The 55,106-nt window shown below is 50.9% G+C and carries 60 protein-coding genes, 2 tRNA genes and 2 pseudogenes (1 of these 64 running past the window's edge); 30 read left to right on the forward strand and 34 right to left on the reverse strand.

Features of this window, described 5'->3' with window-relative positions:
• Positions 1-83: 83 nt before the first annotated feature.
• The 11 genes from ACO0LN_RS09585 to ACO0LN_RS09635 all read right to left on the reverse strand — a co-directional run bounded on the left by ACO0LN_RS09585 (position 84) and on the right by ACO0LN_RS09635 (position 6,207).
• Positions 84-296, reverse strand: a complete 213-nt coding sequence (locus ACO0LN_RS09585; RefSeq protein WP_422973128.1) for a cold-shock protein — start codon at positions 294-296, stop codon at positions 84-86.
• A gap of 303 nt (positions 297-599) precedes the next feature.
• The gene (locus ACO0LN_RS09590; protein ID WP_422973130.1) at positions 600-1,061 is read right to left on the reverse strand and encodes a phage virion morphogenesis protein; all 462 of its coding nucleotides are present in this window, start codon (positions 1,059-1,061) and stop codon (positions 600-602) included.
• Positions 1,054-1,548 carry a phage tail protein gene (locus ACO0LN_RS09595; protein ID WP_422973132.1) on the reverse strand — a complete coding sequence of 165 codons (495 nt, stop codon included), beginning with the start codon at positions 1,546-1,548 and terminating at the stop codon, positions 1,054-1,056. Before ACO0LN_RS09595 ends, ACO0LN_RS09590 begins: the two co-directional genes overlap by 8 nt.
• A complete protein-coding gene (locus tag ACO0LN_RS09600) occupies positions 1,532-2,038 on the reverse strand; it encodes a lysis system i-spanin subunit Rz (RefSeq protein ID WP_422973134.1) in 507 nt (168 codons plus the stop codon). The genes ACO0LN_RS09595 and ACO0LN_RS09600 overlap by 17 nt, the downstream gene beginning before the upstream one ends.
• An 8-nt stretch (positions 2,039-2,046) precedes the next feature.
• Complete coding sequence (locus tag ACO0LN_RS09605) at positions 2,047-2,544, reverse strand: lysozyme (RefSeq protein ID WP_422973136.1); 498 nt, start codon at positions 2,542-2,544, stop codon at positions 2,047-2,049.
• Positions 2,541-2,762 (reverse strand): hypothetical protein, encoded by a 222-nt coding sequence (locus ACO0LN_RS09610; protein ID WP_422973138.1) that lies wholly within the window; start codon positions 2,760-2,762, stop codon positions 2,541-2,543. The genes ACO0LN_RS09605 and ACO0LN_RS09610 overlap by 4 nt, the downstream gene beginning before the upstream one ends.
• A 2-nt stretch (positions 2,763-2,764) precedes the next feature.
• The gene (locus ACO0LN_RS09615) at positions 2,765-2,968 is read right to left on the reverse strand and encodes a tail protein X (RefSeq protein ID WP_422973140.1); all 204 of its coding nucleotides are present in this window, start codon (positions 2,966-2,968) and stop codon (positions 2,765-2,767) included.
• A gap of 2 nt (positions 2,969-2,970) precedes the next feature.
• Entirely contained in the window at positions 2,971-3,462 is a 492-nt protein-coding gene (locus tag ACO0LN_RS09620; RefSeq protein ID WP_422973142.1) for a head completion/stabilization protein, read from the reverse strand.
• A 113-nt stretch (positions 3,463-3,575) separates the two neighbouring features.
• On the reverse strand, positions 3,576-4,304 hold the full coding sequence (gene gpM / locus ACO0LN_RS09625; RefSeq protein WP_422973144.1) for a phage terminase small subunit: 729 nt from the start codon (positions 4,302-4,304) through the stop codon (positions 3,576-3,578).
• 2 nt (positions 4,305-4,306) lie between these two features.
• Complete coding sequence (locus ACO0LN_RS09630; RefSeq protein WP_422973146.1) at positions 4,307-5,311, reverse strand: phage major capsid protein, P2 family; 1,005 nt, start codon at positions 5,309-5,311, stop codon at positions 4,307-4,309.
• A 62-nt stretch (positions 5,312-5,373) separates the two neighbouring features.
• Positions 5,374-6,207, reverse strand: a complete 834-nt coding sequence (locus ACO0LN_RS09635) for a GPO family capsid scaffolding protein (protein ID WP_422973148.1) — start codon at positions 6,205-6,207, stop codon at positions 5,374-5,376.
• A 278-nt stretch (positions 6,208-6,485) separates the two neighbouring features.
• On the opposite strand from ACO0LN_RS09635, the pseudogene ACO0LN_RS09640 reads away from it, so the two are divergent.
• From ACO0LN_RS09640 to ACO0LN_RS09670, 7 genes and pseudogenes are all read left to right on the forward strand, one after another.
• Positions 6,486-7,846, forward strand: a pseudogene (locus ACO0LN_RS09640) (terminase large subunit domain-containing protein).
• A complete protein-coding gene (locus tag ACO0LN_RS09645; protein ID WP_422973150.1) occupies positions 7,843-8,922 on the forward strand; it encodes a phage portal protein in 1,080 nt (359 codons plus the stop codon). Before ACO0LN_RS09640 ends, ACO0LN_RS09645 begins: the two are co-directional and overlap by 4 nt.
• Positions 8,919-9,128 (forward strand): DUF2116 family Zn-ribbon domain-containing protein, encoded by a 210-nt coding sequence (locus ACO0LN_RS09650; protein ID WP_422973152.1) that lies wholly within the window; start codon positions 8,919-8,921, stop codon positions 9,126-9,128. Before ACO0LN_RS09645 ends, ACO0LN_RS09650 begins: the two co-directional genes overlap by 4 nt.
• Before the next feature lie 100 nt (positions 9,129-9,228).
• The gene (locus tag ACO0LN_RS09655) at positions 9,229-9,411 is read left to right on the forward strand and encodes a type II toxin-antitoxin system HicA family toxin (protein ID WP_422973154.1); all 183 of its coding nucleotides are present in this window, start codon (positions 9,229-9,231) and stop codon (positions 9,409-9,411) included.
• A gap of 157 nt (positions 9,412-9,568) precedes the next feature.
• Positions 9,569-10,006: a type II toxin-antitoxin system HicB family antitoxin gene (locus ACO0LN_RS09660; RefSeq protein WP_422973156.1), complete on the forward strand. Its 438-nt coding sequence runs from the start codon at positions 9,569-9,571 to the stop codon at positions 10,004-10,006.
• A gap of 123 nt (positions 10,007-10,129) precedes the next feature.
• A complete protein-coding gene (locus ACO0LN_RS09665; protein WP_422973158.1) occupies positions 10,130-10,579 on the forward strand; it encodes a LexA family protein in 450 nt (149 codons plus the stop codon).
• A gap of 2 nt (positions 10,580-10,581) precedes the next feature.
• Positions 10,582-11,883 (forward strand): Y-family DNA polymerase, encoded by a 1,302-nt coding sequence (locus ACO0LN_RS09670; RefSeq protein WP_422973160.1) that lies wholly within the window; start codon positions 10,582-10,584, stop codon positions 11,881-11,883.
• A 1,073-nt stretch (positions 11,884-12,956) separates the two neighbouring features.
• Here the strand turns inward: ACO0LN_RS09670 and ACO0LN_RS09675 are convergent.
• Positions 12,957-13,361, reverse strand: a complete 405-nt coding sequence (locus ACO0LN_RS09675; RefSeq protein WP_422973162.1) for a RidA family protein — start codon at positions 13,359-13,361, stop codon at positions 12,957-12,959.
• Positions 13,362-13,451: 90 nt separating this feature from the next.
• Positions 13,452-14,345, reverse strand: coding sequence for a LysR family transcriptional regulator (locus tag ACO0LN_RS09680; protein ID WP_422973164.1), 894 nt, complete (start codon positions 14,343-14,345; stop codon positions 13,452-13,454).
• Between the two features lie 106 nt (positions 14,346-14,451).
• On the opposite strand from ACO0LN_RS09680, the gene ACO0LN_RS09685 reads away from it, so the two are divergent.
• The 4 genes from ACO0LN_RS09685 (at position 14,452) to ACO0LN_RS09700 (ending at position 18,582) form a co-directional block, all read left to right on the forward strand.
• Positions 14,452-14,997 (forward strand): hypothetical protein, encoded by a 546-nt coding sequence (locus ACO0LN_RS09685; RefSeq protein ID WP_422973166.1) that lies wholly within the window; start codon positions 14,452-14,454, stop codon positions 14,995-14,997.
• A gap of 315 nt (positions 14,998-15,312) precedes the next feature.
• The gene (locus tag ACO0LN_RS09690; RefSeq protein WP_422973168.1) at positions 15,313-17,319 is read left to right on the forward strand and encodes a sulfatase-like hydrolase/transferase; all 2,007 of its coding nucleotides are present in this window, start codon (positions 15,313-15,315) and stop codon (positions 17,317-17,319) included.
• Between the two features lie 466 nt (positions 17,320-17,785).
• The gene (locus ACO0LN_RS09695) at positions 17,786-18,046 is read left to right on the forward strand and encodes a hypothetical protein (RefSeq protein ID WP_422973170.1); all 261 of its coding nucleotides are present in this window, start codon (positions 17,786-17,788) and stop codon (positions 18,044-18,046) included.
• 29 nt (positions 18,047-18,075) lie between these two features.
• A complete protein-coding gene (locus tag ACO0LN_RS09700; RefSeq protein WP_422973172.1) occupies positions 18,076-18,582 on the forward strand; it encodes a hypothetical protein in 507 nt (168 codons plus the stop codon).
• Positions 18,583-18,620: 38 nt separating this feature from the next.
• On the opposite strand, the gene ACO0LN_RS09705 is transcribed toward ACO0LN_RS09700, so the two are convergent.
• Positions 18,621-19,673, reverse strand: coding sequence for an alpha/beta fold hydrolase (locus tag ACO0LN_RS09705; protein ID WP_422973173.1), 1,053 nt, complete (start codon positions 19,671-19,673; stop codon positions 18,621-18,623).
• Between the two features lie 223 nt (positions 19,674-19,896).
• Here ACO0LN_RS09705 and ACO0LN_RS09710 point away from each other — a divergent pair, with 223 nt between their 5' ends.
• The 4 genes from ACO0LN_RS09710 to ACO0LN_RS09725 all read left to right on the forward strand — a co-directional run bounded on the left by ACO0LN_RS09710 (position 19,897) and on the right by ACO0LN_RS09725 (position 23,920).
• Entirely contained in the window at positions 19,897-21,318 is a 1,422-nt protein-coding gene (locus ACO0LN_RS09710; protein ID WP_422973174.1) for a glycoside hydrolase family 88/105 protein, read from the forward strand.
• Between the two features lie 48 nt (positions 21,319-21,366).
• A complete protein-coding gene (locus ACO0LN_RS09715; RefSeq protein WP_422973176.1) occupies positions 21,367-22,623 on the forward strand; it encodes a DUF4861 family protein in 1,257 nt (418 codons plus the stop codon).
• A gap of 158 nt (positions 22,624-22,781) precedes the next feature.
• Complete coding sequence (locus ACO0LN_RS09720; protein WP_422973178.1) at positions 22,782-23,414, forward strand: hypothetical protein; 633 nt, start codon at positions 22,782-22,784, stop codon at positions 23,412-23,414.
• 89 nt (positions 23,415-23,503) lie between these two features.
• Positions 23,504-23,920, forward strand: a complete 417-nt coding sequence (locus ACO0LN_RS09725) for a VOC family protein (RefSeq protein WP_422973179.1) — start codon at positions 23,504-23,506, stop codon at positions 23,918-23,920.
• Between the two features lie 344 nt (positions 23,921-24,264).
• Here the strand turns inward: ACO0LN_RS09725 and ACO0LN_RS09730 are convergent, their stop codons facing one another.
• Together ACO0LN_RS09730 and ACO0LN_RS09735 are read right to left on the reverse strand one after the other, a co-directional pair.
• The gene (locus ACO0LN_RS09730; RefSeq protein WP_422973181.1) at positions 24,265-24,756 is read right to left on the reverse strand and encodes an NADAR family protein; all 492 of its coding nucleotides are present in this window, start codon (positions 24,754-24,756) and stop codon (positions 24,265-24,267) included.
• 79 nt (positions 24,757-24,835) lie between these two features.
• A complete protein-coding gene (locus tag ACO0LN_RS09735; RefSeq protein ID WP_422973183.1) occupies positions 24,836-27,016 on the reverse strand; it encodes a prolyl oligopeptidase family serine peptidase in 2,181 nt (726 codons plus the stop codon).
• 229 nt (positions 27,017-27,245) lie between these two features.
• Between ACO0LN_RS09735 and ACO0LN_RS09740 the strand changes: the two genes are divergently transcribed.
• Both ACO0LN_RS09740 and ACO0LN_RS09745 read left to right on the forward strand, forming a co-directional pair.
• Positions 27,246-27,650, forward strand: coding sequence for a DUF1801 domain-containing protein (locus ACO0LN_RS09740; protein ID WP_422973185.1), 405 nt, complete (start codon positions 27,246-27,248; stop codon positions 27,648-27,650).
• A 176-nt stretch (positions 27,651-27,826) separates the two neighbouring features.
• Positions 27,827-29,467 (forward strand): hypothetical protein, encoded by a 1,641-nt coding sequence (locus ACO0LN_RS09745; protein WP_422973186.1) that lies wholly within the window; start codon positions 27,827-27,829, stop codon positions 29,465-29,467.
• A gap of 202 nt (positions 29,468-29,669) precedes the next feature.
• Here the strand turns inward: ACO0LN_RS09745 and ACO0LN_RS09750 are convergent, their stop codons facing one another.
• The 7 genes and pseudogenes from ACO0LN_RS09750 to ACO0LN_RS09780 all read right to left on the reverse strand — a co-directional run bounded on the left by ACO0LN_RS09750 (position 29,670) and on the right by ACO0LN_RS09780 (position 34,317).
• A complete protein-coding gene (locus tag ACO0LN_RS09750; RefSeq protein ID WP_422973188.1) occupies positions 29,670-30,278 on the reverse strand; it encodes a hypothetical protein in 609 nt (202 codons plus the stop codon).
• A gap of 58 nt (positions 30,279-30,336) precedes the next feature.
• Complete coding sequence (locus ACO0LN_RS09755) at positions 30,337-31,527, reverse strand: hypothetical protein (protein ID WP_422973190.1); 1,191 nt, start codon at positions 31,525-31,527, stop codon at positions 30,337-30,339.
• Positions 31,517-32,830 (reverse strand): SDR family NAD(P)-dependent oxidoreductase, encoded by a 1,314-nt coding sequence (locus tag ACO0LN_RS09760; RefSeq protein WP_422973192.1) that lies wholly within the window; start codon positions 32,828-32,830, stop codon positions 31,517-31,519. Before ACO0LN_RS09760 ends, ACO0LN_RS09755 begins: the two co-directional genes overlap by 11 nt.
• Positions 32,831-32,882: 52 nt before the next feature.
• Positions 32,883-32,953: transfer RNA gene (locus ACO0LN_RS09765), tRNA-Ala, on the reverse strand.
• A gap of 108 nt (positions 32,954-33,061) precedes the next feature.
• A tRNA-Ser gene (locus ACO0LN_RS09770) sits at positions 33,062-33,132 on the reverse strand.
• A gap of 119 nt (positions 33,133-33,251) precedes the next feature.
• Positions 33,252-33,322 (reverse strand): annotated as a pseudogene (locus ACO0LN_RS09775).
• Between the two features lie 26 nt (positions 33,323-33,348).
• Entirely contained in the window at positions 33,349-34,317 is a 969-nt protein-coding gene (locus ACO0LN_RS09780; RefSeq protein ID WP_422973194.1) for a LysR family transcriptional regulator, read from the reverse strand.
• 96 nt (positions 34,318-34,413) lie between these two features.
• On the opposite strand from ACO0LN_RS09780, the gene ACO0LN_RS09785 reads away from it, so the two are divergent.
• Positions 34,414-35,649: an MFS transporter gene (locus ACO0LN_RS09785; RefSeq protein ID WP_422973196.1), complete on the forward strand. Its 1,236-nt coding sequence runs from the start codon at positions 34,414-34,416 to the stop codon at positions 35,647-35,649.
• 89 nt (positions 35,650-35,738) lie between these two features.
• On the opposite strand, the gene ACO0LN_RS09790 is transcribed toward ACO0LN_RS09785, so the two are convergent.
• From ACO0LN_RS09790 to ACO0LN_RS09805, 4 genes are all read right to left on the reverse strand, one after another.
• Positions 35,739-35,969, reverse strand: coding sequence for a hypothetical protein (locus ACO0LN_RS09790; RefSeq protein ID WP_422973198.1), 231 nt, complete (start codon positions 35,967-35,969; stop codon positions 35,739-35,741).
• 257 nt (positions 35,970-36,226) lie between these two features.
• Positions 36,227-36,607 carry a hypothetical protein gene (locus ACO0LN_RS09795; protein ID WP_422973200.1) on the reverse strand — a complete coding sequence of 127 codons (381 nt, stop codon included), beginning with the start codon at positions 36,605-36,607 and terminating at the stop codon, positions 36,227-36,229.
• A gap of 9 nt (positions 36,608-36,616) precedes the next feature.
• Positions 36,617-36,742 carry a hypothetical protein gene (locus tag ACO0LN_RS09800; RefSeq protein ID WP_422973202.1) on the reverse strand — a complete coding sequence of 42 codons (126 nt, stop codon included), beginning with the start codon at positions 36,740-36,742 and terminating at the stop codon, positions 36,617-36,619.
• A 44-nt stretch (positions 36,743-36,786) separates the two neighbouring features.
• On the reverse strand, positions 36,787-37,461 hold the full coding sequence (locus tag ACO0LN_RS09805) for a methyltransferase type 12 (RefSeq protein WP_422973204.1): 675 nt from the start codon (positions 37,459-37,461) through the stop codon (positions 36,787-36,789).
• A 433-nt stretch (positions 37,462-37,894) separates the two neighbouring features.
• Between ACO0LN_RS09805 and ACO0LN_RS09810 the strand changes: the two genes are divergently transcribed.
• From ACO0LN_RS09810 to ACO0LN_RS09865, 12 genes are all read left to right on the forward strand, one after another.
• Positions 37,895-38,236 (forward strand): PadR family transcriptional regulator, encoded by a 342-nt coding sequence (locus tag ACO0LN_RS09810; RefSeq protein WP_422973205.1) that lies wholly within the window; start codon positions 37,895-37,897, stop codon positions 38,234-38,236.
• Positions 38,233-38,808, forward strand: coding sequence for a DUF2812 domain-containing protein (locus tag ACO0LN_RS09815; protein ID WP_422973207.1), 576 nt, complete (start codon positions 38,233-38,235; stop codon positions 38,806-38,808). Before ACO0LN_RS09810 ends, ACO0LN_RS09815 begins: the two co-directional genes overlap by 4 nt.
• Before the next feature lie 73 nt (positions 38,809-38,881).
• Positions 38,882-39,304 carry a hypothetical protein gene (locus ACO0LN_RS09820; protein WP_422973209.1) on the forward strand — a complete coding sequence of 141 codons (423 nt, stop codon included), beginning with the start codon at positions 38,882-38,884 and terminating at the stop codon, positions 39,302-39,304.
• A 26-nt stretch (positions 39,305-39,330) separates the two neighbouring features.
• Positions 39,331-39,690, forward strand: coding sequence for a hypothetical protein (locus tag ACO0LN_RS09825; protein ID WP_422973211.1), 360 nt, complete (start codon positions 39,331-39,333; stop codon positions 39,688-39,690).
• A gap of 93 nt (positions 39,691-39,783) precedes the next feature.
• The gene (locus ACO0LN_RS09830) at positions 39,784-40,164 is read left to right on the forward strand and encodes a hypothetical protein (protein WP_422973213.1); all 381 of its coding nucleotides are present in this window, start codon (positions 39,784-39,786) and stop codon (positions 40,162-40,164) included.
• A gap of 60 nt (positions 40,165-40,224) precedes the next feature.
• Positions 40,225-40,860, forward strand: coding sequence for a gamma subclass chorismate mutase AroQ (gene aroQ / locus ACO0LN_RS09835; protein WP_422973215.1), 636 nt, complete (start codon positions 40,225-40,227; stop codon positions 40,858-40,860).
• A gap of 54 nt (positions 40,861-40,914) precedes the next feature.
• On the forward strand, positions 40,915-41,340 hold the full coding sequence (locus tag ACO0LN_RS09840; protein ID WP_422973217.1) for a DUF4279 domain-containing protein: 426 nt from the start codon (positions 40,915-40,917) through the stop codon (positions 41,338-41,340).
• Positions 41,321-42,106: a pilus assembly protein PilP gene (locus ACO0LN_RS09845; RefSeq protein WP_422973219.1), complete on the forward strand. Its 786-nt coding sequence runs from the start codon at positions 41,321-41,323 to the stop codon at positions 42,104-42,106. The genes ACO0LN_RS09840 and ACO0LN_RS09845 overlap by 20 nt, the downstream gene beginning before the upstream one ends.
• A gap of 224 nt (positions 42,107-42,330) precedes the next feature.
• Entirely contained in the window at positions 42,331-42,708 is a 378-nt protein-coding gene (locus ACO0LN_RS09850) for a hypothetical protein (protein WP_422973221.1), read from the forward strand.
• 165 nt (positions 42,709-42,873) lie between these two features.
• Positions 42,874-43,212: a hypothetical protein gene (locus tag ACO0LN_RS09855; RefSeq protein ID WP_422973223.1), complete on the forward strand. Its 339-nt coding sequence runs from the start codon at positions 42,874-42,876 to the stop codon at positions 43,210-43,212.
• Positions 43,213-43,741: 529 nt separating this feature from the next.
• Complete coding sequence (locus tag ACO0LN_RS09860) at positions 43,742-44,242, forward strand: GNAT family N-acetyltransferase (RefSeq protein WP_422973225.1); 501 nt, start codon at positions 43,742-43,744, stop codon at positions 44,240-44,242.
• Between the two features lie 210 nt (positions 44,243-44,452).
• Positions 44,453-44,938 carry a DUF3060 domain-containing protein gene (locus tag ACO0LN_RS09865; protein WP_422973226.1) on the forward strand — a complete coding sequence of 162 codons (486 nt, stop codon included), beginning with the start codon at positions 44,453-44,455 and terminating at the stop codon, positions 44,936-44,938.
• Positions 44,939-45,063: 125 nt separating this feature from the next.
• Here ACO0LN_RS09865 and ACO0LN_RS09870 read toward each other — a convergent pair whose 3' ends face one another.
• The 7 genes from ACO0LN_RS09870 to fumC form a co-directional block, all read right to left on the reverse strand.
• A complete protein-coding gene (locus ACO0LN_RS09870; RefSeq protein WP_422973228.1) occupies positions 45,064-46,956 on the reverse strand; it encodes a hypothetical protein in 1,893 nt (630 codons plus the stop codon).
• 16 nt (positions 46,957-46,972) lie between these two features.
• A complete protein-coding gene (locus tag ACO0LN_RS09875; RefSeq protein WP_422973230.1) occupies positions 46,973-47,977 on the reverse strand; it encodes a ferritin-like domain-containing protein in 1,005 nt (334 codons plus the stop codon).
• Between the two features lie 804 nt (positions 47,978-48,781).
• A complete protein-coding gene (locus tag ACO0LN_RS09880; RefSeq protein ID WP_422973232.1) occupies positions 48,782-51,619 on the reverse strand; it encodes a TonB-dependent receptor plug domain-containing protein in 2,838 nt (945 codons plus the stop codon).
• A gap of 1,081 nt (positions 51,620-52,700) precedes the next feature.
• Positions 52,701-52,922 carry a hypothetical protein gene (locus ACO0LN_RS09885; protein ID WP_422973234.1) on the reverse strand — a complete coding sequence of 74 codons (222 nt, stop codon included), beginning with the start codon at positions 52,920-52,922 and terminating at the stop codon, positions 52,701-52,703.
• A 37-nt stretch (positions 52,923-52,959) separates the two neighbouring features.
• Positions 52,960-54,207, reverse strand: coding sequence for an alkaline phosphatase family protein (locus tag ACO0LN_RS09890; RefSeq protein ID WP_422973236.1), 1,248 nt, complete (start codon positions 54,205-54,207; stop codon positions 52,960-52,962).
• 88 nt (positions 54,208-54,295) lie between these two features.
• Positions 54,296-54,595, reverse strand: coding sequence for a putative quinol monooxygenase (locus tag ACO0LN_RS09895; protein ID WP_422973238.1), 300 nt, complete (start codon positions 54,593-54,595; stop codon positions 54,296-54,298).
• 165 nt (positions 54,596-54,760) lie between these two features.
• Positions 54,761-55,106, reverse strand: partial view of a class II fumarate hydratase gene (fumC, locus tag ACO0LN_RS09900; RefSeq protein ID WP_422973240.1) — the 3' portion only. 1,052 nt of this gene lie beyond the right edge of the window; 346 of the gene's 1,398 nt are visible here — the last part of the coding sequence; its start codon lies off the right edge, out of view; the stop codon is at positions 54,761-54,763.

Here is a 55,106-nt window from a genome sequence, read left to right on the forward strand (position 1 = left end):
CGGTATTACTAAACTAGTCAAAAGCGCTGCGACCGGGCAAATTCAATTCGCCCGACAAGGTCAATAAAGACCTTGGTCTGATATTAGGACAGAACTTGGATGTTGCTGGCTTTGTCGCCTTTAGGACTGGCTGTGCGTTCGTAAGACACACGCTGGTTTTCGCTCAGGCTTTTGAAGCCGCTGGACTGTATGTCCTGAAAGTGAGCAAACAGATCTGCGCCACCTTCACTAGGAGAAATAAAGCCGAAGCCCTTAGCATCATTGAACCATTTTACTGTGCCTGTTTGAGTACTCATGTTTTTTTCCTTTTGATAAAACCATGGGCAAAATCGCCCAAAATGGACTTGTAAGCAAGTGATAAAACCAGTGGAAAAAAGACAGAACAGCCAGAAAGATAAAGCTATGCGGAATTGGGACCAACAAATTAAGGACTTGATGCAAGTACGACATGCAATATACACGCTTAACTTGAAATTACCTAATTTTTCTTTTAAGAATAATTTACTTGGCTGTTAAGATGAATATCAGTTTGTACTGACACAAATGTTTAAAAGAATGAGTGCCTACACAGACTTTATAAATGAAATTGAATCCGATTGCTAGTCGAGCTGCGTTAGTATTGATTTTTGAATGGTCTCTATGTCGCTCGAAGTGAAGCCTATTAATTTGCGTTCTGCGTATCTGACCACAGGGCCTTCTTTTGCAACACGATCACTTAGCCCAAACTGATGCACTCGCGCAATGCGGGCAACGCGGCCAAAGAAGCCCACAGCGATTTCATTGCCGTCTGCTTTTACTTTCAGATTAGCATTGGTGCGCAGCTTGGCAAACATAGAGGCCTTCTGCTTTTTGATTCGGTCTTTCTTACTGCGCAAATCCTTGCGCGGCTTCCTGGGCGTGTATTGGATGCCGTCTGGTGTCTGTTGCGCTTTGATGCGTTGTTGCTGGGACCGTCGCAAATCCTGCGCCACTTTCAAACTGACTTTGCGCCGGTTGGCCGGATCGAGCTGGGCAAGCAGGACGCTTGCCCATTGTTCTAGCGCCTTGAGATCGTCAGCCATTGTCTTGCACTGGGTTAAGTACCTGCCACTCTGCAAGCAGGTTGTTACCGTTGTAGAGCTGCCAGAATTGCGCGGTATAGTCGGGTGTGGCGGCTATTTCGCCTGTGTGGGTAATATCAAGCTTGTTGCCGGTCTGTTTGACGATGACGCGCTCTGTGATGTCCAGCTCTAAACTGATATCAACGCTGTCATGATTATTGAAATCAACAATAAAGCGTATGCCTTTGTTGCTCTTGTCTTCGTTGCCCAGCAAATCTGCCTGGTGCACTGTCACCCAGTCCAGTAAGGGCACCATAAGCGCGTCTTCTTCGCCGCCGTAGTCGGTCACAATGACATTCAAGACATAGGCATATTCAAAAGACCGTGAAGCCGTGCGCGTAGTGCGCAAGCAGCCTTTGTCTGCAAACACCAGCAGCTTGTCTGGGTTGCGCTGCAGATCCGGCAAAGCGGCTGTCAGGTGGGCGCGCAGGCTATTTGGTTTGTACATGGTTGGTAATGGCCCTGATTGCCTGGTAGCTGTCTATACAGGCGTTTAGTTGGCGGATGGCGTCGTCGCCGTCTGCGGCGATGGCTGCAAGAGTTGCTCCAGCCTCTGGCGTAAGTTCGGCTCGCGCTTGGTCGCTATTGCTGAATCCAGGGGCGGTATTTGTGCCGGTACGGGCGGTGCAAGCTTTGATGGGGATTGACAGGCGCACAGCACCAGTGCGGACATCACTAATAAACTTGTCGCGTTTGTCTTTTTCATCTTGCATTTCCTTTTGGTGGTTGGTGGCGATGGCGGCCAGGCTGCGGGACATGAGCTTTTCATTTTCGCGTGCTGTGGCGGTGGCTTCTGCTTTGTCCTTTTCAATTTGGGCGGTGAGTTTATCTACCTGGTGTATGGCGTCTTTGTATTTGACAACACAGAACAGGACGGCGGCGGCAAATGCCAGGGCAATCCATGGGCGTGGGTCCAGTGCTTTGATGATGTTGAGCATTCGTTCACCTATGCGGGTTTGAGGCAGAGTTCACGCTCTGCGGCGCGGCGCTTCGTCAGGCCTGGGTACACTGCGCCACCGGCTTTGTTCCAAAACTGCATTTGATTGCATGCGCCGGTGTAGTCGCCTTTGTTGAGCAAGGTAATCATGGTTGAAGGCTTGCCGCTTTCCAGCACGCAGAAACCGTCTTTGACGCCTTTGCGGCCCGGTCCCACATTGAATACAAAACTGGTGAAGGCGGCGCGCTGGTTGTCATTGAGTGGGACTCTCAAGCAGCTTTCCATTGATGCTTTGGCCTTGAGCAAGTCTTGTACTGTCATGTCGTCGCATTGCTCTATAGTGGCAGTCTGGCCCAGCTTGACGCCACCAGTGTGGCCCCGGCAAATGGTGGGGATGCTGACAGGATCAAGGTAGGCGGTTTGCCTGGTGCCTTCAAACAGGACAATCAAGGGCAAGGCTGCAGCAATGCCAGCAGCTATCAGTTTTTGTTTGATATCTGTACTCATTGTTGATTTTTTCCTTTCTGTGCATTGGCACTCTGATTTGCACGTCTGTGGAACCAGGGCTTTATTACCTTGTCGCGTAAGAAGAAAGTAATTTGCAGCACGGTGTAAATAATGGTGAGGATGAATACCCATTCATTGAGCGGCACGCCTAAAACCGTGATGGCGCTGATGGCAACGGGCGGTATGGCCTTTATTGTTTCCATGTGGTTTTCGTTCATGGTTAGTCCCACAAGTTAATCATTTGCAGCACGGGTGCTGCAGGTGCGCGGTCTGGCAAAGTGATTGCTCTGCCCATAGGCAAAAACGCGCCCAGGCTGGTGATGCCAGGATTCAAGGCCAGCACGCCAGCGATGCCGCTGGTGCTGCCCAGGTGTCGCCAGACCAGCAGGTCCAGGGTGTCGTTTTGTTGGGCGCGGACGATCATGTCTAAATCAGTTCTACTGTGACGTGATGGCGGCCCAGCAAATTGGAAATTGCCCACTGTGCATTCCTGCGTTCTTCATCCGGGCCATTTGCCAGAAAGCCGACAAGCTTCTTGTCATCCAGTGACGTGGCGGTGCTGTCGTAATCCTTGTAACGTTCAATCAGATCCGCTTTTGCCGTGCAATAGACAGCACGCAGGTAATGGGATATCAGGACGCTTTGCCGGTTGACCTGGTCGGCAGGTATGGCCACCAGGCTGGCATGACCAGCGCCAAGGGCTGAAGCCTTCAATCCCTTGACCTGGTCATTGACAAAGATAATGGCATCAACGGTTGCCGCAATCAGGCGGGGGTCTGTGACGGTGCCATCCAGACGAATGGCGTCACGCATAGCAGCAATATCAATGTCAGGGAAAAACCCATCATTGGTAATGGTGTTGCTTGTTTGGGCCGGGCTGGATGGCTGGCCGCCTGGTGCGTTGGCAATAAATGGCATGGTGTTATTGATCGTTGGTTAGGCAAGCAAAGGGGGCGGTGGGTGGGCTTCACAAAGTAAATGGCTAGAAATCTTTGATCAGCCCACGCCGCCCAGCGCCGGAGGGTGCCTGGTTACGTAGTTGGCGGCGTGTCGCCACTACCTACGATGTTCTTGAGGCGGCGTTCAAGCCGTTCTATATCTTTTTTTACGCCTATGTTTTGGAACATGTCCAGGGCGCGGCGCAGGTTGTCCAATGCTTTGCTGGCGTCAACTTCTGCCAGTTGGTCAAAGTCAATGTCACCATTGCCCATCTTGCCTATCTGGGCATAGCCCAGCGCCTTGTACAGCTTGGCACTGGCTTGGTCTGGTACGTCTGCATTGACGGTCAGCAGTTGCACGGCCCGCAGAGTTTCCACGGCTGCAGCCGGGCTTTCAAAACGGCCTTCGAGGTATGCACCTGGGATTTCGTCCAGCAGCAGGGTGGGGACATCACGGGCGTACTGGTCGGGCAGACTCAGGTTATGCACCAGGCAGTATTGCGCGATGTCCAGGGCGCGGGCATAGGTGCCAGCGTCGATGTGCCAGACCAGGACTGTGGTTAATACCTGGTCTTGCGCGCCGTTGCCGCTTTCCAGTGCGCCGTCTATCCAGTCATCGTATTCAGGAAGAATTTCGCGCTTGAGTTCGATTTTGCGCTGGATAGACTTGATGGCCTTCAGCCTTTGCTTGTCATTGATGAGCTTGGCAAGCATCAGCTCGTAGGCGTTGCCGGTGAGTTCGCCGCCTTGGTTACTTTGTGCATTGGCCCGCTCGGCGGTGATACGGGCAAAGTGGCGCATTGCCAGGCTGGTGTGTGACATGATCAAGGCACCAGTTCGATGTGTTCAATGGCTGCAGCAATGCCGTAATCTTCTACGACATAGGCATCATTCGAGGATTCATAGTTTTCTATACGGTCACGTTTAGGGTTTTCCATGACCTGGCGGCGGCGTGCGCCTTCTTGGAAGTAGATAGACAGGTTGTCATAGCGCGTAATCAGGATGCTGTTTGCCGGGAAGTAAGGCACTGTTGCCGCCTGCAAGCCACCGATACGCTTTTGGCTGATGATGATGTCAGATGCCAGTGTTTCGGTCGCGGCCTGATTTTTGTTCACCAGGGGGAAATATTTGTCATGCATGAGCTGGCGGCCGACTATGCAAACTAAACCGGCATCTTCGCGGAACCATGGGTCCAGCAGATTGATGGCGTCATACACGGCAGCGTCCAGATTGGCGAAGTCGCCACCGGCACCGATTTTGATTTTGTTGGCGGTGGCACCGGATGCCAGGACGCGTTCAGGGGCGTTTTCTCGCAATTGCTGCAGCCAGCCTTTATTCACGTCTTGTAGCAGCGGGTAGGTGGCGATATTGGTATTGGGTGCCACTGCCGTGCCGTTAAAGCCAATGACCATGCGGTCTAGTGCCTGGCGTTTGACGATGACGTCACGGATACGGGTTTGGAAATCGGCAAACTTGGCCCAGGCATCGAGCTTTGCATACGGGATATGGGTATCAAAATCTGTCTTGGCACAGCGATAGCGGTCATTGGACAGGCTGGTCAAATCGCGGGTCTGTCTTTCTGTCTGGGTGGTATCGGTGCGGCTGGCGACGGGGCTGGTGATGCCGAGGTGGAGTTTTTCGCCTTCCATCTCGGTCACGCCGATGATGTTGATTTTGCTTAAGAACTCGCTGGATTCTTGTATCTTGGTTTCCAGCTTTTGTTGCACCGTGGGTGCGATGCTAAAGGTCTTGGTGGCGTCATCAACGCCGTTGATTTCGCTCAGGCGGGCCAGCAAGGAATTGAAGGCCAGGCGGGTATTGTTTCTCATGCGTGCTTACTCCGTTGTTTTGTGTGTGTTGGTGTCGTGGTGTGTTGCTGTCGCTTACAGGCTTAACAGTCGGTTTGTTCTGTGCCGTTGCCGCCTGTGGCAGTGGGCCTGGTGGTCTGGTTGCCGGGTTCTTTGTCGAGCTGATTTTTTAAACTGTTGAAATTGTCGGTGACGGTTTTGAGGTTCTTTTCCAGCTCGGAAATCCGTTTGGTTGATTCGTTGAAGCGCGTTTCTTGCTGGCCGGTGTGTTCGAGAATGCTTTCCACTGCTTCGCCAATATCCGAAAAACGGGCATCGTCGCCGGTCTTTTTGCTGCTGAAACTGTTTAGCAAGCCTTTAACTTTGGCGGCTAGGCTGGTGGTTTCTGTGCTGATTTCTTCAAATTCAAGATCGACTTCAATAGCAGCAGAAAACAGGTGGTCAGGGTTGGTTTTACGCCCTGCAAATGGGTTGGCAGTGGGGTTGTTGGCGGCAAAGCTCAAAACTTCGGTACCCAGACTCGCGGGGCTGTCGGTTACGCCCAGGCCGACAAGATAGGCTTCGCCAGTGTCGGCAAACTTGTCATTGATTTCTATGCTGGTGTAAATCTTTTGCTTGGCCTTGGTCATTGCGATCAAGTCGTCAGTCGGTTCAATCTGGGCAAACAGCGCCAGTTTTTTATTTCCGTCGATGGTGACTTCTTCGGCCTTGACGGCGGTCACGTCGCCATAAGCACGAAATGGGCTATCGGCCAGCGTGCCGCGTATATGTTCCATCCAGATGCGTGCGCCATATTTTTGAGGGTCGAAGTTTTTAGCCATTTGTTGAATCCAACTGCGTTCAATCTTGCGGCCGTCAGTGGTTGCGCCTTCGACTGCCACGCGGAAGAATTTTGATTTAAATTTTTTTGTGCTCATGGTTTTATGGTGTAGGTTGTCGGTTTCAAGAATTGATTTCTGGCTGTGCAGTTGGCATAGTCTGCTTTGCTGGAATTCGCTTCAATGGTCAGCGGGTTGATAAGATTTATAACAACTTGTTGCCTGTGCCTTCGCGCCCGCGATGCCCGTAATCTGACGGCATGATTGATATTGCCGACGAAAATACGTCTGAAACCCCCTGCGAAAACGACACAGAAGCGCCTACTGGCGGCGCTGCGGTCGCGCCTACCTATGACCTTAAAAAGCATGCCCAGGCCTTGTACTGGCAGGGCTGGCGTATTTCATCCATTGCCAAGCATCTGGATATCAAACGCAGCACTGTGCAGAGCTGGTGCGATCGTGAAAAATGGGACGAAACCCCTTTCATAGAAAAAATCGAAGCCAGGCCTTGGCCGATGCCATGGAAACCGGGCGCAATCAGATTTTTCTATCTGCATCCAAAGCGCAGGCGCACGTGTTCAAGCAATACATTATCCAGTTCGCCAAAGAGGCGGCAGGCATCGAGCTGGCCGGTGATCCTATTGTGTTGCCAAATGGCGCACATCTTTACTTCTTGGGTACCAATGCCAGGACGGCCCAGGGTTATCACGGCAATTTTTACTTTGATGAATTTTTCTGGACGCATAAGTTTCAGGAATTGAACAAGGTAGCGTCAGGGATGGCGCTGCATAAGCAATGGCGCAAGACTTATTTTTCTACGCCATCGAGCATCACGCATGAGGCTTACCCGTTCTGGACTGGTGAGCTGTTCAATAAGCGGCGACCAAAAAAAGACCAGGTCAATATCGATGTCAGCCATAAGCGGCTTGCCAGTGGTTTCACTGGTGAAGACAAGATGTGGCGGCAAATTGTCACCATCATGGACGCCCAGGCGGGTGGCTGTGATCTGTTCGATATCGACGAGCTGCGCACGTACGAGTACAGCCCGGACCAGTTTGAAAACCTGTTGATGTGTCAGTTTATTGATGACACGGCGTCTGTGTTCCCATTGCAAGAGCTGCAAAAGTGCATGGTCGACGCTTGGGTAGATTGGACAGACTTTAAGCCATTTACCACGCGGCCCTATGGTGATAACCCGGTCTGGATAGGCTACGACCCGGCTTTCACCGGTGATAGTGCCGGGTTGGTGATACTCGCGCCACCGCGCACGCCTGGGGGGAAATTCCGGGTGTTGGAGCGTATGCAGTTCAGGGGCATGGACTTTGCGGCCCAGGCTGAACAGATACGGCAATCCACCATTCGCTATCACGTTGCCTTTATTGGCATTGATGCCACTGGCATGGGGGAGGGTGTGCACCAACTCGTTAAAAACTTCTATCCCAATGTAACCAAGATCAACTATGACCCGGCTGTTAAAAGCCGCATGGTCATCAAAGCCCGCGATGTGATTAGCAAGGGCCGTCTGGAGTTTGACGCCGGGGCCACGGATCTGGCGCAGGCATTTATGACCATTAAAAAGACCCTGACGGCCAGCGGCCAGCATGTGACCTATGTGGCAGACCGTAGCGAGGAAACCGGGCACGCGGACTTAGCCTGGGCATGTATGCATGCGCTGGACCATGAACCCCTGGACGGTGGCGTCAGCAGTAATCAATCATTTATGGAGGTGTATTCATGACGAGAAAGAAGAGGCGCGGCCAGGCAGTTATAACGCATAGTGCCGCGCCAGAGAACCCGGTGGCAAGTGCGCCGGTACTGGCTTCACCGCCTGGCATGGAGGCGTTTACGTTTGGTGACCCTTCGCCAGTGTTAGACCGGGCTGAAATTCTGGACTATATCGAGTGCTGGACGAATGGGCGGTATTACGAGCCGCCTATCAGTTGGGACGGGCTGGCTAAGTCATTCCGCGCCAGCGTGCATCACAGTACGGCGATATACGTTAAGCGCAATTTGCTGGCGGCCACCTTTGTGCCGCATGCCTTGCTGTCACGCGAGGCGTTTAGCCGCTTTGCGCTGGATTTCCTGGTGTTTGGCAATGCCTATCTGGAAAACCGTAAAAGCCGCACTGGTAAGACGTTGCAGCTTGCGCCTGCACTTGCCAAGTATATGCGGCGCAGTAGCGATGACTTGAACCAGTACGCCTTTGTGCGCGGCTGGCAGGAAGATCATGTGTTTGAGTCTGGGGCGATTTTCCATTTGATGGAACCGGATATTAACCAGGAGGTGTACGGCCTGCCTGAATACCTGAGTGCCTTGCACTCTGCCTGGCTGAATGAGGCCGCTACGCTGTTCAGGCGCAAGTATTACAAGAACGGTTCCCACGCCGGTTTCATCTTGTACATGACTGACCCTGCACAAAATCAAAGTGATGTCGATGCCATGCGCCAGGCGCTGCGCGATAGCAAGGGACCGGGCAATTTCCGCAATGTGTTCATGTATGCACCCAACGGCAAGAAAGACGGCATCCAAATATTGCCGGTGTCTGAGGTGGCGGCCAAAGATGAGTTTTTCAGCATCAAGAACGTGACCCGTGACGACATGCTGGCAGCGCACCGGGTGCCGCCCCAGCTGCTTGGCCTGGTGCCGAACAATACGGGCGGCTTCGGAGATGTAGAGAAAGCGGCCAAGGTGTTTTCTATGCATGAGCTGGAACCGCTGCAGGCGCGTTTCAGAGAGTGCAACGAGTGGATAGGCGAGGAAGTAATCCGATTTACCCCATATTCTTTAGGTGACGCAGGAGGCACCACAAAATGAGTGATATTGCTGACAGCGCAGATGCGCGTATTAGTCTTGACCTTGATTTTGCATTGAACAATATGCAACGCTACCCTGTTGTGGAATCAGACTTGCACTGTTTGTTCTGTGACGAGCCTGTGGGGTATAGGGAATTATTTTGCAATGCTGATTGTCGTTATGACTACGAAAGAGAACAAAAATTAATGAGAATTGCCGGACGCTGATATTCTCATCAAGAAATTTTATACACACAACTACACATAAATATTGATTCGGTGTGTAGTTGTGTGTATAATTCATTTACCTACTTTAGGGGACGGTAAAATGAAATCAAGCGAATTAATTGCAAAATTAAAAAGCGAAGGCTGGGTTCATGTACGTACAGAAAGCAGCCATTGGACATTCAAGCATAGTTCAAACCGGGCAGTAATCACAGTTAAACATCCACAAAAGGATATCCCGCTGGGAACACTGCGTAGTATTTTGAAAATAGCTGGAATGAAATAACTTACCCTGCCGAGCATTGAGACGCTCGGCAGATTTAGGGTAATTTTGCACTTAATTGCTGGATTTTTTTGAGCCCGATAGAAGCAGTAAATATAACATTTAATAATTTTTCATAATATTTAAGAACTAATTAGGAAACTACAACGGAGAAGTTGATATGGACATCGCCATAGTAATTCATAAAGACGAAGGATCCGAGTACGGTGTAACCGTGCCCGATATTCCTGGTTGTTTTTCGTCTGGAGATACGGTTGACGAAGCTATCGAAAGTACAAAAGCAGCTATTTATTCACACGTAAGCTATCTAATTGAAAGTGGAGAACAATTAGATATTAAAGTATCAAAAATTGAAGACTTAAGAGCAAATCCTGACTACAACGATGGGATTTGGGCTTTGGTTAATATCGATATGGCTAAATTGGATTCAAAGCCAGAGCGCATAAATATAAGTGTGCCAAGGTTTGTGTTGACCAAAATAGATGAGTATATCGGTACCCGGCATGAAACTCGCTCTGGATTTTTGGCAAGGGCGGCGTTAAATGCTATTTCCGAGGATCTAAATGATTCAAGGCGAAATTCGGTGGTTAGTGCATAATTAACCACCTTAAATCACAAAAAGCCCCGAATTTCGGGGCTTTTTGCATCTTATTTGAGGTTCTGCAATCTCGTGTATATACTGATTATATATACAGTATTTACTGACTCTTGATTGATTGCTATGGAAACAACAGTTTACAAACTTTCCCTAATCGGAATCGCCGCAAAGAATCCTGCACCCTGCGAACTACCCCTGATTTGTCACAAGGTATCAGCCGGTTTTGCTTCGCCTGCACTTGATTATATTGAGAAGGGACTAGACCTAAATCTATTCCTGGTAGCGCATAAAGAGGCTACCTATTATTTCAAAGTTTCAGGTGACTGCATGACAGGCATTGGTATTTTTGATGAAGATATTATTGTGGTGGACCGGTCTTTAAATGCCTCGCATGGTGACTTGGTACTGGCGATAATTGATGAGGAATACACACTTAAACGCCTGTATCAGAAATGGGGACGCATAGAATTACATCCAGAAAATCCTATGTTTGAACCAATACGGCTAACAGATGGGCAAGAGCTGCAAATCTGGGGCGTTATCACAGGCGTCGTGCGCAAGTACAAGGTGTGAACATGGGAACGCAATCACAGCCTATCTTTGCCCTGGTTGATGTCAACAATTTCTATGTAAGTTGCGAACGGGCTTTTAATCCCCGATTACAGAATAAGCCGGTGGTAGTGCTCTCAAATAATGATGGCTGCGCCGTCGCACGGTCAGCGGAGGTCAAGGCTTTAGGCGTAAAGATGGGTGCGCCATGGTTTCATATGACTGACCTGATAAAACAACACGGCATCATAGGACTGTCGAGCAATTACACGCTTTACGGTGACATGAGTAACAGGGTCATGACAATTTTGCGGGGATATAGCCCGCATGTTGAAGTGTATAGCATTGATGAGTGTTTTCTGAACGTGGACGGCATGGGCGGGATCTGGGAAACGCCCACAGTAATGGGCCAGGACATCCGAAAGAAGGTGCTGAAGTGGACGGCCTTGCCGGTGTGTGTTGGCTTTGCCACTTCCAAAACACTGGCGAAACTAGCAAACCATGTGGCAAAGAAACTGCCCTTATTTGATGGCGTTTGCGACTTTACTACGATGTCAGAAGCGCGTATGCGCTGGCTGTTTGAGCGTATCGACGTCGGGGATGTGTGGGGTGTTGGCCGTCGGATTAGTGCACGGCTGCATGCTATGAATATTCATACTGTGCAAGACCTGAAAGACGCATCGCCAAGCATGATACGGCAGAGTTTTGGGGTAGTCACCGAGCGCACATTGCAAGAACTAAGGGGCGTTTCCTGCATGGCAATGGATGAAGTTGTGCCACCGCGCAGAGAGATAATTTCGTCGCGGTCATTTGGGAAGCTGCTAACGTCTGCAGATGAAATTGCGCAAGCAATATCGACCTATGTTGCGAGGGCGGCGGAAAAATTACGCAATCAGCGCTCTGTTTGTGGCGCTGTCCATGTCTTCATACATACAAATCCGTTTCGGGAACAAGACCGGCAATACAGCAACGGCATGACTGTGCCGCTTTCAGTACAGACAGATGACAACAGGCTGATAGTTAGCGCCGCCTTATCTGGCTTTGATTTGATTTTCAAGGAAGGCTACAACTATAAAAAGGCCGGAATTGTTTTAATGAACCTAGCTTCCAATACAAACATACAAGGCACACTGTTTAACGATTCCAAAACACGCGCCAATTCTGTGGCCGTCATGAATGCAATGGACACAATCAATCAGCGGTATGGTCAGGATGTTTTGCACCTAGCATCTACGGGGCTGTCAGCCCGCTGGTCAATGAAGTCAGAGAACCGTTCCCCAGCCTATACAACGCGTTGGGAAGAGATACCAACGGCATACGCAAGATAAATCACGCCGCGCCATGGCCGCACGCCCAGCGGCCTTCTATGCCCTTCCAAAATCATTGCAAAAAAGCAATTTTCTGCGTTTTTGCCCATTTCAAGGCCCGGCGCGCAGACATCCCCCCACCACGCCTGCCCGCTAAATGGGTCGCTTTTTACTCAAATATGCGTCACCATTTAGAATCAAGCCCAGCTTACGTTTGCGGCCACTCGGCTAGCCTCAAATGATGACGCAATTCGACGCAAATTTTCGTGAATTGCGGGGGCCGGGTGTCGTGACTTCTGGCACATATTCACATTGGATTTTTGGGGGCGGCTAGGGGAAAAGGTAACCAAAGGAAGTCGGGACGGAACAGCGGGGTTAAGTATCTGATTTATATAGATATATTCAGTTACTTTCTAAAGTGATTTAAAGTAACTCAAAAGGTAATGAAAATCTAACTCTTTGATAGTAAAAGATATTTTGAAAAGTGAAAAATACTATACATACAGGTAATCAAATTCCTTTTCAAATACTTTATTCTTACCTTTTGCTATTCGCTTGAAAGCCTTATGTATCAACGGTTTCCACGCTTTCTAAAAATTCCGTCACCTCGGTTACCATTTCCCCGAGGGGTACTTAATTTTAGACAAACCGCATTTTAAGCCCAGTTTTATGCTCATGTTCTATGCTGACGAATTTATCTACTACTGCAGCATCTAAGTAAACCGGTGTTCTGTAGCTGCCACCAAGTAAGTGAATATAGATAGAGAAATACCAGGCTCGGCCGAGATGCTTATTTGAATTTCGACGGCCACAATTATGGCTCAAAATTGAACACTAAAATCATTGTTTTTTGGATGGAAATTTTTCCCGCAATTCTGCAACTAATTACGTTTCTCAGACGGGGGATTTTTAGAAAATTTCTTCTTTTGCGGGAATGAAATCCTGCTGAAAGCATTGAATTTGCTGGATTCTTCTTAAAGCTTGGGAAGCTGCCGTTCTGCCATTAAACTACACCCGCATGGCATATATTCTACGCGTTTTTTTTGAGGTGATGTCTATCACGCATGTGGCAGCTTGAGGCTATTCGCGGATTACTATGCAGGATTCAGCTTTGCTACGGCTTCAATTTCTATCAGGGTATCCGTTGTCGCTAAAGACGCAACACCGATACCGGTTAATGCCGGGCGTGATGTGCCCAGGTATGTTAGCAGCACAGGTACTACCTTTTCCATATGGTCGGCGAGTTCTCCCCTGACATAGACGCGTAGTTGCAGGATATTGGCGACCGAAGAATTTGCTGCTTCCAGCACGGTCAGCAGGTTTTTGATTGCACCTTCTGCTTGTGCTGCGATGTCTTTATTTTTAACCTGATAGCTGCTTTCCCAATCGACCTGGCCTGAGATAAAAATCAGGCCGCTGTCTTTGTCTATTGCTGCCTGTGACATGCCAAATGGCGCACCGTCATACAGCGTGGCAGGATTGATTTTCTTGATTGTCATATGAGCTATCTATTGAAAAAACATGCAGAGAGTCTAGAGAAGCGGGCTAGGCTTGACCATCAAGGCCGGCTTGTAAGCGATACAAGCGATTTATGTGGCTGGCGAGAATTTTTGCTTTATCTCGTCCAGCAGCCATACCATGAACGCATCATTCCTGGCGCTGGGGTGGTAGGCGGCAACGACTTCATATCCGGGTGGATATTTCTTGAGTGGTATTTCAAACAGGCCAGCACATGGCATCAGGCGCGATGGTAAAAAGCCGACCATGCCGGATTGCTTTAAATATTCCTGCGCCATGAAAAAAGAGGGTACGGATACCTGCACCTTGCGGCGCAGCTTCTGTTGTTCAAACCAGCTGTCTGCCGAACCTTGGAAGCTGGCAATGCCGGGTGATGTCACGACAAAGTCATATTCGACCAGGCGTTCCAGCGGTAAATAATCATCAAAGACAATGTTTTTGTTGGCGGTTACGCAGACATATCTTTCCGTGAAAATCGCATCCGACACCAGGCCCTCAGGCACATAGCCATTCGATGTCAGCGTCAGGTCTATCTCACCCTGATGCATTTTTTGGATCAGGTTCGCACTCTCGATATTGATGACAATGATTTTTACCCCGGGGGCAGAAGTCCTCAGTTCATTGATGAGCTCGCCGACGATGATTTTTTGCGTATAGTCAGTCGCTGAGATGACCACGGTTCTTGCTGTATTAGCCGGAGTTACTGAGCCAGGCAAGGGTATCTCATTGAGATGCATCAATACCTGGCGGACATGTGGCTGTATCAGTTTTGCATATGGCGTGGCGACAACACCATGACCTGTCCTGACAAAGAGCTGGTCACTGAGGATATCCCTCAACTTTTTAAGCTGCAGGCTGACGGCCTGCTGCGAGATGTTCAGATATTCTGCCGCTGCCGACAGGTTCTCAAACTTGTACAAGGCATCGAGGGTTCTGAGATGATTTAATTCCAGCTTTTCTATCATGCGGCCTCGTCTCGTGCTATGGTCGTTTTCTATCTTGATTCCGGTGATTCATTTTAGCATTGTCAGCATGAATGCCGGACAGCGCATACAGTTTGAAAGGATAAAAATGAGTGTGCATTACAAGACGATAAACAAACTAAAAGAGACGCAAGAGCTGATAGACCTGTACCGCGACGATCTGGATAGCAATGCATTAACGGGCATCATCGCCGATTACTCAGACAAATTTGTACTGTTAAGCTTGTTTACCGAAGAGGGCGTGGCGAATGGATTCAGCCTTGTTTACGGCGAGGATATTACCCGGATACGCTGGGGTGGCAATTTCCTTGAATCACTGTACGCCTTAATCAAGCGCAACCAGGCCGCGCCATGCATGCCCGGGATTGCCATCAATTCGCTACATGAAGCGCTGGCCTCCATTCAGGAGCAGTTTGGGCATGTGACCCTGCATACAGAGCGCGTGCGCAGTGACGTCTGTTTTATTGGTCAGGTAGAAGAATCGGATCAGGATTTTCTGGTGCTGCACGAATATGGAACCAGAGAAAACCGCGACAGGAAGCATATTTTGCTTGCCCTGGATTTGATTACCCGCATTGATGCAGAAGCAGTGTATGAGAAAAATTTGAAATATTTATATTCGAGATCCAGATAACGATTCTGATAAATATCCTGATAAAGACACTGATGTGCAGCGCATTGGTCACAAAGTCTGAAACGGTGCTGCGCCTGAGCAGATGCAGTGTCACTTACCGTGCCCGCGAATAGCCCATATCCTTCGGGAGACATGAACTTTCCTATTGCCACGCGCCAATTGAAAATTTTTGTGCCTGCATAACTTATATCTTTGTTTTTTCGATAAGTCGCATTAGAATTGACAATTAGATAATTCAATGCAAGAGTGAACTCCCCTTCATCCTTGCTGCATACCTTCCGCATTGTTCTAGCCCTTAACGCACAAAGGATGATCATGAGCACAGCAAGCCCCAACGCCAGTAATTCCAATAATTCGAGTAGCAATGCCATTGACAGTAGCGCGCCACCAGCCAGGCCGAATATTCTGTTTATCATGGTTGATCAGATGCGTTATCCCCCGCGTTATGCAGACGACCCGCTGGATCCGCTGTATAAGATTTTGCGTTTTGAAGAGGGTAGTTTGGCGGACAATCCGTATGCAGAGCAGTTCCCTGGTTTCGTCAAGCTGCGTGAGAATGGGGTATCGCTGCAAAACCATACCTGCTCCAGCATTGCCTGTGTGCCTGGCCGTGCCACCATCATGACGGGGCAATACAGTGCGCATAGTGGGGTAACACAGACCGAGGGCATGTTCAAGGTCGATACTGATCCTGCCTTTCCATGGTTGCCACAAGATGGTGTGCCAACCATGGGTGACTGGTTCCGCGCAGCGGGTTATGAGACGCATTATTTTGGCCGCTGGGATTTATCGAACCCGCCTGATGGCAGTCTGGAGAACTGGGGCTTTGGCGACTGGGAATATTCAACCCCGTCTGACCAGCGCTTCGGTACGCCCAATCTCGGCGTGTATCGCGATAAGACCTATACTGACCTCGTCACCACCTTCCTGCGCCGCAAGGGTGTGGGTGTGGAGGCGAATATGATCAACAGTAACAACCCCACCAATGCCAGTTTCAAGCCTCGGCCCTGGCTGGCGGTGGCGTCTTTTGTCAATCCTCATGATATCGGTGCTTATCCATTTCCTTGGCAACCAGCGGTAGAAACACCCACTACACCGCCGACGCTGGGCGACATCATTGCGCCCTATGGTGCACCTGTCAAAGGTACGCTGAGTCAGCCGCCAACTTACGGCAAGGCACCCAATCAGTTCAAGGCAACTTACCGCGTGCCGCTGAATCCTGATGGCTTCAAACTCGGCGATGTCAGGCTGCCTGCCAACTGGCACGGTGACCTGTCCAGCAAGCCGGATTGCCAGTACGATTATTCCTATAAATTCCAGCTAGCACTGACGACCTTGCGTGGTCAGCATGCCGTTGTGCCTTCGCCGTATCCCTTCAAGATGCAAAGCAATGCCGAGGACTGGTACCGCAACTATCTGGCGTTTTACCTGTACTTGCAATACCTCGTCAATATCGAAGTCAGCACCATACTTGAACGCCTGTATGAAAGTGGTCTCGACCAGAATACCATCGTCGTTTTCACTTCTGACCATGGTGAGCTCGCAGGTGCACATGGTGGCCAGATAGAAAAATGGTGTGGTGCCTATCAAGAGGCTACCCATATACCCTCCATCATTTCTTCACCGCTGGTCAATGGTGACAAAACCATGCGCACCGTGCAATGCCACACCACGCATGTCGATTGGGTGCCAACCCTGCTGGGCCTGGCAGGCTATGATGAAAACGACAGGCAGGCACTGGCTAAATTCATACAGGGCCATGATGTCAAACCCCTGGCGGGCGAAGACCTGTCACCCGTCATTCGTGGAACGGCAAATGAAACAGAGCGCCGTGGCGTGCTGTTTGTCTCTGACGACAACATCACCGCACCGCTCGATACTAACTACCTGCCTGATAGATACCAGTGGTATGTCGATATCACAGAACGCATGACCAGCCCTACTGGCAAGCCTACCGAAAAGCAACCACTAACAGCATCCGGCCCTGTCGTACAACCCAACCACATACAATCGTATTTTGAGAAGCCATGGAAGCTGGTTCGCTACTGGGAACCACAAAATCCCACGAATACGCAATGGGAATTGTATAACCTTGATGCAGACCCAAATGAAAACCACAACCTGCTGCAATGGGATAAAAATACAGGTGCGCCTATGCTGCGCTCTGGCCAGATCGTTGAACTGGGGCTGAACCTGGCGCAGACAGAATTTGACCTCGCCTATTTACGCAAGGCGCTGAACCAGTCGCTGATCAAAGCTGGTTATACGCCGCAGAACATGCAGGACATGGGCATCGTGGCAGATGGGCAGGCGCCGGGCTGAAGCTTGAATTGGCAGGGTGCGTGATGCGCACCGGATGTTGATTTGATGTTTACGAAGTATTTGCGGGAGTGGTGCGCACGGCGCACCCTACTGGCTGGTGATTATCTTGTGCAGTAAAAACCCGATTTGGGAATGCGATGCCCCCATGCGGCGCATTATAATGCCCTACGTCGCGGCTTCGATGGCGCATTGCCAGGCAATCTCTGCGGATTGCTTCTGGCTATCGCAGGTATTTTCATACAGATGAAACTGCCGTAAACTCCTCTCCCTTCAAGGGAGAGGCTGGGTGAGGGATGGGGTTCGGCTGATCGCTCAGGGAATCAATTTGAACTAACAGATATAATCGCTCCATCCATGCGCGCATGGCACGTCATACAAAATCATGCACAATACATGCTGTGGAATATCGCGGTTTATTATTACTCCACTTTAAGTCAGAGATTTCCCTGGCAGCTACTTTCATAAAATGACGCCATTTAAATTCACTGTCACAAATAATGGGCCGGATGATCTCGTTGTCTGCATAGAACCGTGGGCCCACGATTTTACGCTGGAGGCGGGAGATGATATCCAGATCATTTGCGATAGCGCGGAAACTGAACTGGACATGTATAGAGAAGATGGTTTTGTGCAAATTTACCTGAACTCATCAAGTGGTTTTATCGTGCAGCAGCAAGGTGCAGTCATCCATTGCGGACATAAGCGCAAGGTCGGGCTGCCACACTAATATCAGCACCATCGTAATTTGAGCAAGGTATGAAAATTATTCGCACTTATTGGAAATTGCTGCTGTTGTCATGTATATGCGCAGTCCTTGGCAATGCATTTTCTGAGGCCGTCATCGCCATATTGTTGCCAACATTGTTCCCGGAAGAGGCGCGATTAGCATTATCTGTTCTGGACATCATGCAAAAATTTGGCCACGCAACGCTGAACACACCCATCTTCCTGATCCTGACAACAATGGCGGGGTTTAGTCTGCTGGCCATGTCACTTAGAAAGCATTTGCAAGCAATGCCTCTTGCGACCATAGTCTGGGGTAGTTTGATCGGCATTTATCTATCGATCGTGCGCTTTATTGCGATGACGGATGCCATCGGGAAAATTTTTAGCTATGTCTTGCCAATAGAATCAGATGTTAATTCGTTGAATTTCATCTTTTTTATTCTTGTCATTCCTTTTGCTCTGCTGGCTATTATCGTTATTGCTTTTAAATTCGTGGCACAAAGCCAGAAAACTTATATTTCACCGGCAATGCCGTAGCACGGACTGATGTATAGCACTTGCTCTTAATTGTCAGCTCAAGGCTTGCCAAACACCTTCCCCAAAAACTCCGTCATCGCCTCCACCGTCGTTTCCAGCCACGGATCAAACAACCAAAAGCTATGCGGTGTATCTGGTAGCAGCACGGTCTTATTGGCGATGCCAAGTGCATTCAATTTCTCCACCATCTCATCCCGCCCCAGGCTGAAGCGTTTTTGTGCACTGCCTATGAACAGGATAGGTGGGGTATTTTTGCTGACATGCGTCAGTGGTGACGCGTCTTTCCATAGTTCAGGCTTTTCTGCATAAGTACCGCCAAACCAGGCACCTGCCGCGGATGGCTGCTTGCGCGGGTCGTCTTCATACTTGCGCGCTTCTTCTGAGGTAAAGTCAGACAGGCCATCAATATTGATGATGGCTTGCACCGCGCTGGAAACCGCGCTGGAAACCGCGCTGGAAACCGCGCTGGAAACCGCGCTGGAAACCGCGCTGTGCTGCGCCTGTGGATCAAACTCTGGTATGTCATTGGTGCCACCTGTCAGGGCGGCGATCTGGCCGCCTGCCGAGCCACCGGCCACGGCAATGTGCCTGGGGTCTAGCTGGTATTCAACCGCATGCGTGCGCAGCCAGCGTATCGCTGCCTTCACGTCATGGATGGCGGCGGGGTAGCGCGCCTCATCTGACAAGCGGTAGCTGATGGTAGCAGCAACGTAGCCGCGTTCTGCCAGGAGTATCCCCATGGGAGCAAGGTTGTCGCGTGTGCCTGAGCGCCAGCCGCCGCCATGCACCAGGACTATGCCTGGCAAGGCTGCGCTGCTGCTACTGCTGCTGTTAGCTGGCATGAACACATCCAGTTGCAGGGCTTGGCCCTGATTGATGACATAGCTGATATTGCGCAAGACCCTGACAGTTGCAGGTGGCTGCTTGCTGGCGATGTGGATATATGGATATGTCCCCGCCAGCTTTTTATAGGTGTTCTCGGCTGTATAGGCATTGTCTGCAGGCGCTGGCTGGGCAGGTTTTGCGCATGCCGTGAGCAGGCTTGCTGCCATGCATACAGAAGAAAACAGGATGATGATGGCTGGCTTCAAGCGCTGCTCCTTCATGTATTTTTATTAATATTGCTGCTTGCCTGCAGCAGGCAGGCGCAAGAATTATCGCATAATCACAGAATAAGCGGCTAGTCCACATTGCATTATTGGACAGACCAATTTAGAATGGTCTGACCAATTAAGAGCAATAATATCGCTTCAGGTAATGAATTCAATAAAAACGCAGACGAGACAAACCAACAAATCTTCCAGGCGGGCGCACATGAAACCAAGTTCTACCCTTGTTAAAAACTTATTGACCACGGTCATCGCATCCTTGTTTTTGTGTGGCACGGCCTATGCCGACGGCGGCTACCGTAACAGGGACAATAAAGACCTCAAGGATGCAGGAGAGGGTACTTATCCCGTGCCTTACCAAAAGCCGGAAGTGGCAGAAATCACCGAAGCCCTGCACCGCATACGCGCCTATATGGAATCAGTCACGCCTACCCGCGTGATCCAGAAGAATACGGGTGCCGAGATCACTGACCTTAGCAAGCCACCGGTTGCTGATGCGATTTTTGAGCCAAGCAAGGGTGACTTTGGCATCCTGGTCTATGAAATGGGCGTCGTGCATGCAGGTTTGATGAAGGCGGCAGAAGTCACTGGTGACAAAAAATTCACCGCCATGACAGAACGCCATTTTCAGTTTTTTGCCAAGACCATGCCTTATTTTGATGCGCAGGAAAAACAGTTTCACCTAGAGCGCGCCAACAGCTTTGCCCGCTTCCTGGACCCACGCTCGCTCGACGATAGTGGCTCCATGTGCGCGGCACTGATCAGGGCCAGGTTTGCCAATATCGGGCCTGACCTCAGTAACATGATCAAGGTGTGCAGCAATTTCGTCGCCAAACAGCAGTACAGGCTGGCTGACGGTACGCTCGCCAGAAAACGCCCGCAAGCATCTTCCCTGTGGGCCGACGATATGTATATGGGCGTCATGCCGCTTGGTGAAATAGGGCATTACACCAAAGACCGTAGCCACTTTGATGATGCTGTCAAAAACGTACTGCAAATGTCTGCCTATATGTTCAACAAGCAGGCGAATATTTACACCCACGGCTGGAATGCGAACAACCCTGACGCGCCGCGTTTTTACTGGGCGCGCGCTAATGGCTGGGCAGTGCTGACTATGTCTGATCTGCTCGATGTGCTGCCCAAGGATCATCCGGGTTATCCTAAAGTACTGGCGCAACTGCGTGCCACCCTGAATGGCGTAGCTGAGTTGCAGTCTGGCCAGGGCCTGTGGCACCAGATGCTGGACCGCAATGACTCTTACCTTGAGACCTCGGCCAGCGCCATGTATGTGTATGTGTTTGCCCATGCCATCAACCAGGGCTGGATCAGTCCCACGACTTATGGCTCCATTGCCCAGGCTGGCTGGAATGCCCTGTACCCGCGCATCAATGCCAAAGGTCAGGTCGAAGGTACTTGCGTAGGTACCACCTTTGCGAGTGACCAGGTGTATTACTACAACCGCCCCACCAGTGTTGATGCCCTGCATGGCTATGGCCCCATGCTGCTGGCTGGTGCTGAAATGATCAAATTGTTGAAAAATCCGGCGATTGAAATCCAGCACAAGGTGCGCACTTACCACTACCTGCCCGCTGGCAACAGCAAGACAGATTATCGCGAACACCATTGATGCCTTACACCTTATGGACACAAACAGGACAGCAACAGGACACCAACAATGAAATCCATCGCCATGAAACAGACTCTGCATCTCTCTCTGCGCTATCAGATACTTCCGTTTGTATTGCTCAGCCTGTTTGGTGCGGGAGCGGCCAACGCTGCCGACAAGCTCACTATCCAGGTCAGCCATGATCTTCAGGCCGCACGCCCGTCTGAAACCATTACGCTGCCGTGGTCAGAAGTCAACAAGGCCTTGCCAGGCGCACTGATACAGCGTATTGCCGTCAAGGATGCCAAAGGCAAAGTGCTGGCGCACCAGGTCACCAATGTTGCGCCCCTGTCTAAAGACCCCAAGGGAGAGGGCATCGCTTATGGCGAACTGATTTTCCAATATGATTTTGCACCCGGTGAAAAACAGGCCGTCTTCAGCGTAGAAAAAATCGATACCCTGATACCGGTATTTGAAACCAGGGCCTTTGCCCGCTACATACCAGAACGCCTGGACGACTTCGCCTGGGAGAATGACAAGATAGGCCACCGCACCTATGGCCCGGCACTGGAAGCACCCGCACCTGCAGGCAGCAACAAAGAAGTCTTGCGCAGCAGCGGCCTCGACATCTGGTTCAAGCGCGTGACTTACCCCATCGTCGATCGCTGGTATAACAAGGGCCATGACCATTACCACAAGGATGAAGGCGAGGGAATGGACATGTACAATGTCGGCCGTTCACGCGGTTGCGGCGGCACCGGCATCTGGGATGGCCAGACCCTCTATACCAGCGCCAACTACGCTACCTGGAAAATCATCGCCAACGGCCCCATACGCACCGTGTTTGAACTCAATTACGATAATTGGGATGCGGCGGGTGTCAAAGTGTCTGAAGTCAAACGCTTCACCGTTGATGCAGGACATTTGTTTGATCAGATGGAAAGCACGTTCACTTTCAGTGGCCCGGCACAACTGAAGGTGGCCCTCGGCCTGAACAAGACGCCGACAGACAAGGGCCAGAATCCCGTCATCAAGCTCAGCAAAAACCAGGCTACGCCATCCATCACACAATGGGTAGATCAGGCCAGCAACGGTTCGATAGGCACGGCCATTATCTTGCCAACGGCAGAGGGCTATGCAGAAGACAAGCTCAATGACATGATCTTGGCTACCGTCTCATCCGGTAAACCACTGCGTTATTACATAGGAGCAGCCTGGGACAGGGCCAGCCCATACAATAGCAATGAAAAATGGCAGACCTATGTGAAGGCTCATGCCGAGAGAATGCAGCATCCCGTCAAGATTGTGGCGGTAAGCAAACCTTGATATTGACACTTGTGTCCTGTGTCATTCAAAAAGAACCAGATATGCCACCATGCATTTCTGGTTTTTTTTCACGTTGCATCTCCTCAGTTGAGCAGCTACCATTGCGATTTTAAGGCAATGCGACTTTGCACCGTATGGTGCGCTAACAGGAGAAAGTAATGGGACTGGGTATCAGCATAGGCACTCTGGCAGATTGCGATGATGAAGAGCTTGAATGGTCACAGGAGGATTTTGCGGCAATTAACACCGTGCTGGCACAAGCCGGTTTGCCTGCGCACGTAGAGCCCAGGTCTTTGCCTGCACTGCAATCCCGTGCGCAGCTTGATGGTTTTCCCTATTCCTTCCTGCATTACCTGCGCCGTGCTTATGCGCGCCGCAAGGCAGACCCTGCATGGTTTGCAACGCCGCTGGCAGACAATGAAGACCCGGGCCAGGACGAAGCATTGCAGGCGGAATATGACTATCTTGCTAGCCATTTGATCTGTCATTCAGATGCAGAAGGCTATTATGTGCCTGTCGATTTTGATGAAGTTCTGTTCGACAGTGAAGAGACTGGTTTGCCAGGCGGCATGCTCGGCTCCTCTTGCCGCCTGATGGACGAGCTGATACTGGTTGCACCGGCGCTGGGCATACAGCTCGACAACGGGCAATTGTCAGATGCCGAAGTGGCACGCATACAAGAACAAACCGAAAAAGAAGGTGCCTGTTACCGTGAGCTGGAAACGTGGATCACGCTGTTTGAAGCAGCTCGCCTTAGTCTGGAACACAAGACTGCCATCGTGTTTTGCTGAAGAATTTATGGCATTTGCTTGATGAGTCGCTGCTTACAATAAATGTTGACAATAACCGCTTCTGACAAACCTTCCAATAAAGGTCTGCCATGAAACCACAAATCACCGTCATCACCCTGGGTGTCGATGACCTGGAAGCATCCTTGCATTTTTATCGCGATGGTTTGGGCTTTGCGACAGAAGGTATCATCGGTAAAGAATTTGAATACGGTGCCGTGGTATTCATTCAGCTACAAGCGGGTTTGCGCCTCGCCCTGTGGCCACGCAAGAGTATTGCAGAGGACACTGGCATTGCAGTGCAAACCGCAAGCGCAACAGAAATGACGCTGGGTCACAATGTGACATCAAAAGCAGAGGTGGATGCCGTCATGGCAAAAGCTGACTCAGCCGGGGCCAGGATCGTCAAGCCTGCGCATGATACTTTCTGGGGTGGCTACTCGGGCTACTTCCAGGACCCTGACGGGCATCTGTGGGAGGTCGTGTGGAATCCGGCCAGGGAGCAATAAAGCTTGCGCCTGTTCGTGCCAGCCTTATTGCTGCATGTTGCGTTGTAGCACGCCTCGTAATCTGCAATTCATTGACTTTAGTTGACGCTTGATAAGTGGCAACACATTTTTGGTTTCTATGTGATTACTCTGATAATGGAGTTCCAATTAAGTACATTCGGTCCAGCTGGATTTGAGATGAATACTAGGGTTTATCTTTTCCTACTTTCAGCAAATTAATAACTTGATCGAGTCCATCAAAAGTACTAGGAATTTTATCTACATCTGAGACTATCCCACCAAAGATTAATGCCTCAAATTTCGATAAATCTCCATCTTTATTATCCTTCTTATTATTGTGCTTATTATTGCGTTAATGTCGCACGTATCTCCATCAATATCCTGCCCAGCATATTCTTGCCACGCCCATCACTGCCACAGCCCCAATAGTCATCGTCGCTGGTGTCTTCAACCAGTTTTGCAGCGCCTGTACTTAACAGCAAGGCTTTTAAATCGGCATGCTGCTGGAACTTCGCCATCAGCGCATCCCGCATGACCTGCACTTTGACAGACTCCCAATCCGGGCGTAATTTTTCTGTGCGTGCTCGTCCCAGGCGGGCCGCAATGGCTGGTGTATTGGCCTTGCGTATTTTTTCGCGATATGCCGCATCTACAAATTTTTGCGCCTGGAAATAATGTTCAGAAGTGGGCCAGGTTTTGCCTTTGATGGAGATGGAATAGCGTGCGAAGTTGGAGAACTCTCCAAACTCATCTTCTACTGAGTAGAATTTGATGATAGTGTTTGAATTTGCGTCTGAATTTGCGTCTGAATTTGCGTGTGAATTACCGTCGTTCAAAATAAATTAATCGCTTTAAAAAATGTATGGAAAAACCGGCCACCATGCATGCGATGGCCGGATTTCAATTCTGGAAATATCAAACCCGCGTATACGCAAGAATAAAAGAAAACATATCCAGATGTTTGGCAATACCGCTTTTCTTGGTCGTGGAATAATGCCCTGAATCATAATCAACCCGCATCAATACCGGGCGTTTGGGGTTATAGTTTTTTTGCATGCGGGCAGCCATCTTGGCGATTTGCCAGGGCTCTACCCGCATGTCATTGGCGCCGGTCATCTGCAGCGTTGCCGGGTAGCTGGTTTCAGCTTGTACATGGTGATAGGCGTCCATCTCCAGCAGGGCGCGGAATTCATCTTCTTTCTTGACCGTGCCAAACTCTTCATCATTACCAGGGCCATTCGATGTCAGCTCAAAGCGCAGGGTATTGAATACCCCGACTTCACCGATGGCTACGGCAAACAGGTCTGGCCTTTCAGTGATGGCGCGGCCCACCATGATGCCGCCGGCAGAGGTACCCCATACAGCGAGCTTGCCTTGTGCAGTCCAGCCATCCTTGATCATCGCTTCTGCCACATCAATCACGTCGCGCCAGGTATTTGGCTTGTTGGCTTTTTGCCCGGCAGTGTGCCAGGTCTCGCCTTTCTCGCCGCCTCCGCGCACATGCGCATACACGATCACGCCACCCTGATCCAGAAAAGCCAGCATGGAACCCTGAAAACCAGGGTCAAGTATGATGCCGTAAGCACCATAGGCAATAATCAGCAGAGGGTTCTTGCCATTCAGTTTGGTATTGTTCTTGTGCAGTATTTCTACCGGCACAGCCGTGCCGTCACGTGCCTTGATGTCCTGACGGGTAGTCAGGAACGAGGATGTGTCAAACGCTGCCTTGGGTGTCAGCCCTGTGTCTTTGGCGACCAGGTTAGCCCCTGTTTGCAGAGTGCGTGCAGACCAGGTCAGGTCGTCCATGCCAAACCATGCACCTTCTATGGCAGGGTGGCATTGTATATTCCACACTGCGCCTGTCAAAGGCAGTTTCACATCTTCCACCTTGCCTGTGGCAAAGCTGTAACGCCGCAAGGCACCGACCTGGCCGCGCAGCTCATGGATGTATAAACCATCTTTTGCCAGGCTCAGGCTGTCGATGACATAATCTCCTTGCGGTACCACCACGACACGCTTGCCCTTGCCTGCTTCGCTTAGGTTGACCTTAAACACTTCACCGCGCTCAGACTTGCCTTTGGCCAGTACATATACATCGTCACCCACGGTCAGCGCGTGGGTTGCGATATCGTCCTTGCGAAACACTTCTGCCCAGCTGGGTTTGCTTGCCAGCAGGTCATTCAGGCGTGCGACCATGCCATAGGCCGGCCATTCACCATTGCTGTAGATGGCACCCAGTACCCAGTCGCTGGCGGTATTCACATGCACGACCGGCATTTCACGTTCTGTCTGGCCCATGGCCGGGCCATCTGACCAGCGGAAGGCCAGGGTGTCTTGCGCCGGGTCTTTATCCATTTTGTGCAGCCATGTTGCCGTGTCGAAGGAAAAATCGACTTTGCCCTTGACTGCACCATCGCGCAGGCGTGCATAAAACAGGCCGCTGGAATCGGGCAGCCAGCTTGCTGGCATGCCATTCAAACGGGTGATCAGCACGTCCTTGCCACTATCCAGTGTCAGCACATGCAACTCATGCATCTCGTCACCACCCTTGTCGATGGCGTAAGCCAGATGCTTGTTGTCAGGAGACATCAGCACTTCGGTCACACGCCAGGGTTGAGCACTCTGGCCACTCTTGTTACCTGCTTCCGGATCAATCAACAGGCGTTCTGCGCCACCCGCGTGTGGGGTAGCATAAATCTTGAGTACCTGCTGGTCTGGCGAGCGGCGAGCAAAAATCAGCTGGGTACTCGTGACCTGCCGTATTGCCAGCGTTGTCGTCGCTGCGCTGAATCGTTGCAGAGATGCTTCTATGGCGCGCCGCCCTGGCAATTTGTCCAGCACTTGCCTTGCAAAAGCGCCTTGTGCTTTGAGGTAGTTAGTGAACTCGGCAGTGTCCGGCTTTTGTTCCATCCAGCGGTAAGGATCAACGATGCTCTTGCCCCACAAGCTGTCGGTCACCGCCTCTTCACGTGCCAGCGGTGGCAAGGGTGGCAGCAGGGGCGTGGGTGTTTTCCTGACCGCAGCATGCACATGCGCACTGAGAGGTGAGAGGGCAAATGCGGACAAGGATAAGGCAAATTGGCGACGGGAAATCATAATCTGCTACCTCTCAGTATTGGACGTGTCAGGGAGTATAGACGGATTTATAAGTCACTTGCAATGAGATCGCTATGCCATTGCAGGTATGCCGCAACAGCTGGGAGGCTCGCCTGGCAGCATGCTCAGTTGCTGCAAACCGACGATATGTTTCATCCTGGTGGGCGCTAAGCAGTGCCGCTGTTATTATGCTTGCGTTGCCGATTTACTTTCTAAAAGAGGGAATGTCATGGCTGAAAACAAAACCAAAGCAACAGACTCCAGCGTAGATGATTATCTCGCCGCCATAGAGGACGAGACGCGCCGCAATGACTGCGCAATATTGATCAAGCTCATGTCCAGGGCCAGCAAACAGCCCGCTGTCATGTGGGGCAGCAGCATCGTTGGCTTTGGTAACTACCACTATGTCTATGAAAGCGGCCGTGAAGGTGATATGTGCCTCATTAGCTTTGCATCCCGCAAAGGTGACATCAGCCTGTATGGCCTCAATGCCGCACCCAACCATGCGCAATTACTGTCTGAACTCGGTAAAACCAAATCCGGCAAAGGCTGCCTGTATATACGGAAATTAAATGATGTGAATATCAAGGTGCTGGAGACCTTGATCAAGGAAGCTGTTGCGGCAAAAAAATAAGAGAAATGCCGGTGTTATGGGATAACATCCTAACGCCAAACATATTGCAGGGTGCACCATGTGCACCGTTTTTTTCAAATTATTTGCGATATTTTTTCGATTAATCGCGGTTGAATCGGTGCGCGCAGCGCACCCTACTTACGGTTTTTTAAAACAGGCCAATAAAAATCTTGATCATGAAATTTCATTTATTCGCTGCTGCAATAAGCGTATGTTTGTTGGCTCAACAAAGCCATGCTGCTGACGTCACCGTCCACCTTAAACTGATTTCTCCACAAATGCTGGAAGTCTCTTACCAGTTGCCAAAGACATGTGATGTCATTCCATTTTTGAATGAAGAAACCTTGCCTAAATTTGGCAAAGAAATCCGCGCAGCATGGCAAGCCGTTGATGATTGTGGTACTGCCGATGGAACGGCAATCACCAAAACCAACAAGGCATGTTCAAACATACGCTTTAATGTGCCCGCGACGAGCAAGTTTTATGATCGTGTAGCACCTGGCTCTTTTCCTATGGGCGAGGGCATGTATGTCCATACTACCAGTTATGCACTCAGCGACAAGTGCGGCAGTGTAGGCTACAAGTTTTCAGCACCCGGCAGTATTGCTTACAAGGGCCAGCTCTTTCAGGAGAATGCCTCTTACGATGTGGATGGTGGCAACTACATGGCCGTGCTGTTATTGCAAAAACAGATTGCATCAAAATCTGGAACCATCAGTTATTTCAATCCAGCGCTGGGTGCAGACAATATTCAGTTGTTGCAGAACATGGCCGATCAGGCGGTAGATTTTTATCATCGTGCATTACCGGACGTTGCTTTTCGCAAGCCCATATTGGCAGCAACCATGGAAAAAGACGGTGGCACGCCCAATTTCTGGGGCGATGCCGGTGATGTTCTGCGCTTGGCGCTGTATAACTGGCCAGAGCATCCCACGTCTGATAGTGACGCGCGGCTAAGAAAATTTGTCTGGCATGAATTTGCTCATCGCTTTCAAGCACCCGCCGCCAAAGATAGCGAGCAGCGTGCGGCCTTTATTGGTGAAGGTGGCGCAGAATATCTACGCTGGACAGCAAGCTTGCAGACCAAATGGTCTAACCCTGATGATGCAGCAACAGAACTCAGTACCGCCATTTCAAATTGCATCTATAGGGCAGCTGGATATAGCTGGAAAACATTACCCAAAGACCTGGCAAGCAGCGGTTCTGTACCTTATGAATGCGGCCTGGCTTTACATGTCATGGGCCTGGCAGTAAGGCAGAACGATGCCAGCCCATTGCAGCAAATAAACAATTATTACCACGGATTTGAAACTGGCAAAGTTGCCAGCTTTGAGCAGGCGCTGGAATGCGGGAAAAAGAAAGATTGCACACCGCAATGGCTACCCAAGCTCATGGGTGAGCAGGCAATGTCGATCGCCTGGTCTGATTTTTTTGCCAGTACGAAGCTGGCAAAAACGGCCCCGCCACCGCCCGCGCAATACGCCAATATCCAGCGCATGGCATTTGCATCTCTGATGGAAGAAGACTGCAATGGCAGCGCCAGTTTTTATACTGACAAAGATGTCTTCCTCGTAGGTGAAATCAAGGGCTGTAGTGTCTTTAAAGAAGGTATGCGTATCCAGAAAATGGAAGGCAAGAACTTATTTTCTTCAACCTTGGTCGCTGATGAAATGATACTAGCCTGTACCTCACAAGGTAAAGTCAGCCTGGGTTTGCAAAGTGGTGAAACGCTGTTCGTGCCGTGCAAAGGCAAGTTCAAGATACCGAAATTTTATGCAATCGATATGAAACGCCTGATGCAGAAACTGGATTTATAGGTCAGTCAGGGTGCTCTTTGCCTTGGCACAGATATCATTTGCAAACCATACCGTGATGCAGGGCGCATTGGAATGCGCCGCATGGTGTGAAAATTTTGCAGTGGATGTCCAGCCGTGCAAGATGTAAGCACAGGACGCAATATATTGCGTCCTTTTTTTCGGAATTACTGTGATCAGGGTTTGAATGTATGGCACATGAAACTTACTCCTCGACAGCGCGCGGATAGCTCAGTTTCTCAGTATCCCATTTGTTTTCTTCACGCTTGTGCCAGGTCAGTTGGCCTAACAGTTCACCCTCAGCATCATATATGCGGATATCGGCAGGGCTGGATATACCGGGGCCTTGCCAGTTATGTGAACCCGGGAGCCAATACTGGGGTTCCATGCTGCCAAAATCACAGCCTGCGTGCTTGAACAGTGGTTGCTCCACGTCGGTGTACAGAAAATCATGGCCACCACAGCACAGCGCCCTTGGTTTATGACGGCGCGACATTCTCCAGCGCAGATAACTCTGGATTTTGCTGATTGCCATGTCCTGATCCATATGCTCTGTTTCCAGCGGGTATTCCACTGGCTTACCACTACGCACAGCACCACAGGCATTTTCAAAATCTCGCAAGCTGGCAATATCTTCGGCTATACACAGGTTCGAACAAGTCTTGCACCAGGCTGGGCGGACTGGTATCGCGAACAAGTCTTCATTCCTGATCAATTGCCCAATGGGGCTTGAGCCAAGGTAGTAATAAGCCTCGCGAAACGGCAAGAAGAGTTTTTCATTGCAACTGGTACAGATATAAAAATTGGGCAACATGGTTCACCGCATATTCGTTTAAACAGAAGAATTTCTTTTGTTGTACCTGTAGATTTTTTTATCGATAAACACTCTTGATCATCGCCTGACCCAGTGTATCGCTGCCACCAGATAAAGCCTGATTATGTTTTAATTGAGCAGCGAGATCATCTGGCAGGCTGCCATCAAGTGTCAACTGAATAAGCTCGCCATTACGTAGCGCAGCATCTATGACTGCCGCATTTCCCTGAGTCGTGATGTTATTGCGGGCCAGGTTAAGCCTGCGCAATGTCGCAGAGGTGTTGATCAGTTCCAAGGCGTGCAGTGCACCTTCATCTCCCATGTGATTGGCCTGTGCACCCAGTACTCTGGTGGATGGCGCATAACCGAGGTTCAGATTTTGCAAGGCCGAATGCCGGGCTGCATCCAGCAGGGCATATGCACCCAGCGGGCCTATGCCATTGCTTGCCAGCTCCAGGGTTTGGAGGCTGTGGTTGTGGCACAGCGCATCGGCGATGCATGCTGCACCTGCATCGCCTAGACGGTTGACGCTAAGGTAGAGTGCCTTGAGATGTGGCGCTTCGCGCAGCAGGCGTGCCAGGTCAATTGCGCTTGCTGCGTCCAGACCGTTGCCGCTGAGGTAAAGGCTTTGCAGGTTCTTGTTATCGCTGCACAGGGCATCAACGATGGCGCGCACGCCTTCTGCACGCAAATCGGTATTGACCATGTCCAGCACGCGCAAGTGCTGGTTGCTGCGTAACATGCTGGCAATGCTTGTTGCGCCATCCGGGCCCAACGGATTGCGCTTGAGCCACAGGCCACTAATGTTTTGCGCGCCTTCTGCCAGCGTCGTACCCAGCGCATGCGCCCCTGCCGGGCCGATATTATTGCAACCCAGGTAAAGCACTTCGAGCTGAGGATTGATGCTGGCCAGACCAGCCACCGCGGCTGCACCAGCATCGCCTATTGCATCGGTGCCCAGCATAAGGCTGCGGACGCGGGTATTGTGTTGCAATGCCTCTGTGATCGCCAGGCAGTGGCTGGTTCCCAGGCTTTGCTTGCATAAATCCAGGCGACCATCGGCGGTCAGCGTGCCGCGGGGGAATTGCTGGTCGCCCTGGGCAGCAAGATTGGCGCTCAGGTGCTGCAGCAAGGGATCAAGCTCGTCAGCATCACAAGGCGTGATGCTGACGCGGTGTACCGGGCACTGGACAGCAGTGATTGCATCACCGGGCAAGGCAAGAGATGCTTGAGCAGTATCACCAGGCATAGGGTTCAAAGTCCTTGAGGAAATGGCCGTAAAGCGGGTCATCCGTTTCATTGACGCCACGGATGACAGGATCGAGCAAACGCGCCATGCCATCCGTCACATCCAGCGGCGTGTAAAAGTCCTGGGTCTGTCGCACATGCATGGCTTGCGGATAGGGTTTTTCATCGGTAATCCAGCCAGTATCCACGGCGTTCATATAGATGCCATCGCGGGCCCAGTCCTGGGCGCTGGTACGCACCATCATGTTCAGCGCTGCCTTGGCCATATTGGTGTGCGGATGAAATTCTGTCTTGCTGTCCCGGTTGAATTGTCCTTCCATGGCCGATGCCTGGATCACAAAGCGGCGTGCATGTGGTGAACGCAACAAGGCTGGTTTGAGGCGGGCCGTCAGCATGAAGGGCGCTACCGCATTGACCAGTTGCACTTCCAGCAGTTCAAAAGTTGATACTTCATGCAGCCGTTGCGACCAAGAGTTGACGGGCCGTTTATCCAGCGCCTGTCCATATACATCGACCTCATGCCGCGGAAAATAATCCGCATAGCCGGGCTGATTACCCAGATATTGCTGCCTGGCTTCCAGCAGCCACGGAGTTGCTTCGGCAGACATCAGTGCGGCATAGAATTCACCTGGGCGCTTGATTGTCTGTGCCGCATTATTGATCAGGATGTCGAGGTGTGGCAGTTCTGCATTGAGCCTGTCGGCGAATTGTTCGACATCAGGGATGCAGCGCAGGTCCAGTGCCTGTATGTTCAGTCGCTCCTGCCAGTCGCCATAGTCCGGCATGGCAGCAAAACGTTTTGCTGCATCTTGTGGAAAACGCGTGGTCAGCGTGACATGGGCACCAGCGCGCAGCAGATGCATGGCAGTTTCAAAACCTATCTTGATGCGGCCACCAGTGACCAGCGCATAACGCCCGCGCAAATCAGCTTGCTGGTGCCGTTTTTGCCAGTTCTTGTCGGCACACACCGGGCACAGGGAATGGTAGAAATGATGCAGTTGCTGAAAACCCTGCTTGCAGACATAGCAGCGTTGTGAACGCAATGTACCTGCTGTTGCATCGCTGAGCGTCAGCGGCAATGATGCTGCAAGCTGCGCACGCACCAGGCCAGTTTGCAGGCGTGCATGTTGCAGTTGTTCTTTGGCTGCGCTGGCGCGCGCCTGGCGGTGGCCACGCTTGGCGGTTTTCTGGATTTTGGCAATCAGGGTCTTGAACTGCGGGTGATCATCCATCTGCGATGGATCGTTTGCAATGGTGTGCAGTACCCGCAAGGCGATGCCCAATTCTTCATCTGTGTATGCCAAGGCGGCTATCCTTACCGGTCAAATGCGCTTGCGCATCCACGCAAAAATCAGTGGGAACAGGTTGGGCTTGAACCAACACCTTTTTCTTGCAAAGAAAATGCGCTTCCATTACACCACCGTTCCCGGCGGCGATTATAGCGGAGCTTGCCTGACATGGTCAAAAAATTACAGACAGGATTTGCCTGCGTCAATAGTGAAGGAGAAAGGTTTGTGGACACCGTGGAATTAAATGGGAACGGGTTGGATTTGAACCAACACCACTTTCTTAGCTGGAAAGTACGCTTCCATTACGCCACCGTTCCCGGTTGCGATTATAACGGAGCGTGCCCGTCATGCTCAAAAAGCCACAGGCTGGTTTTGCTCATGCATCGATATTGGCGAAGGTTGGAGATTGCAAGCTGTTGTGGACGACGGAATGAAAGGGAACGGGCCGGGTTTGAACCAGCGCCTTCTTCTTTGGTGATAGACATGCTTCCATTACACCACCGTTCCCGGTTGTGATTATAAATGGTGTGGGCTCACACATGCAAAGCCGTAGCCACACTGGCCCGTATCACTTCAATAAACCTGCGCAACCGCGCCGGGTAAAAACGGGCATATGGATAAACCAGGTTTACCGGTAGTGGCGTGGCCTGCCATTGCGGTGCCAGTTGTATCAGGCGCCCTTCGGCGATGTCGTCGGCCAGTATCCAGGTAGAGCCGATGGCGGCGCCCAGTCCTTCCAGCGTGGCGATGCGCAGGGCATACAGGTTGTCGGTGCTCAGGCGCGGGGTGAAAGCAACGCGCTGGATTTCGCCGGTTTGTACATGGTGCAGGAATACTTCGCCGCGGTAAAAGGTGCGCAGCGACAGCCACGGCAGGCCGACCAGGTCGATGGCTTGTTGCGGTATGGGCCTGCCAGCCAGGACGGATGGTGCCGCCACCACGATGCGTGGCACCTCTGCCAGTTTGATGGCGACCAGGTTGGTATCTCTGAGCTCGCCTATCTGTATGGCGCAGTCTATGCCCTCAGAAATAAAATCCTGCAACGAGGTGTCGTCATGCAGCAGCCACTCTACCGAGACACGGGGATAGCGCCGCAGGTAATCTGCCAGCGGCCTGACCAGGCGTTCCTGGCCAAACGCATGCGGGGCAACGACGCGCAGCACGCCTTCAGGTTCATCATTGGTGCCACGCAAGTCAGACTCAAAGGCGGCCCAGCCTGCCAGCAGGTTGCGCGCATGTTCATAGCAGCGTTCGCCATCAGCAGTCAGGCGCATGCTGTGGGTGGAGCGGTTCAACAGGCGCACACCGAGGGATTGTTCCAGCGACTGCAGTCGGCGGCTGACTGTGGGCTGGGTCGTGCCCAGTTGCGCCGCAGCAGCAGACAAATTGCCCGCCTCGACAATGCGTACAAAGGTTTGCATGAGCTCTATGCGGTCGCCGGCGCCTGCCATAAGGGCGGCGGTGGCAGAGTTGTCCGGGCGGCTGGTCAGGGTTTTGGTCATACGTCAAATGTATAACAAATCTGCGTGACATGCCACTACCGTTTGCAACGCCAGAGTTTTACACTGTCAGACATCAGTTAAAGCAGAGAGAAAGTCATGTCTTCCATTCAAAATTCGCATAATCATATAACTGCCATAACTCCGGCGACAGATACTCAGGTACATCAGCAACCATCACCCGCACTGGTATTTTTGCTGGCCTGTGGCGCTGCCTTGTCGGTGGCGTCGCTGTATTACAGCCAGCCCATGCTGGGCATATTGGCGAGTGACCTGGGTATCAGCAATGTCGCAGTGGGTTATGTGCCCACGCTCACGCAACTCGGTTATGCACTCGGCATCTTGCTGCTGGCACCACTGGGCGACAAACACGACCGCCGCAATATCATCCTCATCAAGGCGGGTTTGCTGGTGGCTGCATTGCTGGTGATGGCTGCTGCACATTCCCTGAGCCTGCTGCTGCTCGCCAGCCTGGCAATAGGGCTGACAGCGACGATGGCGCAAGACATTGTGCCTGCTGCGGCCACCCTGGCGCATGAATCTCGCCGTGGCAAGGTCGTGGGTACGGTCATGACAGGTTTGTTCATGGGCATACTGCTGTCGCGTGTGGTCAGTGGTTTTGTGGCTGAGCAATTTGGCTGGCGCAGCATGTTTGTGCTGGCAGCGGTAGGTGTCACACTGATTGCCGTGGCGGTCTGGCGTGGTCTGCCACATTTTGCACCAACCACCACCATGAGCTATCGCGCCTTGCTGGCTTCCTTGCTTGATCTCATACGCCGCCACGGTAAACTGCGCCGCGCAGCAATGGCGCAAGGCTTGCTGGCGATGGGCTTCAGCGGCTTTTGGTCCACCCTGGCCGTCATGCTGCATGCAGAACCCTTCCACATGGGTAGTGCAGTCGCAGGTGCCTTTGGCCTGGCAGGTGCCGCAGGCGCGCTGGCAGCACCGCTGGCTGGCCACCTCGCAGACAAGCATGGGCCAGAGCTCGTCACCAAGGTCGGTACCGGCATCAGCACTGCATCGTTCGCTATCATGAACCTGAGCCCGCTATTGCCACCCGCTGCACAATTGTGGCTGCTGGGCATAGGCACGGTAGGCTTTGATCTTGGTGTGCAAAGCACCCTGATCGCTCACCAAACAATAGTCTATGGCATAGACAATGCCGCCCGCAGCCGCCTCAATGCCGTATTGTTCGTTGGCATGTTCATCGGCATGGCAGCTGGTGCCACTCTGGGCAGCGCGCTGCTGGCGCAATGGGGCTGGATAGGCGTGACGGGCATGGCAACAGTCACCTCATTGGCAGCACTGGCGGTGAGGTTTTGGCGGGTGGTATAAGCAAAATCAAAATGCATAATCAGAATGCAGAGTTAGAATGCAGACTGTGATATTGCCGATGATATGCTCCTATAATTGGAATGCAAAAATTAGACAGGAACATCATGCGCAATAAGCTTTACCGCCTTAACATTTCCGGCCTTAACACCGCAGAACGCCTGCAGTTTTTTATCAACACCGGGTTTTATTTTTCGATACAGATTCGTGGCAAATATAGCTTGCATGACTTGCATGCCCAGCATGAAGACCACGAATACCGCGCCATCAACGAATGTTTCCACCGTATCTTCCAGTGCTTGCGCGGCATAGGTGATAGCCATGAACCACGCATGCCAGATGACACCGTCGTGCTTATGCTAAACGACATCGCCAAAGAGGCAAATCTGCAGGAAGAATTAAATTGGGCAATTGAAGAAGCTACTAAGCTGCTTGCAAATAATCATATTTAATCTGTGAAAACTAATCTGTAAAAATCGGGGCGTGTGGATACTAGCGCTTTATTCAGCAACGCTTTTCAGGCTACTCTGACTATTGATCAACCCATCTCATGGAAGCTGATCAATAGCAAACGCCAGGCTTATACTTCTGCATAAGCAGAGCGACTGCCGTGAGCCGCATTTTCCAATTGCAGTTGCATATCCGCGATCACAAACTCATGCATGGTCTTGATCACTTTTTCAATAAAGTAAGATGAAATCAGCCTTGGGGCAATGCGGTTGTCATAGTAGGTAAGCATGCGGACGATACTCTGCTCACCGTCAATCTGTTCCACTTCTATATACCCGCCCAATAGTTTGATCGTGTCTTTATAACGGATACTCTGCTCGATAATCTCAAACTCGATACGGCTTTGATCGACAATATTCGTAATTCTTTTGGTCAGGTAACCGCCATCACTATATTTGCAGCGGCAGGTATCGCCTACAGCCGCATACTTGCCTTCGACTTCCTGCGGCACCGGCAGGCTTCATTTTAACAACCATGATGCCGGTTTTTTGACATGTTCATAAAAGCCTACTTTTTGCCAGACATCGGCTTTATTCGCCTTAATGATGCTGCTGGTCACTGCACTGCAGGTAGTTTGCTGTTTCATGATTTTTCTCGCCTGTTGATTTATGTTTTTTGAAAATGTCTGCTTCATTTGAACGGGGTACTTGCGCTAAACAATGCTATGCATCCGACGGTGCTGACTTCAACATTCTGGAATCGCTGTTCTAATGCGGACTTCAACTGGCGCGCCGAATCCTGATCACCATTGATTACTTTGAGCCTGTGCAACACTGCATAAACGCAGCGGCTGAGCATGGTTTTGGCGACATCTTGATTCAGTATGGTGTAGCCGAATACCTGAGTGCCGGCATGCATCAGCGGCCTGATGGCATCAAACACCGCGCCTTTTTCCAGCATGTCACCAGGAATGCAGTGCAGAATTCCACCCAGCGCAATTGAGTCGAAGCGGGCGGCAGAAGTTGGCATTGGTTCCAGCGCATTGCATAGATAAGTTTCTGGCTGGAAGCGCGCAATTCTTGCGGCGGTAAAATTCAGGCAGTTTTGCTGCAAATCGAATAAACCTATGCGCACCTCGCCAGGCTGGTAGTGACAGTGGTCCAGAAAATAGCCGGTACCAACGCCAATATCCGCGTGATTGCGCGACATCATGAGGTGATAAAGGTCGGCAAAATACCTGCTCTTACAGCGCCATACATAGGGTGCCAGCAAGCGGTAAATCAGAATGTCATAGCACTGGAGCAAAAGCCTGCTGTAAATGCGAGCCCCGTCATCGGTCGTTCTGCTGGTAATGGTGCTCATCATGGCTGGCTCTTATCAATAAATGGTCGGGACCCGGATACCTGGAAAGGAATTCGCAATCCAGACTCGTACCCAGAACTATGCAATGGACGTGCCAATTCAATAAATCTTCTAAGCTGCTGTTTTTAAAGAATATTATTTTTTCGAATGAACAGGCGGCTGTAAGGTATCTGTACATTGCGGCAAATTTCGCTGTAAAGAAACTTTGCAGCGAAAGCGATTGGGAAAACTTCTTTGGTTCAGAAAATGGGCACCCGTCCCAGAAATACTGAGTACGCATTCGCGCCATAAAACGACTCATGCCACAAAAAATAATTTTATTGACATCTAAATTCCTCCTGATACTATATCGATAGTCGATATATCGTTAAGCGATGTAGCATCGCCCGATATAAGCTGAGCAACATCAACAAACCAGCAAGCCTGAAAGGCGCGGATGGAAGCAATTAATTATTCAAAATACCTGCCATTGTCAGAAGCCACCTTTTACGTGCTGCTGGTACTGACCGAGCCTCTGCACGGCTATGCCGTCATGCAAAAGGTAGAAGACATCAGCGAGGGCAATGTCGTCATTGGTCCCGGCACCTTGTATGGTGCGTTCTCAACTCTGGAAAAACAGGGGCTGATCAAAAAGGTCGGGGAAGAAGAGCGGCGCAAGTATTACCAGCTCAGCGACAAGGGGCGGCTGGTACTGGCCGAGCATATCCGCCGCCTGGAAATCATGTACCGCAATGCGCAAGTGGCGCTGCCACAATTAACAAGGGGAGATGCAAAGTGAGTGAGACATTGATCAAGAAATTCAAATGCTTCTGGTCGTGGGAACTCGAGCAAGAACAGCAATGGCTGCGGGAAATGGCCAGCCAGGGATGGCATTTGAAAGCCCGCAGTTTTTTTGGCGTCTACAGCTTCGTCCAGGGCGAACCTGCCGATATTGCCTATGCTCTTGATTACACACCCGGTTTGAATATGGAATTCGGAACAAGACTGGAGCCAGATATTAATTACGAGCAGTTCTACCGCCAGATGATTATTGATGCTGGCTGGGAGCATGTGCTGGCATCGCTGGGATGGCAATACTGGCGCATACCTGTGCGCAATGGCAAAGTGCCGGAAATTTTCACGGACACTGCTTCCAAAGAATCCAAATACAAGCGACGCCTGTGGGAGATGTGCATCTTCAATTTCGCGCTGTTCCCAACCGCGATCTATCCTCCGGCCATGCTCAGGCAATGGGATCATAGTCTGGCGGCGTACATTATCATCTTCGGCATGGTCATACCCGCCTGCCTCTACTTTTCGTATGCATCCATACGTATATATTTGCGCATGCGTGAAATGCAGAAAATTTGATTGCTCGTATGCAATCGCAATCTTGTCTTGCTCATTTATTTTCTTTTATTTCCATTCATTTTCCACGGATATCATGCCCGAATTGCTCATCAAGAAAAAATTTCTCTTCCTGTCTTTCCTGCTCATTTTATTCTGCGCAGCCGGATGCTCCTATAAGATTGAAATTACACCTTTTGAACTGCATGCCGAAAAACCGATATTCGTTTTCTCAAAACCAATTACAGCATCACCGATAGGGGAAATGAGGATAGTTCCCTTGAATAGCTTTAAGATCGTGCAGAAAAACAATGATCGCTGGGATCACGACAATCCACTGTGGGCTTTTGGATTGCCACCAGGAGCTACTTTGGATATGGAAAAGCTCCGCTATGCCAGCCTTCCTGCAGGTTATGTTGAGACTGTTAAAGCAAAAAAACTGGAACGTGGCGTAGCGTATATGGCAATTGGATTTGGGCCGGGTTCCAGTGGTAGTGTTGAATTTAGTTTGCAGCCTTAAATTACAAGGCCATATAGGGAATGCGAATGAAACCAATATTACTTTATATCTTCATGGTCTTGAATGCCGCAGCCTGGCACAATTGCTTTGCTGGCACCGAGTTCAATCAGAGACCGGGAATTACTCTTCCAGGAGCCTTGGTCAAAGCAACCGCGCTTGCGTATGCTCAATTTGTGCAAGAGCTTGATAAACAAGGCAAAGCAGCGACGAATGATTTCGCACGATCCATGTCAAAATTGGAAAGCTACGATGCCAAAATTTCTGTAGAACATAGGCATTACATAATTCGCTTTATTCCTAAAGATAAAAACGTGCGTGGAGGTGCAATTGCCTACACGATTAAAAAGGATGATTTTTCTATATCCGATATTGAATATTCTAAATAAGTATTTCTGTTTTAATTCGAAACGCGCAGTCCGCAATCCTTAATCATGAATGAAGCTTCGAGTTAAGAAGTATCAAACTATAAGAGTTTTAAGATGAAAGCCAGGGCTTTGAAGTCGAAAATGATGTTTCATTCCAGATCAGATGTGACGCAGGTTTGTTACGATCTGGGGAAATTGACGGTTACGGTTGAGTCATCGCAAGAAAATAAACGCTATCAAGCGAGCTTTGCAGAAATCTGTGGATTCCGTCTTTTGGATGAAGGTGATTTACTTGAATTTTGGCCAGCATGTTCGGATGCTGAACACTGGGTGTTTCAAATTGAAGAAGGCGGCTGGTATGCGCAAGAATCATTGCGGCCCGGTTTTCTGAGAAAGGATATCGCCGCCATTCGTGAATTTTTAATCACCAGCAGCAATGGCTGTGTAAGCGTGCTGGCATGGGAAGAACCAGAAATCAAAAGTTGCCAGGTCTAAAGCAGAGCCAGGGCATTACAATGTCATTTATCGATTTCACAAACAGGTTGGCGATTACTGATGGCACACCATTCTTTTTCCACTTTAGCACAGCGCACTGCGCAAAAAGCTTTTTTGCCATGGCTGCTTTATGTGGCTTATGTGGCGCTGGCATGCGCCGCGCTGTCGCTGCCACATCCTGCCCAGGCCCAGAATGCCAGCGACCCGCGTATCGTGCGTTTGATGGGCCTCATGCAGCAACGACTGAATCTCGCACAAGATGTCGCCACGTACAAGTGGAACGCCAAGGCAGCGATTGACGACCCCGTGCGTGAACAGCAGATACTGGATGCACTGGCGCAGCAGGCAACTCAATATGGCCTGGCACCCAGACAGGTACAGGACTTTTTTACTGCACAGATAGTGGCCGGCAAGATGATACAGACGGCCTTGTTTGCACAATGGGTGAGCAAAGCGCAGGCCCCCTTTGACAATCCGCCTGACCTGAAGACAGCAATCCGCCCGGCACTCGACAAACTGACGCCACAGCTATTGACCGCGCTGGCCGAAGCGCAACCGGCCTTGCAGGCGAAAGACCGCCAGCAAGCAGTGAAGCTGGCTGCGGCAGATACCAGTGTGCGTGCAGGTGTATTGCAAACTGTGCCTGGCTATGCGGCTGCATGGGAGTATGCGCTTGGGGATTTGGCAGGCAGGTAAGCAAGGCATGCAGGTAAAAGCCGGACTCAATAAGAAAACAGCGGAATGAATGTAATGATGACGAAGAAGCAACGAGAATTTGCACTATCTTTAAGGATGACGCATCCAGAAATGGATTTACAGGCATTTTGCGATCTGATTGAGCTGATACCATGGAAATGCAATTTGGCCGGGGAAGTGAGACAGTCTCCAGACGGCAGGCTATTGGGCGGGGTACATAAACGATCCTTTTGTACTTGCAGTTTTGAGTTTGATGAAGACGTTTCTTTGGAAGCTGCCATCGATGATACGCTTGATCTTCTGGAGTTGAAAAGAAAACAGATCGCTGAGATGACCTCGTCAGGCGGTGAGTTGCATTTTTTTATAGGATGGTTTTTTGAGGGAACTGCGGGCATGGTACTGGATTGGAAAACCTTGCGCAGGATGTCTGATTTGGAGATTTCTTTTCAACTGGATGCCTATGGAGCGTTTCTTAAGTAGTCTTCGCGGGGAGATAGCTTGTGTCGCTGGTTCTCTTATTCCTGTGGATGGAAAACAAGTGATGGTAAGACGCTATAAATTTTCCTGGTCGATAAAATTGAGAAAAAATGTTTCCATGAATAGAGCTTTTTTATTTTGCATATTGCTTGTTCTGCAGATTTCTGCGTATGGAAAACCTGTGTGGTATCCCCCGGTATTTTTGGATGTACCACCTGGTTGGCACGTACAAAAAAACAGATCGCCCGATAGTCAGGCATTTAGCTTGAGCAAGGGATCACAGCTGATTGTGTTTGATTATGGACTACGGGTGTCAGAGCACCAGCTTGATTGCGAAATTTCTGACATGTCTGTGATGACTACATTGGATGATCTGAAGTGTATTTCGTCAGAGCGGCATCATCAAAAAATAAAACGAAAAATCTCAATCAAGGATACTAAAGACGAAGCTAACTTTGGATTGACTATTTTTACCATCTCTGGATTGTCTGAAGCAGATAACAGAGAGTTGGTGAGCTTATTGAAAAGCCTTCGATTTGTAGGCAGCATCGAAAATCTGAAACTGGTTTCAGTCGATTCTCGCAAGCGACAAGCAATAATTATTGATGAGTCAGGCATCGCTCGCATAGTCAGAAAGAATGACTTTATTGCGAGAAATTTTGGAAATGTCCGCGAAATAAAGAGTGACCATCTGTTGATAGAAGAGTGGGTGCTTGATGCTAAAGGTCAATACAAGCCAAAACAAATAGAATTGCATTTGTCGCAGTAGTTGTGATGTTGCGTGGCTAGATCGGCTCGATGCAGGCTGAGCTTGTCAGTGCCAGTAAGATGATATGTAAGACGTGATAGTCTCTTATTTCTCACTGTGGCTTCTGACCAACATGCGGCGCATTGCCACGTACGCTATGTTACTTCGCTAGAAGCTGATGAACCAAACATCGAGAGTTTATTTCAAGTCATATATTCCCAATCACCTATTCCAGGGCAATATCGATGCAAGAGTTATTTGCTTATGAAGATTTGACTGATTATTCGCATTTAATCAGTCCCTACACATTTGTTGGAGTGAAAAATGTTGGATGGTTAAACTTGAAATCTGATTTTCAGAAAGGAGAGTTGCGAAGCTCCCTTCTAAGAAAACTCAAAGATGTCGCCAGACAGGATGAAATTTTTCAGCCAACGGTGGAACCTGGTAGAGGCTTTCCATTCTGCGAAGTCTGCGGACCAGTCAAAATCTGCAATTCTGGCGGTGAGTTAATCCGGGATGCTGAATTGTGGATACCATACGAAGACATTATTTTTGCGTCCCCTGTCCTTATCCTGCATTACATGGAAGTGCATCATTATCTTCCCCCGGGCCGAGTACATTGACGCAATCATTGGTATTGATATAACGCAGCCATTTGACGCGGAGAAGGTCTATAGAGATAAGCTTGTTACCAGTGGCTGGTTTCATCGGGAAAGGTAAATAGCTGGGCCAGACCTTATATTTAAAAATATCTTTCCGGAAAACATGAGACAACTGAAAATGATGCAATGAAAAAATTTATCAAAGCTTTAGGGGTATTTCTCTTTTTGATATTTTGTTTCCTGGTCTTCGTTTCCTTTAACCTGGAAAGTTCATCAGTTATATTGAATGGTATGGTGGTGGGTTCTGAGTTTTATCAGAAAACGCAGAATGCGATGGTATTTCTGATGCTCTTCCTGATCTTTACTCCGCTGCAGATTTTTGTTGTCTATCTACTTTTGAAATCAAATAAAGTAGATGCACTTAAAAAATTCGTCTTCTTTTCTTTGATTATGTCGATTGCCTGCTCGCTGATGGCGTATTACTTTTCTGGCGTGTTTCCATTCAGAATACCTGCGGTGAATTGACAGGAGCTGTTACTTCTACTGCAGCAGGAAAATTCCCAATCCTTTTTCATATTTGCTTGCCTAGCGTGCGGAAGAAATGTTTTTCTGGAAAATTGAGGCAACATGCGGCGCATTGCAATGCGCCCTACGTTACGGCGCTGATTGAAAATGAACTATACGTAAGTGTTATTCGATTAGTCTGAGAGTGCGATGTTCTCAAGACATTTTTCAATTAGCTTGCTGCTGATTTTTTGAATACCTTGATTGTTAAGGTAGGAATACATCATCATAGTGGGGGGGCCTCATGTTCGATATGAATAGCTGCATTCAGAAAATCTGTTTTTTTTAACAGTGATTCAAAAGGAGTAAGCTTAAGCTTTCTTCGCAAGCATCAATTTTCACGGAACTGGCTTGCCAGGATGTGGCAAATGCGAGATAGATGGCCTTCAATTTTTGCTGTTACTTTGCTGCTACGCTCATTGAGCTAAGCCTGTCCCACCCTAAACTTCTCCCCCGATCATTCAGACGAGGGATACAGAATGAGATATTCATGAATATAGAAATACGCCCCGCCCAACCTGATGATGCAGCCCTGATTCATGCGTATATCACCGAACTGGCGATTTATGAGAGAGCAGAGCATGAAGTGATTGCCAGCGTCGATGATGTCAGGCAAAGCCTGTTTGCGGTTGACAGCCCGGCGCGTGGGCTGATATGCAGCATGGACGGCTTGCCGGTTGGCTATGCGGTTTATTTTCTCAGTTATTCGACCTGGCTGGGACGCAAGGGCATGTATCTGGAGGACCTGTATATCTCGCCCGGCCAGCGTGGCAGCGGCGCGGGCAAGGCCATGCTGCGGCATCTGGCGCAGGTGGCCGTCGAGACTGGCTGTGGCCGGCTTGAATGGAGTGTGCTGGACTGGAATGAACCGGCGATACAGTTTTATTTATCGATAGGTGCGCAGCCGCAGGATGAATGGGTGCGTTATCGCCTTGCTGGTGAAGGTTTGCAGGCTTTTGCGGCTGGTGACAAGACGGTGACGGCAGCCTGATTTTGCTACGGTCATCGACCTTTTTCCTTCTCGGTCCTGTCAGTTTTTGAGGGTGGTGTTGGCATTATGTTAGCATCCTGCTTTGCCAGGGTGAGCAAAATGTAAATACAGTGTTTTAAATCACTCACAGGCCACCTGTCTGCTGATACCGGTTTTTCAAGGCAGAGACAGACAGCATGATCAATCGTTGAGATAAATAAAGGCAGTATGATGACTATCCAAAAACAGATATTGGCAGTTTTATTATTGGCAGGCAGCACATGTGTTGTCCATGCAGGCGATGTGTCGGTCAATATGCCGGGCATCAGCGTCAAGGCGCAGGACAATGGGGGCAAGGCGAATGTGCAGATGCCCGGTGTGAGCGTGAATGCAGCGCAGGGTAATGGCAACGGCGCTGGCGCTGGCAAGCAGGCTGGACGCGCCGATGGTGGGCGCATCATGGGCAATGACATGAGCAAATCTACGCAATGCAATGGCCAGCCTGTGAGCATACAGGGCAATGGCAACCAGATCAGCCTCAGCGGGGTTTGCCCACAGGTCAGTGTGAACGGGAATGAAAACCAGATCACGATAGAACAACTGGGCAAGGTGCAGGTGGTGGGTAACGATAATCAGGTCAAGTGGGCGCAGGGACTGAATGGGGCTAAGCCGCAGGTACAGAGTTCGGGTAACGATAACCAGATCAGCAGGCAGTAATCAGAAAGTAAACAGACAGTAAGCAGGTAGGCCGTTGACTTGAAAAGGGTGTGGATAATCAAACAGATATCCACACCCTTTTTATTTACCAATCAATATACCCATCGCTTTACTCATTGTTTGGATTACTCATTATTTGGATTGCGTAATGAGCGGCTGAGTTGCGTGAAGTGAGGCAGGGCGGTTTCTTCGGCATCGGCTGCAGCGTGTGCTGCTTGTGCAGTGGGTGCAGCGGCTACCTGCACTGCCTTGAGTGCGATGGCAGGTGCTTTCTCCGCAAGATCGGCCTGCTCGGCGGCGGTCAGGGAAGTCAGTGGTTTGTCGAGGAACTTGTACAACAGGCTGCGCTGGCCTGCCGTCATGTCGCGTGTTACCGGCATGAACAGATAGTTTTCAAATGCGGCTGGTGCGGTCAAACGGTGCAGGATGCTCGCATATTGATGTACCTGGGCCGGATTGGCCAGGTCCAGCCAGTTATCCATGCAGGGGGCCATGGCATTCCAGTTGATGAGCACGTATTTATACACATTGTCCCAGGTCGGTGCCATGGCGGCGATATTGCTGTCTGCCTGGCGCACGCGTACATAGGCATAGGTATTGACTTGGGTATCGAGGCCCTGGGTTGGTGGCGGGGCGCTTTTTGCCGGTACGGGCAGGTAGGCATAGACCGTGCCCTTGGTGGCGCTGGCCGTGACATTGAGCACGCCTTGTGCATCGGTCTTGAGGTTTTGTGTACCCGTCACCTGGCCACCGCTGGCCGATAATTGGAACAGGGTGACATCGCTGACCTGGTGCAGCGGCTTGCCACGCGAATACAGTGTGAACTTGACATTTCCTGCCGGGCCCTGGTCCAGATACAGGTTGGGCGTGTGCGGTATCAGGCGCAGCACAGTCTCCTGTAACAGCAGGCCGTATTTGGAGCTATGCAGTTCAAGCTGGCCTTTTTCTATATCCACAGGGTTGACCTTGCTGATATCAAAAGTGACGATACCTGCGCCTGCCTCATAGGCCTTACGGTCATATTTGGCATAGTCGATGCTGGCAATGGGATCGGTCTTGCCAGTCAGGAAGAGTTGTAATGTACCCAGGTCCTGTTTGGTCAGGTCCATGCCGGTTTCGCTGACGCTGTTCGACAAATCCACTGTCATGATGCCCTTGCCCTGGCGTGCATGGGCTGCAGCGACAAAGGCCTTGTCATTATCGACTGGCAGCAGGGCGCGATCACCTGGTTCATGCATGGGTTCGTCCTTGCGCCAGACGCCTATGGTACCGACCACCTGGCTGCGCGCAGGGTTGGGCTGGAAGCCGCCTTTCGTCAGTTTGTCGCGTAATGCCTGGAATTGTGCCGTCGTGGCAGAGGCATCTGCTGTGGCCAGGCTGGGGTCATCGAAATAAACTGTGCAGTAGGCATTGAAGCTGACGACTATGCCTTGTGCATCACTGTCTTGCAGTGCATGGTGCAGGGCGGCCAGGGCATCACTCTTATGTACATCAATCTGCAGGCCATGCTTGGAAAAAGATGTCTGCCAGTTGACCGAGGCTACGCCCGCAATGATGCCTTGGGCATTGCGCTGGAAGTTGATATAGCGTGCCGTAAAGCGCTGGTTGCATGGCGCGGCAACACGGCAGCCGCCATCTATGCCAAAGCTGATGCCGTCAAAGAATAATTGTGAAGTGCAGGCACCATAGGGTTCCAGGTCTATCAACATGGCGCTGAGCTTGGCCGGGGCACCAACGAGCTTGTCTGTGGTGACCGGCCCCTTGCCCAGGTCGACACTGGAGACTGCGGTATTAAAGAATTGCACGCGGTGGGTGCCATGCGGGTTCCAGTTACCGCCACCAGCGCCGGTCTTGACCGATTCAATCGCGCTCTGGCGAAACTGTTGCATGGTCTCGGTCGGCGTCATGACGGTCTGGGAAGTGTTCTCGTTATAGAACCGCTTGTAGTTATTGGTGACGATGGGGTCCCATGAAATTTGCCCCTTGAAATGGATGCGTGGCGTTTGCAGGATACTCATGCTGTTCTCTCCCGATTCAGGTTTTTTTGTAGATGAAGGCTGGCCCGGCGACTTTGTGCTTGTCGTTCAGGGGCGTATGCAAGGCTTCGATGGCAGCCATGCGCAAGTCAAACATCTTGCGCACCGCAATGCCCAGTTGTGCCGCATCACCATTCAGGGCCAGGTTCAGTGCATCGACCATGGCGCTATAGGCCTTGGTGCAGGCATCCTGCGCAGCCCTGGCAGCAGCCGGTTCCTTGGAAAAATCATGCAGTTGCGGGTCCGCAATCGCCGGAAAGACCTTGGCATAATCCACACCCAGTGGCCCGCCCCAGGAAAAACCTTGCGGCGAATCACTGGCCGTCAGTACCTGGTTGCGGTAGATTTCTTCAAAGCGGTAGAAGTGCGCGAGTTCATTACTGAAGTCCAGCGGGCTGGTGCTGGCACCTTCACCTTCAGAAACGATAACCTGTATCGCCCTGTGAGCATCTGCATAGTTATTCACAGCAAACAACTGGCCCGGGAAGAATTGCTTGTCGTCGATCTGGTTGCGGTTGGCCTGCCAGGCCGAGGCGGGCAGGGTTTTCAAGTAGGCATCCAGTGCTTCATAAAACTGGCCTATGGTGACCGCCTTGGTCGGCGATGCTGCCAGTTTCAGTTGCGGGAAATCGATAGGATCAACCGGCATTTCTATATTCATGCCTTGCTGCATCGCGGGCTTGCCAAACGGCAGTATGTGCAGGGTCAGCACCTTGCCGTCGTGACCTATGTCACCGGGTAATGGGCCGGGGTATTTCGGGGGCTGCAGCTTGGGGCTGCCACCGAGGGCATTAAGGATATTCGCCGCCAGACACAGATGGATCATCTCCTGATGCGTGATGGAGCGCAGGCGTCCGGCAGCGGGTGCATTGCTGCCCGGCAGTATCGTCAGTTGCGCATACAGGTAGGGCGGCAGGGTGCCAAATTCCACATTGATGGCAGTCTCCAGCATGGCCTGCGCCTGCGCCACACTGGTGATCGGGGATAGTTGTAAGCGTATCATGCTTGCCCCCTGCAGGCATGGTGGCAGGCAAGCGTCAAATGCGTATTCATATTGCTGTTCTCCTTGGCAAGAAGTGATTTGGTATAGACAAACATGGGCAAACAAACACAAACGACGGGTGAGACTGCCTGTTGGCAATCCCCGGTTTATCCTGCGACAGATATTGCAAGCCACAGGCAATGCGCATACATGATCAAAAAGACCTGGGCATAGCCCAGGCCTGCGCCGCTGTCCAACAACAGACATGCAACAGACACGCAGCGGATAGACAGCAAAAGCACGGCAAAAACACAGTGCGCAGCAAACAGTGAAGACGGGACATGGCAGCAGGCCAGAACAAAACCGGCGGACGCGACCATGTTGTTTATTGAAAAGATTTCCCTGTTTGCGGCGGCTACAGAAGTCAGATAAATTAATAATTTGAATTTACTATATGATAATAGTTAAGGAGGGGATGTTTTGTCAAATTTGCATTAATGAGACAGATTTGTCAGAAAAATGCTGGAACAGGCGCTGGAACAAGCCCGAGGCAGGGAAGAGTTGCCAGGCGGGTATGAGCAGTTGGGTGCGACCTGCCGCCCCGGCTTGTGGCTTCGCCTCAGGGGGGCAGTATTTTCATTACCAACGTTCGTGGCATGCGCAGTAACACCCAGTCACGCGCCGACAGAGGTCTACAGAGAATGATCGCCTGACCAAGCGCCGCAAATCAGGCGTGCGTGCCAAGCTTGAACATAACGGGTGTCACCATCATCCTGGACACCCGCTACGTTCCGGGCTACTTCAGCATGCAAAGTTTCTATCAAATCAGAACTTGTAAATCGCACCGATATTGATGAAACGCCCAACCGCACCTGCCGAGTGCAAGGACAGATTGTATGGACGCCCACTGCCATAGGTGCTGACATCAACTGGTGGAGCCTGATTGAAGAGATTGGAAACCGATGCATGCAGGGTCCATTGCTTGCCCATCTTGTAATTAAGCGACAAATCAGTTTCCAGGAACGGTGATACCCGGCAGAAACGTGCAGGTGTATTTCCTTCCGGGAATACGCCATTCATTTTGCCCCCCTCACTACATGTGGTCTGTCCCAGGGTAGGATCAGTCAGGTCGTAGCCAGATATCCAGTGCAGGCTGGTAGCAACCTCCAGCTGGCCCATATTCCATGTCAGGTCCACCTGCGCCCGGTCTTTGGGGTTGGCGGTATCGGCGCCAATACCGGCTGGTCCGTGCGTGCCTGCCAGTTCATAAGTCTTGCCGTCGATAGTCATGGCATAGCTGAAGGCGTGCGTATATTGAAACTCTGCCTTCAGGCTGCCATATTCCCCCAGCTTGAATGTGTAGCGGGTGTCGAATTCGATACCGCGGGTGCGCGTGCTGTTGGCATTGACCGGGGTAGCCGGATAGTAGGCGATCCGGCCAACAGGGGGCGTACACGAAATGGTGCCGCCATTACCGTCAGCGCAGTCGCTGAGTTCAGGGGAATTACGCACCGGTGTGCCAGAAAGCGGGCCACCAATAATCTGATCCTTGACGGTGATCTGGTAAAGATCAATTGCCGTGCTCCAGCCTTTGACGGGCTCCAGTATGACGCCCAGGGTGGCCGATGTCGATTTCTCAGGCTTCAAAGCCGGATTGGTCGTGGTCAAACCGATCAGCGACTCGTTGCAAGAGGCGACGACGGTGCCTTTGGGATACATGCCATTGGCCAGATAGCCGCCTGGGCACAGCACCGGATCATTCGCATTACCAACGCCGCCGCTGCTTGCCGAATTACCGTTCTCGGCCGGGCCTGGCGCTCGGAATCCTTTAGCGACTGTGCCGCGCAGCGCAAAAGCGTTGCTCGGCGTCCATTTGAACGCCAGCTTGGGCGTACTCGAATTGCCCGCCAGGCCGTAGTGATCAAAACGGACGGCACCATCGATTTCCAGACCCTTCAGCACCGGCGCGATGAATTCGGCATAGGCAGACGTAGCCGTCTCAGAACCAAAGGCATACGCGCCGTTGGTCAACCCATCTGCTTGTGGCATCGAAGGTGCCGACAACTTGGTATGGAAAGACTGCAGGCCCATACTTACCATCAGATCGCCACCGTCAAGTTTTGTCAGCGCACGCGCGGCACGCAGCTCGCCAAAGCTGAGCTCTGAGGTGTCGAAGGAGGAAACTGTCCTGAAGATGTTTGCCATATCGGCTGCGCTATTTGTTCCCGTCACCGAATATGGATTGCTGCTGCGATTCAAGGCAGCATTCAGCGCCGGCACATTCACATTGCCCGTGCTTACCCGGTTCAAATTGTTACGCGTATAGCCGAGCGACGCGTCGATGTCCCACGCGCCAAAGGTGCCGCTAAGATCAGCCACCAGGCGGTAAGCCTTGGAATCGGTGGTGATGTTACGTGCCGGAGCACCCGGGATGGGGCCGCGCACAATGGCAGGAACGCCAAACGGATTTCCCGGATAGTCGGCGGGCACGCGGATGGAAGGAATGGCTGTGCCAGCGACATAATGAGGTGCCACGCCGGACACCATTTCCAATTGAGTGGCATAGGACGACGGGAAGTTGCTGAATCCCTGTGGCAAGGTAGCCTTGCTCTCGAACAGGGATGCCTTGATATTCACTTTCCAGTCCTGGCCCAGATTTTTGGTATAACTGCCCAGGATATTGATGTTTTCCGTCTTGGGCTGTAGTTGTTTAAACGGATCATCATAGGCGCACCCACCGGATGCCAGTTGGGAATAGCTGCCACAAACCGTACCGGGGAAGAAGGCGAAAGCGGCACTGTTGTCAGCACCAGCTACCCGCTTCACGTTTGGATTCAACAGATAAGGCGACAGCACCGTGGGAGCAGTAGATTGCGGGGTCACGACGCCCAGCGCTTTGTTCGCGCCGCCATAGGCCGACATATCCAGGGCCTGCCACAATCCCGCGTCACGTCGCTGAGTATAGTAAATTGGGTCCTGCTTGCGGTATTCCACGCTGATATAGGAATTAAAACCGTCCTGGTCAAGTTTGCCGATGCCGTGGCTAAACGTTGCATGAGTTGTGCTACCGCCTCCCTGGCTGGTAGTGCCCGTTTCGGCAGACAGCGTAGTGCCGACCAGATTCTTTTTCAGAATGACGTTGACCACACCGGCCATGGCATCAGAGCCATAGACCGCCGAGGCACCATCCTTGAGGATTTCAATTCTCTCCACAGCATCAAAAGGAATATTCGAAATATCGACAAACGAGCGCGAACCATCATCGGCCAGCGGGTAACCCGCCATGCGGTGACCGTCGATCAGTACCAGGGTAGCGTTGTTGTTCAAACCGCGCAGCGAAATGCCGCTGCCGCCAGCCGCAAACCCGCCCGAAAATGTCTGGCTCAGCGTTCCCGCCCCGTTCGCTGTTATATGCTGCAATACCTCTGACACCGAGGTGTAACCGGAATTTTTCAGGTCGGCTGCATTAATCACTTGTACCGGACTCGGGGTCTCGGCGTCGGCGCGGCGGATGTAAGAGCCGGTGATCTCGACGCGATTTACGGGGCTGGCCTTTGGTTCAGCTTCTTGTGCAAATGCGACCCCGGCGAACGAAGCGGAAAATGCTCCGGCTGCGATGAGAGAGGCAATTGCCTGGGGTAATACCTTCAATTTGTTCGTCATATCAATTCCTTTATGTTTATTCGAGTCTCCGTGTTTACGCCCTATGCAGGTTAGCCATCGCTCGGCAACGATGGCCAGACCAATTCCTTGATGCGTGATTTTTTGACGAGGTCGGATTGACGGCGGCGCACACCCCTGTGCCAACCAATGCCGTGCCCGGCTGCTTCAAATTTGTGTTGCCTGTCGTTCGCATCACCAGGCCGGTGCGGCGGGCAAGCGCAATATCTGATCGTTCTTGCAAGCGAGTTTCATGTTTTGAATATGGCGAGCGCCCGTATTCGACCGTGCTTTAACTTTGCAAGCTCATCAGCGATGCCTTGAGCAGTAGCGATTTCTAAGTTGCGTGTTGTTTCCGGCACCGATGACAGACGTTTTTATAAAATTAAGACAGTGCCAGGCGAGAAGCTCTTTGCGTCAATCAAGTCCCTGATACTCATGTCAAAATTATTAATATAAATAATATAAATAAATAATTTGAAATTCACTAAACACGATCAAACAAAGCCGTTACAAGCGATATCTCATCCTAACTTTGTCTGGAAAATTCAGTCAATCAGAGCTTATTTGTGATTTTTAGTTTAGTTTGTTTACGAAACAAAAATGACGGAAATTAGCAACGGTTTTTTTGAAAGGAAGGAGATGTAAAGTGCTATCTAAATAAAGCTTCGGACTTTTGAAATTGATTTTGAGTAAAGCAAAAAAATTTTTCGAGAAATGCCTGGCGCATTGTGAAGCGATTTTTATTCTCAAATGAATTATCTCGACGGCGCTTTAGTTGCCCGTCTAAAACGGTAGAACGAAATCGTAAAAAGGCAGGGGCGTACTTTGCGAAAGATGTTCTGCAAAGTACGCCTGGTTTGACCAGAGGTGTACCACTCAATAGCGGACACTCATGTTCCGGGCTGACTGTGTTTGCCGATTAAAATTTTCAGCAAACAAGGCTGGCGATATATTGCCAAGACGCGAGTGAGGTTGCTGGCGCTTATCAAGGCTATCGATGTATTCCTGGATAGCCGCCAGTGGAGTGTTGTGACTCCTTTGTATTTGTTTCTGTGAAAAAACACTGGGTCATATGTCTTGCTTACCTCTCAAAGATCATAACAATGAGATTCAAAGTCATCGCCACGATGATGGCACCACGGCTTATAAGCTCAAATTTGCGGATATCCTTTTTTCGGACAGGATCAGTGTTGCCGAGAGCCTCTTTGCGCAAGGCATGGCTTTTGAAGCCAGCCCAGAAGATGACAATCAGGGCAATAAGCAACAATATCAGCAAGAGCGCATTGGTGGGGTTCAGTTTCATTTAGTAACTTTCAACATGGATACCGACGGAGATATTTTCAATCCGTCAAGGTTGCTTTGGTCGCATCGATGTTTCCATCGGACGCCAGTGCAGGCACCTTGATGAGCTTCATCAGCAGCGGATATACGTTGACATTGTCAAACGGTGGCAAGACTGTCGCCTTCTTGAAGGCCGGGCCGTTTGCGATGAACAGGGCCTGCATTTCCTTGCTCAGGTTGTCGTAGCCGTGTGAGCCCCGGTTGGCCTTGGTGGCTGCCTTGGCATCTGGCACCACCAGCCAGCCTACATCGGCTGAACAGACAAAGCGTTGCACGCGGGCGTTTTGGCCAAAGTGAAAACGTTCTGGTATGTTTTCTTTTTTCCAGCACTGCATGTGTTCATGCTTTTTCAGCAGTGCATTTGCCACGACTGCTTCCTGCCCTGGTTTGGGATTGATGCCTGCATAGCTGCCATAGTTGACGACATCATAGCTGGCTGGGTCAGCAATCTGGTCCAGTAATATGGTGCGTTCAGGGCCGGTGGAGGCCATGCCGTGATCAGAGACGATGACGATATTCGCCTTGATGTTGCGGGCGCGCAGACCCTCCATTAAATGGGCAATCGCTGCATCTACACCAGCGGCAGCGTCCGTCACTTCTTTGGTATCCGGGCCAAAATCATGGCCTGCGTGATCGACCTGGTCGAAATACACGGTCAAAAATCCTGGGCGGTCTGCCGCAGGTTTGTCGAGCCAGCTGAGCATGGTATCAACCCGTGTGGCAGGGGCAAGTTTGTCATCGAAGGGACGGTATTCACTGGGGCGCACGCCATGTATGGCGGCCTCGGAGCCGGGCCAGAACATGATGCCGGTTTTTACCTTGTTCTTCTCAGCAGTGACCCAGACAGGTTCAGCCCCGTCCCACCAGCGTCTGTCGAGGACAGCTTCTTTATTGCTGAGCTTGAAGCGCACTCCAGGTATCTTGCTGTCTTCCATGGTATTGCCGACGATGCCATGATGGTCAGGGCGCAGGCCGGTGACCAGGGTGTAATGATTCGGGAAGGTGATCGACGGGAAAGAAGGGCGCATGGCTTCGGTGCGCACACCATCTGTTGCCAGCGCGTTCAGCGTCGGAGTCACGCCGCGCGTCAGGTAGTCAGGCTTGAAACCATCTATCGATACCAGGATGACGGGATGATAGTTGTCGTCAGCATTGCTGACAGTTTGCTGTGGCGTGGAAGAGCAGCCAGCGATGGCCAGGCTAAGCAAGCTGTAGTTCAGGATTTTTTTGCAAGATGGTTTCATCATGGGGACTCTTGGTATAAACAATAGCTAGGGGCCAGGCACAAGGTATTTTGCCTGCGGCGGCAAAATGCATTCTAAGATCAGTGTCTTACTACGCGATGACAGGCCCTAAAAACAGCACGGTCGCTGGCCCGGCGCGAAAGCTCGGGCTGTTGGCATCGGCCTCTATCATATAGGGCATGGCGTCATGTGCATCCAGCGCTGCCTGGGATGTCCAGGCTTCTATGAGGACGAATTTGTTTTCATCGCCAGTAACGGTATGCATTTCATATTGCAGGCAGCCTGCTTCGGCACGCACTAGTGGTGCGAGTTGTGTGAAGGCGGCCATCTGTTCGGCAGCCTGACCAGGTTTAGTCTGTATCAGGATGACGAGTTTGAGTTGTTCGGACATGTGGTTTCCGTTTAATGTTTGTGTTGGGCGGGGATAGTAGGGTGCGCCATGCGCACCGTCGTGTGTGCAAAAATTAGGGCATGCGAAAATCAATGCGGTGCGCACGGCGCACCCTACAAAATCACGCATGGAATGTTGAGTTCCATGCATTGATATTGAAAGTGATTACACCATATCCTCAGGTCTGACCCAGCCATCAAATTCCTCAGCCGTCACATAACCCAAAGCCAGTGCGGCTTCGCGCAGTGTCGTGCCTTTGGCGTGGGCATGCTTGGCAATGGCGGCAGCGCGGTCATAGCCTATGTAAGGGTTGAGTGCGGTCACCAGCATCAATGAATTGTCGAGTAATTCCTTGATGCGTGTGCGGTTGGCCTGCATGCCACGGGCGCAGTGTTCTTCCAGGCTGGCCATGCCGTCGGCCAGCAAGCGGCAGCTTTGCAGGAAGTTGTGGACGATGAGGGGTTTGAAAACATTCAATTCAAAATTGCCGGAGGCACCGCCTATGCTCAGT

The organism is Undibacterium sp. TC9W, assembly GCF_049339865.1.
In the GTDB taxonomy this organism is placed as follows: domain Bacteria; phylum Pseudomonadota; class Gammaproteobacteria; order Burkholderiales; family Burkholderiaceae_D; genus Undibacterium.

What these genes read in the sequence shown, in the direction of transcription:
- ACO0LN_RS09585 (WP_422973128.1), bottom strand. Translation starts at nt 296, where the DNA reads ATGAGTACTCAAACAGGCACAGTAAAATGGTTCAATGATGCTAAGGGC.
- ACO0LN_RS09590 (WP_422973130.1), bottom strand. Translation starts at nt 1,061, where the DNA reads ATGGCTGACGATCTCAAGGCGCTAGAACAATGGGCAAGCGTCCTGCTT.
- ACO0LN_RS09595 (WP_422973132.1), bottom strand. Translation starts at nt 1,548, where the DNA reads ATGTACAAACCAAATAGCCTGCGCGCCCACCTGACAGCCGCTTTGCCG.
- ACO0LN_RS09600 (WP_422973134.1), bottom strand. Translation starts at nt 2,038, where the DNA reads ATGCTCAACATCATCAAAGCACTGGACCCACGCCCATGGATTGCCCTG.
- ACO0LN_RS09605 (WP_422973136.1), bottom strand. Translation starts at nt 2,544, where the DNA reads ATGAGTACAGATATCAAACAAAAACTGATAGCTGCTGGCATTGCTGCA.
- ACO0LN_RS09610 (WP_422973138.1), bottom strand. Translation starts at nt 2,762, where the DNA reads ATGAACGAAAACCACATGGAAACAATAAAGGCCATACCGCCCGTTGCC.
- ACO0LN_RS09615 (WP_422973140.1), bottom strand. Translation starts at nt 2,968, where the DNA reads ATGATCGTCCGCGCCCAACAAAACGACACCCTGGACCTGCTGGTCTGG.
- ACO0LN_RS09620 (WP_422973142.1), bottom strand. Translation starts at nt 3,462, where the DNA reads ATGCCATTTATTGCCAACGCACCAGGCGGCCAGCCATCCAGCCCGGCC.
- gpM (WP_422973144.1), bottom strand. Translation starts at nt 4,304, where the DNA reads ATGTCACACACCAGCCTGGCAATGCGCCACTTTGCCCGTATCACCGCC.
- ACO0LN_RS09630 (WP_422973146.1), bottom strand. Translation starts at nt 5,311, where the DNA reads ATGAGAAACAATACCCGCCTGGCCTTCAATTCCTTGCTGGCCCGCCTG.
- ACO0LN_RS09635 (WP_422973148.1), bottom strand. Translation starts at nt 6,207, where the DNA reads ATGAGCACAAAAAAATTTAAATCAAAATTCTTCCGCGTGGCAGTCGAA.
- ACO0LN_RS09645 (WP_422973150.1), top strand. Translation starts at nt 7,843, where the DNA reads ATGACGAGAAAGAAGAGGCGCGGCCAGGCAGTTATAACGCATAGTGCC.
- ACO0LN_RS09650 (WP_422973152.1), top strand. Translation starts at nt 8,919, where the DNA reads ATGAGTGATATTGCTGACAGCGCAGATGCGCGTATTAGTCTTGACCTT.
- ACO0LN_RS09655 (WP_422973154.1), top strand. Translation starts at nt 9,229, where the DNA reads ATGAAATCAAGCGAATTAATTGCAAAATTAAAAAGCGAAGGCTGGGTT.
- ACO0LN_RS09660 (WP_422973156.1), top strand. Translation starts at nt 9,569, where the DNA reads ATGGACATCGCCATAGTAATTCATAAAGACGAAGGATCCGAGTACGGT.
- ACO0LN_RS09665 (WP_422973158.1), top strand. Translation starts at nt 10,130, where the DNA reads ATGGAAACAACAGTTTACAAACTTTCCCTAATCGGAATCGCCGCAAAG.
- ACO0LN_RS09670 (WP_422973160.1), top strand. Translation starts at nt 10,582, where the DNA reads ATGGGAACGCAATCACAGCCTATCTTTGCCCTGGTTGATGTCAACAAT.
- ACO0LN_RS09675 (WP_422973162.1), bottom strand. Translation starts at nt 13,361, where the DNA reads ATGACAATCAAGAAAATCAATCCTGCCACGCTGTATGACGGTGCGCCA.
- ACO0LN_RS09680 (WP_422973164.1), bottom strand. Translation starts at nt 14,345, where the DNA reads ATGATAGAAAAGCTGGAATTAAATCATCTCAGAACCCTCGATGCCTTG.
- ACO0LN_RS09685 (WP_422973166.1), top strand. Translation starts at nt 14,452, where the DNA reads ATGAGTGTGCATTACAAGACGATAAACAAACTAAAAGAGACGCAAGAG.
- ACO0LN_RS09690 (WP_422973168.1), top strand. Translation starts at nt 15,313, where the DNA reads ATGAGCACAGCAAGCCCCAACGCCAGTAATTCCAATAATTCGAGTAGC.
- ACO0LN_RS09695 (WP_422973170.1), top strand. Translation starts at nt 17,786, where the DNA reads ATGACGCCATTTAAATTCACTGTCACAAATAATGGGCCGGATGATCTC.
- ACO0LN_RS09700 (WP_422973172.1), top strand. Translation starts at nt 18,076, where the DNA reads ATGAAAATTATTCGCACTTATTGGAAATTGCTGCTGTTGTCATGTATA.
- ACO0LN_RS09710 (WP_422973174.1), top strand. Translation starts at nt 19,897, where the DNA reads ATGAAACCAAGTTCTACCCTTGTTAAAAACTTATTGACCACGGTCATC.
- ACO0LN_RS09715 (WP_422973176.1), top strand. Translation starts at nt 21,367, where the DNA reads ATGAAATCCATCGCCATGAAACAGACTCTGCATCTCTCTCTGCGCTAT.
- ACO0LN_RS09720 (WP_422973178.1), top strand. Translation starts at nt 22,782, where the DNA reads ATGGGACTGGGTATCAGCATAGGCACTCTGGCAGATTGCGATGATGAA.
- ACO0LN_RS09725 (WP_422973179.1), top strand. Translation starts at nt 23,504, where the DNA reads ATGAAACCACAAATCACCGTCATCACCCTGGGTGTCGATGACCTGGAA.
- ACO0LN_RS09735 (WP_422973183.1), bottom strand. Translation starts at nt 27,016, where the DNA reads ATGATTTCCCGTCGCCAATTTGCCTTATCCTTGTCCGCATTTGCCCTC.
- ACO0LN_RS09740 (WP_422973185.1), top strand. Translation starts at nt 27,246, where the DNA reads ATGGCTGAAAACAAAACCAAAGCAACAGACTCCAGCGTAGATGATTAT.
- ACO0LN_RS09745 (WP_422973186.1), top strand. Translation starts at nt 27,827, where the DNA reads ATGAAATTTCATTTATTCGCTGCTGCAATAAGCGTATGTTTGTTGGCT.
- ACO0LN_RS09750 (WP_422973188.1), bottom strand. Translation starts at nt 30,278, where the DNA reads ATGTTGCCCAATTTTTATATCTGTACCAGTTGCAATGAAAAACTCTTC.
- ACO0LN_RS09755 (WP_422973190.1), bottom strand. Translation starts at nt 31,527, where the DNA reads ATGCCTGGTGATACTGCTCAAGCATCTCTTGCCTTGCCCGGTGATGCA.
- ACO0LN_RS09780 (WP_422973194.1), bottom strand. Translation starts at nt 34,317, where the DNA reads ATGACCAAAACCCTGACCAGCCGCCCGGACAACTCTGCCACCGCCGCC.
- ACO0LN_RS09785 (WP_422973196.1), top strand. Translation starts at nt 34,414, where the DNA reads ATGTCTTCCATTCAAAATTCGCATAATCATATAACTGCCATAACTCCG.
- ACO0LN_RS09790 (WP_422973198.1), bottom strand. Translation starts at nt 35,969, where the DNA reads ATGGCTATCACCTATGCCGCGCAAGCACTGGAAGATACGGTGGAAACA.
- ACO0LN_RS09800 (WP_422973202.1), bottom strand. Translation starts at nt 36,742, where the DNA reads ATGAAACAGCAAACTACCTGCAGTGCAGTGACCAGCAGCATCATTAAG.
- ACO0LN_RS09805 (WP_422973204.1), bottom strand. Translation starts at nt 37,461, where the DNA reads ATGATGAGCACCATTACCAGCAGAACGACCGATGACGGGGCTCGCATT.
- ACO0LN_RS09810 (WP_422973205.1), top strand. Translation starts at nt 37,895, where the DNA reads ATGGAAGCAATTAATTATTCAAAATACCTGCCATTGTCAGAAGCCACC.
- ACO0LN_RS09820 (WP_422973209.1), top strand. Translation starts at nt 38,882, where the DNA reads ATGCCCGAATTGCTCATCAAGAAAAAATTTCTCTTCCTGTCTTTCCTG.
- ACO0LN_RS09825 (WP_422973211.1), top strand. Translation starts at nt 39,331, where the DNA reads ATGAAACCAATATTACTTTATATCTTCATGGTCTTGAATGCCGCAGCC.
- ACO0LN_RS09830 (WP_422973213.1), top strand. Translation starts at nt 39,784, where the DNA reads ATGAAAGCCAGGGCTTTGAAGTCGAAAATGATGTTTCATTCCAGATCA.
- aroQ (WP_422973215.1), top strand. Translation starts at nt 40,225, where the DNA reads ATGGCACACCATTCTTTTTCCACTTTAGCACAGCGCACTGCGCAAAAA.
- ACO0LN_RS09840 (WP_422973217.1), top strand. Translation starts at nt 40,915, where the DNA reads ATGATGACGAAGAAGCAACGAGAATTTGCACTATCTTTAAGGATGACG.
- ACO0LN_RS09845 (WP_422973219.1), top strand. Translation starts at nt 41,321, where the DNA reads ATGGAGCGTTTCTTAAGTAGTCTTCGCGGGGAGATAGCTTGTGTCGCT.
- ACO0LN_RS09850 (WP_422973221.1), top strand. Translation starts at nt 42,331, where the DNA reads ATGCAAGAGTTATTTGCTTATGAAGATTTGACTGATTATTCGCATTTA.
- ACO0LN_RS09855 (WP_422973223.1), top strand. Translation starts at nt 42,874, where the DNA reads ATGAAAAAATTTATCAAAGCTTTAGGGGTATTTCTCTTTTTGATATTT.
- ACO0LN_RS09860 (WP_422973225.1), top strand. Translation starts at nt 43,742, where the DNA reads ATGAATATAGAAATACGCCCCGCCCAACCTGATGATGCAGCCCTGATT.
- ACO0LN_RS09865 (WP_422973226.1), top strand. Translation starts at nt 44,453, where the DNA reads ATGACTATCCAAAAACAGATATTGGCAGTTTTATTATTGGCAGGCAGC.
- ACO0LN_RS09870 (WP_422973228.1), bottom strand. Translation starts at nt 46,956, where the DNA reads ATGAGTATCCTGCAAACGCCACGCATCCATTTCAAGGGGCAAATTTCA.
- ACO0LN_RS09875 (WP_422973230.1), bottom strand. Translation starts at nt 47,977, where the DNA reads ATGATACGCTTACAACTATCCCCGATCACCAGTGTGGCGCAGGCGCAG.
- ACO0LN_RS09880 (WP_422973232.1), bottom strand. Translation starts at nt 51,619, where the DNA reads ATGACGAACAAATTGAAGGTATTACCCCAGGCAATTGCCTCTCTCATC.
- ACO0LN_RS09885 (WP_422973234.1), bottom strand. Translation starts at nt 52,922, where the DNA reads ATGAAACTGAACCCCACCAATGCGCTCTTGCTGATATTGTTGCTTATT.
- ACO0LN_RS09890 (WP_422973236.1), bottom strand. Translation starts at nt 54,207, where the DNA reads ATGATGAAACCATCTTGCAAAAAAATCCTGAACTACAGCTTGCTTAGC.
- ACO0LN_RS09895 (WP_422973238.1), bottom strand. Translation starts at nt 54,595, where the DNA reads ATGTCCGAACAACTCAAACTCGTCATCCTGATACAGACTAAACCTGGT.